Genomic DNA, 57671 nt, shown 5'->3' with positions numbered 1-57671 from the left:
ACGACAGTCTCGGGCCGGTGCTCACCGGTGCGGCCTTCACCGCCGACGGCGCCGCGCTCGCGGCCCGGTCGAACCCGGAGCGGGCCGAGCAGTTGGCGACGCAGCTCGGCGAACAGCTGCGGGCAGCGATCACCGATGTCCGGCGGATCGTCTATGCGTTGCGGCCACCGGTGCTCGACGAGCTGGGACTGGTCGCGGCGCTGCGGAAACAGGGCGCCGATCTCGGCCGGATCGCGTTGAGCGTCGAGGCGCCGGACGAGTTGCCGCGGCTGCCCACATCCGTCGAGTTGGCGGCGTACCGGATCGCGAGTGAAGCGCTGACGAACATCGTCCGGCACTCGACCGCGCGGCGGGCCACAGTGTCGTTGAATGCCGAGCCGGGAGCGTTGACGATCACTGTGACCGACGACGGCAGGTCGGAGAGAGCCTGGCACAGCGGAGTGGGACTGGAGTCGATTCGCGCCCGGGCCGCAGAGCTCGGGGGAGCATGCGAGGTGGGTCCGACCGCGCAGGGCGGCAGGGTGGCCGCAGTACTCCCGTTGGGAGGGAGCCTGTGATCAGGGTCCTCGTCGCCGACGATCACCCGGTGGTCCGGGACGGACTGCGGGCGTTGTTCGACCAGTTGCCGGACGTGCAGCTGGTCGCCGAGGCCGCGACCGGACGGGAGGCGATCCGCGGTGCGGTCACCGAGCGCCCGGACGTCGTGATCATGGATCTGGGGATGCCGGACGTCGACGGGTTCGCCGCGACGGTGGAGATCGGCAAGGTCGCGCCTGAGGTCGCAGTACTGGTACTCACGATGACCGACGACGACCGGACGCTGAGCCGGGCGGTGCAGGCCGGGGCGATGGGCTATCTGCTCAAGGGCGCGACGAAGGAGGAGATCCTCCGCGCGGTGACGGCCGTGGCTTCGGGCGAGGCGATCTTCGGACCGAGCATCGCGCGCCGGCTTCAAGCCCAGCTCAGTACGTCGTACCGCGAACCGTTTCCGGAGCTGACCCCGCGCGAGCGCGAGGTACTGCGGTGGCTCGCGACCGGGCAGTCGAACTCGGCCATCGCCGAGCAGCTCGGGCTGTCGGTGAAGACCGTGAACAACCTGACCTCGTCCGTCTTGAGCAAGCTGCGGGTGACCAGCCGGACCGAGGCCGCGCTCCTGGCCCGCGACCAAGGTCTGGGCCAGGAGCGGTGAGACGTCAGCGGGCCTGATCGGCCAGGAGCTTCTCGCCGGCGACCAGGCGGACACAGGTGGCGAGGCCGGTGATGGCTGCCTCGACCTCGGGGAGCTCGGGGTACGTCGGGGCGATGCGGATGACCTGGTCCGTCGGGTCGTCGCCGTACGGGTGGGTGGCACCGGCCGGGGTGATGGCGATGCCGGCGGCCTTCGCCTTCGCGACGACCTCGCGGGCGCAGCCCTCCGGGACCTCCAGGCTGATGAAGTAGCCGCCCGCCGGAGCGGTCCACGACGCGAGCCCGGTGCCGCCGAGCTCGGCGGTGAGGATCTTGTCGACGGCGTCGAACTTCGGCCGGATCAGCTCGGCCAGCGTCCGCATGTGCGCCCGCAGCCCGTCGGCGTCGCGCAGGAACTGCACGTGCCGGAGCTGGTTGATCTTGTCCGGACCGATGCTCCGCTTGACCGTGTGGCTCAGCCACCACTCGATGTTCGCCGGCGACGACCCGAAGAACGCCACACCGGCTCCGGCGAACGTGATCTTCGAGCTCGACCCGAACACGAACGCCCGATCCGGGTGGCCGTTCTCCGCACACAGCGCGAGCACGTCGGCGATCTTGGCGGGGGAGTCGGTCAGGTGATGTACGGCGTACGCGTTGTCCCAGAAGATCCGGAAGTCCGGCGTAGCGGTCTCCATCGCGGCCAGCCGTCGTACCGTCTCGTCGGAGTACACGGTGCCGTCAGGGTTGCTGTACTTCGGAACGCACCAGATGCCCTTGATCGCGGCGTCCTCCGCGACCAGCCGCTCGACGACGTCCATGTCCGGGCCTTCGGGCGTCATCGGGACCGCGATCATCTTGATCCCGTACCGCTCGCAGATCCCGAAGTGCCGGTCGTACCCCGGCACCGGGCACAGGAACGCAAGCCCCTCGACGTCGGCCCAGCGCTGCTCGGCGCCCGGCACCTTCCCGAGCAGAGCGAACACGACCGCGTCGTGCATCAGCTCCAGGCTCGAGTTCCCCGCGGCGAGCAGCTGCTCGACCGGCACCTGCAGATCCTCGGCGAAGATCGCCCGCACCTCCGGCAGCCCCTGCAGGCCGCCGTAGTTCCGCAGGTCGGTCCCGTCCGCGGCCACCGGCTCACCACTCAGCTCCAACACACCGTTGGCCGCATCCAACTGCTTCGGCGACGGCTTCCCCCGCGTCAGATCAAGCTTGAGCCCCTTGGCCACCAGCGCTTCGTAGTCCTTCCGCGCACGCTCAACCTGACCAACCAGCTCATCCACACTCACGGGGGAGTCCTTTCACAAGTACTAGGTGTCAGCCCCAGCCTAGTGATGACCCGATGGTGTGCAGAAAGCGGTACCGGCCTGCGGTCAGCCGCCGCGGCGGGGGTGGCATTTGGGGTCCCAGGGGAGGCAGGTGGGGATGTTGGGTGGGGGTTTGATGGTTGGGGGGACTACTGGTGGTGTGACGGGTGGGGTGACCGGGGGCTGAGCCTTGCTGCCGTTGGAGATGATCAGGGTGACGGTCGAGCCGGCGGGTGCGCCGTCCTCCTGGCGGGGGGTGGTCCAGGCGACGGTGCCGGCGGGGGCGTCGGAGTCGACGCGGTCGCCGTGGGACATGACGACCTTGAAGCCCATCGACAGCAGCTTGGCGCCGGCCTCGGCGGGCGTCATGCCCTTCAGGTACGGCAGGTCCTTCACGTTGCCGCGGATGATCTTGTCGTCCGGCTTGGTGAACTTGGTGGTCGGGAGCCCCTGCAGGGCGCCCTGCATCGCCGTCTCCCAGATCGGGCCCGCGGTCCCCGAACCGGACGCGTCCTTGAGCTTCTTGCCGTTGAAGACCTGCTTGATCAGGTTCGACGCCGGCGGATCGGCGTCCCCGACGACGGCGGCTGCGGCGAGCTTGGACGAGTAGCCGGAGAACCAGACCGCCTGGTTCTCGTCGATCGTTCCGGTCTTGCCGGCCAGGTCGCTCTTGCCGAAGTTCAGCTTCGCGCCGGTTCCGCCGTCGATCATCACCTGGTGCAGCACGTAGTTGACGCCGTCCGCGACACCCGGCGAGAGCACGCGGTGGCAGCCCGGGCCAGGAGTGGGGATCGGCTTCTGCGTCTTGATCACGGTGACCGATGTGACGATCTGCGGGGTGCAGTAGATGCCGCGGGCCGCGAAGGTCGCGTAGGCGTTCGACAGCATCAGCGGCGTGATCAGACCGGCCGAGCCGAGCGTGAACGACACGACCTGTTTCAGCGGCTTCAGCAGCTGCGCGTCGTACATGCCGAGTTTCGCGGCGATCGTGGCGATCGGGCAGAGGCCGATCTGCTGGGACAACTGCAGGAAGTAGGTGTTGGTCGAGGCCTTGGCCGCATCGACCATCGACGGGTCGGCGATCGTCTTGGTCGAGTTCTTCGGGTTGTAGCTGTCGACGGACGTCGGCCCGCTGCAGGTGCTGAACTCCTTGCCGCCGAGGCTGATCGTCTGCGGCGAGTTGATCCGGTACGTCGTCGGCACGCCCTTGGCGATCGCGGCCGCGATCGTGAAGGCCTTCATCGTCGACCCGTTCTGGAACCCGCCGAAGCCGCCGGCGTACGACTTCTCGACGTTGTAGTTGTACGCCGTCTGCCCCTTCTTCGAGCCGTACGAACGGCTCTGCGCCATCGCCTTCACCAGACCGGTGCCGGGCTCGACCATCGTGATCGCCGCCACCGCCTGGTCCCCGGCCTTCGAGTGCGCGTTGATCGAGGCCTGCGCCGCCGCCTGGATCCGCTGGTCGAGCGAGGTCTTGATCACCAGACCGGCGGTCTCGATGTAGTTCTCCCGCTCCTCGTCGGTCTTACCGAACGCCGCGTTGTCCTTGAGCTTGGACACCACGTACTCGCAGAAGAACGGGTACTTCGAGTTCGCGCACCCGCTCGGTGCGATCCGGACCTTCGCGGGGTCGATCACCGGCGTCTTGATCGCATCCGCCGCCTCCTTGGCGGTGATGATGTTCAGCTCCTGCATCCGGCGGAGGACAACGTCGCGGCGCGCCTTGGCCCGGGCCGGCTGGTCGATCGGGTCGTAGCCGGTCGGGTTCTTCACCAGACCGGCCAGCATCGCGGCCTGCGGCAGGTTGAGCTTGGCGGCGTGGACGCCGAAGTAGTGCATGGACGCGGCCTCGACGCCGTACGAGCGGTCGCCGAAGAAAGCTAGGTTCAGGTAGCCGTTGAGGATCTCGTTCTTGGTCAGTTCCTTCTCGACCGCGATGGCGTAACGCAGCTCGGCGATCTTGCGCTCGTACGTCTCGGCGGTGGCCTCCTTGACCTCCTCCGGCGTCCGGGCCTTGTTGATCAGGTTCAGCTTCACGAACTGCTGGGTGATGCTCGAACCACCCTGCTGGACCCCGCCCGACGACTGGTTGCGCAGCATGGCGCGCAGTGTGCCCTTGGCATCGATCGCGCCGTGCTCGTAGAACCGGTCGTCCTCGATCGCGACGATCGCCTTGAGCATGACCGGGCTGATCTGCTTCAGCGTCACCGGCGTGCGGTTCTGCTGGTACAGCGTCGCGATCGTCTTGCCGTCCGCGTCCTGGATGATGGTCTTCTCGGCCAGCGGAGCGGTCTTCAGGTCCTGCGGCAGGTACTGCACGGTGTCGTGTGCGGTGGCCGTCGTCACGCCGACCAAACCGGCGAACGGGAGGGCCAGTCCGGCGCTCAGTGCTCCGGCCAGAACGCTGACCAGCAGGAACACGAACACCGACATCACGACGTTGGGCCGCTTGGCCCGCCGTTCGCCTCTGTGCATGGTTGGGCAGATTACGTCAAGTGGAGGATCTCCGGCACTCTCCTCGTTACGGAATTTACACATTTGCCCAGCGATCTCACCAACAGTGACCGCGCTATCACTGCCCGGCGATCACCGAGGGCCGCTTCGGCTCAGGGCCGGATGAGGACCTTGAGTGCCTCGCGGTCGTCCATCGCGCGGTAGCCGTCCGCGACACCGTCGAAGTCGACGGTCCGGTCGAACACTTTGCCAGGAGCAACGGCTCCGTCGAGGACGCCCGGCAGGAGCCGCTCGATGTACGCGCGGGCCGGAGCGGGGCCGCCGGTCAGGGTGATGTTCGGCAGGAACAGCGTGCCGAATCCGATCGGCGCCTCGTCGTACTGCGGGACGCCGACGCGACTGATTACACCGCCCGGGCGGACCACCCCGAGGGCCTGCTCGTACGCCGGGAAGTGGCCGACCGCCTCGAGGACCACGTGGGTGCCGTCGCCGCCGGTGAGGTCGCGGACCTTGGCGATGCCTTCGTCGCCGCGTTCGGCCACCACGTCGGTCGCGCCGAACTCGACACCGAGATCGGTGCGGTCCTTGTGCCGGCCCATCAGGACGATCCGCTCGGCGCCGAACTGCCGCGCCGCGAGGACCGCCAGTAGTCCGACCGCCCCGTCGCCGATGACGGTGACGCTGGTCTTCGCCGAGACGCCGCCTTTGAGCGCGGCGTGATACCCGGTCCCGTAGACGTCGGACAGGGTCAACAACGAGGGAAGCAGCGCAGGGTCCTCGCCGCCGGGCACCTTGACCAGCGTGCCGTCTGCCAATGGCACCCGGACGGCCTCGGCCTGACCGCCGTCGACACCGTTCGCGTTCCAGAAGCCGCCGTGCCGGCAGGACGTCTGCAGGTCCTCGCGGCAGAAGTCGCAGGTCCCGTCGGACCACGCGAACGGCGCGATGACGAAGTCGCCCTCGCGCAGCGTGGTGACGTCCCGGCCGAGGTCCTCGACGACACCCACGAACTCGTGGCCCATGGTCTTGCCGCCCGGCGTGACAGGGAGGTTGTGATACGGGTGCAGGTCGCTGCCGCAGATGCAGGACCCGACCACCCGCACGATCGCATCAGTTGGTTGCTGGATCACCGGATCCGGTACGTCGATCACTCGGACATCGCCGGCGCCGTACATGTAGGTCGCTCGCATGGATCCAGTGAAGGTCACGCACTGTGGGTGGGGGAGATCCTGTCGTTCCAGGTAATGCCAGTGCCTCCCTCGGTGCGGCGACGGTCCGTAGTGTTGTGCGCATGGACCACCGAGCCGAGATCAAGGAGTTCCTCAGCTCCCGGCGAGCCCGCCTTACGCCCGAGCAGGCGGGTCTGCCCGCGTACGGCGGGAATCGTCGCGTGAAGGGGCTGCGCCGCGAGGAGGTCGCGCTGCTGGCTGGTGTCTCGGTGGACTATTACGTGCGGATCGAGCGCGGGAATCTGGCCGGCGCCTCCGAGAGCGTTCTCGAGGGGCTCAGCCGTGCGCTGCAGCTGGACGACGCCGAGCGGGACCACCTGCACGCCCTCGCCCGCGAGTCCGACGCCGCCCCGGTACGGCGACGTACGCCCGCGAAGGCGGTCCGGCCGGCGCTCCAGCAGATCCTCGACGCGATCACCGACGTACCGGCGTGGATCCGCAACGCCAACTTCGACATCGTCGCGGCGAACGGGATGTCCCAAGCCCTCTACGCGTCCATGTTCGCCGACCCACGCCGGCCGGCGAACACCGCCCGCTTCACTTTTCTCGACCCGGCCTCCCAGGAGTTCTTCGTGGACTGGGATCGCGCGGCCGACGACATCGCGGCGTCGTTGCGGTTGCAGGCCGGCAGGACCCCGCACGACAAGGCTCTGACCCAGCTCATCGGCGAGCTCTCCACCCGCAGCGAGACGTTCCGGACCCGGTGGGCGGCCCACAACGTCCGCTTCCACCGCTCCGGCACCAAGAAGCTGCACCACCCGGTCGTCGGCGACCTCGAGATCGACTTCGAGGCAATGGAATTCCCGTCCGACCCCGGCCTGACCATGATCATCTACACCGCCCCACCCGGCTCACCCACCACCGACGCCTTCAAACTCCTCGCCAGCTGGTCCGCGACGACCGCGGAGTACGTCACACCGGAGTGAGCATGGTCAGGTGTTTGGTCGACCGCAGCTGACTTCACAGCCGGCTCCCAGGTAAGCCGAAGGTCGGGCTCAGCCGGCGGCTCGACACTGAGGTGGATTGACCACCCTCAGGAGCCGCCATGATCGACGTACCCGCTGCCGTGCTGCCCGGCCGCCGTGCCCGCACCGACAGCACGGTGCGGACAGGCGCCCTCGTGGCCCTCTGGCTGAGCCTGCTGCTGGTCACGTATTGGTGGGTTGCCGGCGGCGGTGTGCAGGAGTTGGGCGGCTGGGCAACCGGTCTGACCTCGGTCGGCCGACTCACAGGCCTGCTCGCCGCGGTGCTGCTGCTGGCCCAGGTCGTCCTGATGGCTCGCGTTCCGGTACTCGAGGCAGCCTTCGGGCAGGACCGCCTCGCGCAGCTCCACCGGCTGACCGGCTTCACGTCGTTCAACCTGATGATCGCGCACCTCGTCACGATCACCTGGGGCTATGCCGCGGGGGAGTTGACCAAGACTCCGGCGACGTTGTGGGACCTGACGGTCGACTACCCCGGCATGCTGCTGGCGGTCGGCGGTACTGCGTTCCTGTGCCTCAGCGTGCTGACGAGCATCAAGGCCGCTCGGCGACGAATGCGCTACGAGTCCTGGCACCTCCTGCACCTGTACGCCTACCTTGGCGTCGGACTCGCGTTACCGCACCAGCTGTGGACCGGACAGGAGTTCCTGTCGTCGACCGGCCGCACTGTGTTCTGGTGGACCGCCTGGTCGGTGGCAGCGGCAACGATCCTCGTCTACCGGATCGGCGTACCGGTCGCACGTAATGTCCGTCATCGGCTGCGGGTGACGAACGTCGTCCGTGAAGCAGACGGCGTCGTCTCGGTGTACGTCGGAGGACGGCACCTGGACCGCCTGCGGACCGAAGCGGGCCAGTTCTTCTCCTGGCGGTTCCTGGGCCGGCCCGGCTGGACACGCGCCAACCCGTACTCGCTCTCGGCGGCACCGGACGGCCGGAGTCTGCGGATCACCGTGCAGGAAGCAGGTGACGGCAGCGCGGCACTCAGCGCCGTACGACCGGGTGCACGGGTACTCGTCGAGGGACCCTTCGGGCGGTTGAGCGACCGAGCCCGGACCGGGCGCAAGATCGCGCTGATCGGAGCCGGCGTCGGGATCACCCCGCTGCGCGCATTGGCGGAGGGTCTCGATTACGCACCTGGTGACGCGGTGCTCGTGCAGCGGTTCACCGATCAGCAGCTGTTCAGGAACGAACTGCAGACGCTCCATCACCAGCGTGGCCTGTCGTTGCTGACCCTGCCCGGGCACCGTCGCAGTTCCGGGTCGTGGCTCGGCGCCGGCCCGGGCGAACTCGACGACCTGCAAGCGCTGCGGTACTGGATCCCGGACATCGCCGAGCGCGACGTCTATCTGTGCGGACCGGACGCGTGGACCCAGTTGGTGCAGTGCACGCTCACGGCCGCCGGCCTACCGGCCGAACGGCTCCATCTCGAAACCTTCAAGTGGTGACCTGTGAATCGCATCGTGCTCTGGATCCTCGGTACGGCGTCGGCCGTCGTCCTCATGTTCGGCTACCACACCTCGACGTCCGGTCCGCAGGCAACGACACCCGTCCCCGCGGGCACCTTCACGCCGCCGCCCACAACGTCACCGCCATCCACGTCACCGCCATCCACGTCACCGTCAGCATCCCCTTCAGCCCAACCGTCGGCCCAGCCGTCCGCAGCGGGAACGTCGACCGTGACAGGTGATGTGGCGCAGACGCAGTGGGGACCGGTGCAGGTCCAGCTCACCCTGCAGAGCGGCAAGATCACCGCCGTCAGCGTTCCGCAGTACCCGAACGGGAACCGCCGCGATGCCGAGATCAACGAGTACGCCCTGCCGATCCTGATCAACGAAACGGTCCAGGCCCAGAGCTCCCAGATCGACATGGTCAGCGGGGCGACGGTGACCAGCGACGGCTACATCCGTTCCCTGCAAAGCGCTTTGGACCAGGCCGGATGACGACACGGTACGTCGACCACGTGATGGGTATGCCGATCAGCCTGGCGCTGCGCGGCCGGCACACCGACGACGACGTCGCAGCCCAGGCGTGGACACAAGCCCTCGACGTACTGCGTGCCGCCGACCGGATGTTCAGCACGTACCGAGCGGACTCGTACGTCTGCCGTCTCAACCGCGGCGAGCTGACGGTGACCGACTGCCCGCCCGAGGTCGCCGAGGTCCTCGCACTCGGCGAGCAGGCGCGCTGCGAATCCCATGGCGCGTTCGACGTACGGCGTGCCGCCGGGCTGGATCCGAGTGGTGTCGTGAAGGGATGGGCGGTCGAACGCGCCGCGCACGCCTTCGATCTGTTGGCCGGCACGGACTACTGCCTCTCCGCCGGTGGAGACATGGTCTGTCGCGTCGCCGGCCCGAACTCGCCGGCGTGGCGGATCGGGATCGAGGACCCGCACGCCCCGGACAAGCTGGTCGCCGTCGTGCCGATCCGCAACGGCGCGATCGCCACGTCCGGACTCCACCGGCGCGGCGATCACATCATTGATGCCCGCACCGGCACCACGCCGACCGCGCTCGCGTCTGTCACCGTCATGCACCGGTCGCTCACACAGGCCGACATCGACGCCACAGCAGCGTTTGCGCTCGGACCCGACGCGCTCACCTGGCTGCAGTCACGCCCGGGTCGCACCGGCCTGGTCGTCCTCGCCGACGGCACGCGTCAGATCTTCGGCGACAGCACCCGGGAGATGACTTCGTCCACCAGCTCGCGCGGAATGGGGCGGTGGGCAACGAAGTGACGGTAGAAGAACGGGCTGGTGAGGAGGTCCGTGGTCAGTTCGGGGTCGGTGTCCGGGCCCAGTTCGCCTCGGTCGCGGCCGCGGGCCAGGACGGCGAGCATCGGCTCCCGGCGACGGTTGGTGAGATCGGTGTGCAGCTTCGAGAGGGCGGGATCGTGCTCGGCGGCGTCGATGAATGCGGCGAGCAACCGGGGGAACGGCGTCCGCTCGAGCATCGTCACGAACGCGTTCAGGATCTCCGCGACATCGGAAACCACGGATCCCGTGTCAGGTGTCGGGAAGGGGCGGAAGGTGTGGTCCATCGCGTCGACCAGCAGCGCGCCGGTCGTCGGCCAGCGCCGGTAGAGCGTGGCCTTGCTCGCACCGGCCCGCCGTGCGACCGCCTCCATCGTGAAGCCCGCCAGGCCGGCCTCGTCCAGCACCTCCAGGGCAGCGGTGAGCATGCGCTGTCTGGCGCCGTCCCCGCGAGTGGCGCGGAAGCTGCGAGCGTCCATTGATCCTCCTCCATCGAAACGCTATCGTACCGATAGGTAAGAGTACGGAGCCGTTTCGATAGCAGGTGATCCGATGAGGAGTAGCGCGTACTGGGCCATCACCACGGTCGTGGTGGGGGAGTGTGCCGTCGGAGGCGCGATGGACCTGCTCCGGTTGCCGCCGTTCTACCCGATGATGATCGACCTCGGATACCCGAGCTACCTGGCCACGATCCTCGGTACGGCGAAGCTGATCGCCGCGGTGATCGTGCTCGCGCCCGGACTGCCGCGCCTGAAGGAATGGGCGTACGCCGGAGTGCTGATCAACATGATCGGCGCTGCGGCCTCGAACGCCGCCGCACACCGCTACTCCGGGACGATCGCCCCCGCCGCGTTCGCCGTACTGGCGCTCGCGTCGTGGGCGATCAGACCCGGAAGCAGACGGCTCTGAGCAAAGCTCCGAGCAGAAGGATCTAGCTGCTCAAATCGCGAAGGCTCCGGCCGTCAGTTGTCCAGCGAGATGATGCCCGCCTCGACGGGGCCGGATTTGCCGTACTGCGCTCCCGTGATGACGAAGACCAGGCCACGGTTCTGCGGGTCCCCGGGGCCCTCCAGCGGGATGGTGAACCGGCTGTAGCCGGCCGGCATCGGCGACGAGAACCGCGTCCAGGCCCCCGGGGCGCCGAGCTCGCGGTTGATGAAGAAGTCCTGATCGTCGTTGCCCGTGACGATGATCGTTCCGTTCACGCCCCCCGACTGCGACCACGTCACGACGGGAGCGCCGTTCGGGGCGGAGCCGTTCTGGTCCACGAGCGGGGTGTCCGGGGAGAACCGGAACGACTCCGGGTCCTTCGCGATCCGGTAGTGCACGTGGTACGAGTAGTTGTTCTGATCGGGGTTGGTCGGGTCGTCGGGCTCGCCGAATTCGTAGGTCATGATCCACAGATCGCCCTTCAGCCGTGCCACCGTGGTCATGCCGGGCCGCTCGGCGTAGGCGGTTCCGGTCGCGTCGTCGACGACCGGACCCCACGTGTGCAGGTCCGTGCTGGTCTGGTGCGCGAGCTTCTGGCCGAAGTTGGGGTCTCGCTGGTCGGAGTAGTAGCAGATCAGGTTGTCGTTGTGCAGCAGCAGGAACGGCTCCCACACCGGCGTCGCGCCGTTCGTCGTGTTCGCCGGTCCACCCTGGGCCACCGTGCTCAGGAACTGCCAGGTGAGGCCGGCGTCCGTGCTGGCGTACAGCTGGATGTTCGTGCTGCTGAAGTTCGTGCCGAGCCAGTTGCACGCGAAAAGAAGCGCGCCCTTGGGAAGACCGGCGAACGCGCGGGGCAGTTGATAGAGGAACGGCTGCAGATACACCCCGGTCGCCGTGCCGGCGTTCGGGACGCTGCTCTGCTTGGCCCAGGTGCGGCCGTCGTCATCACTGCGATAAAGAGGGAACCCCGGGCCGCCGCCTTGGTAGGTTGCGAGCAGGGTCTGCGATTTGCCCGGCGCCGAGGTGCCGAGCCGGACAGCGCGGGCGTAGGACGTGCGCCCGCCTTGACCAGCCACCACGACGGGTCCGAACGGAACCTCCCCGCCGGGTTTACCCGGATTACCGGCCGGGCCCGGGTCTGCGAATGCCGGCCCTGTAAGGCCCAAGCCCACGCCTGCCGCCGCTGCTGCGCCCGCACCGAGGAACACCCGGCGGGAAATCTGCGGCCTCAGGTTGGTCGAATTGCTCACAGGTCCATGGCGATCCTGCACTCTTGCCTCCCTGTTGAAGCCCCCCGCCACGCACGTCCATGCGCGTGGCTCCGAAAGGGGGTATTCGCACGACAGTTCTGAATGGCGTCCGAACGGCGCGTTCGGCAGACCGGTGCTCGCGTCCCGGACGAGCCGGGACGCGAGCAGACGGCTCTGACCAACGCGCCGAGCAGAGGGGTCTAGCGGCTGAAACCGGCGGTGAGACCGGACAGCAGTTGCCGGCGGCTGACGGCGTACAGGATGACGATCGGCAGCGTGGTCAGGACGACCGAGGCCAGGACCGCCGGAACGTTCACGCTGTACTGGCCCTGGAAGGTCCACAGTGCCAACGGCAGCGTGCGCTTGTCCGGGCTCTGGGTCAGGATCAACGGCAACAGGAACCCGTTCCAGACGGCCAGACCGTTGTAGATGCTCACGGTCACGAGCGCCGGCCGGGTCAGCGGGAACGCGAGTGTGCGGAGCATGCCCCACTCGGTCGCGCCGTCCACCCGCATCGACTCGAACAGTTCCTTCGGTACGTCGCGGATGAAGTTCGACAGCACCAGCACCGACAGCGGGATCGAGAACGCGACGGACGGCAGGATCAGCGCGAGCAGGCTGTCGTACAGGTGCATCTTGATGATCAGCAGGTAGACCGGGATGATCGTCGCCTGCAGCGGGATCGCGAGCCCCATCAGGAACATACCGTTGACCCCGGCAAGGAACCTGCTGCCGGCGCCGCGGATGATCGCGTACGCCGCCATGAACGAGATCCCGACTGCAGGGACGATCGTGCCGATGGTGACGATCACGCTGTTGATGAAGTACCGCGGAAAGTCGGACTCGATAACCAGCTTGTAGTTCTCCGACGTCGGTGCGGACGGCAGGGCGAACGGGTTCTGGGTGAAGTAGTCGCTCTGGTCCTTGAAGCTGGTGACCACGATCCAGTACAGCGGGATCACCACGATCGCGAGCCAGATCCAGCCGGCCAGTCCGCCGAACCAGTTCAGCTGGAGCAGCTTGTGCGCGCGCACCGGTCCGCCGCGGGCGCGACGGGTCGACGTACTCGAGGTGGTTGCGATCGCCATCTCAGGCACCTTCCTGCTGGCTGGCCGTCGTACTGCCGCCGAGCCGCCGGAGCAGCAGCGCGAGCACCAGACCGAGCAGCACGATGATGGATGCGATCACGCTGGCGGGACCCATCTGGTTGGACATGAAGCCACGCTTGTACATGTCGAGGGCGAGGACCCGGGTGGCGTCACCGGGGCCGCCCGCGGTCAGCACGAAGATCAGGTCGAAGAAGGTCAGCGAGCCGACCACCATCAGGGTCGACGACGTGATGATCGTGTACTTCAGTTGCGGGATGGTGATGCTGAAGAACTGCCGGATCCGGCCGGCGCCGTCGATCGAGGCCGCCTCGTACATCGTGGTCGGGATCTGCCGTACGCCGCCTTGGTAGATCAGCGAGTGGAAGGGGATGAACTGCCAGGACACGATGAAGATCACCACGGCGATCGCGAGGTTGCTCTTACCGAGCCAGTCCTGGGTGAGGAAGCCGATGTGCAGGCCCGCGCCGAGGCCGAAGTTCGGATCGAGCAGGGCCTTGTACGTGATCGCGATCGCGGCCGAGCTGAGCAGCAGCGGGATGAAGTACAGCACGGCCAGGAACGCGCGGTACCGCTGCCGGCCGGCCAGGAACGTGCCGAGCAGCAGGCTCATCGGGGTCTGCACCGCCCAGGACAGGATCATGATCTCGAAGGTCACGTAGACGCTGTGCCACGTCTGCGGATCGGACAGCACCGAGCGCCAGTTCGCGAGCCCGTTCGCGTGGATCGGGCCGAGGCCGTCCCACTGGGTGAAGCTGAGCACGACCACGCCGATCAGCGGCACGACCCCGAACACGACGAACAGCACCAGCGCGGGCAGCACCATCCAGGCGACCGGACCGCTCCGCCCGACGCGGGACCCCCCGGCGTCGGACGAGACATTGCGGCCGGTCGCCGGGACGACGGGCGGAGCGGTCACGGTCATGGAATCTCCTGGCCTTCGAGGTGTGACAGGTTCACTGGCCGATCACCGCGTTCATGTTGTCGGCGAACTGCTGCGGCGAGATGGACAGCTGGAAGAGCTTGGCGATGTTGTCGAGCAGGGTCTCGGCCTGCGTCGGGCTGAGGGCCTGGTCCCACGACTGGGCGAAGTTCTTCGCGTTCGCCGCCGTGTCGTAGACGAAGTTCAGCCACTCGGAGTCGTTCTTGTCGGAGATCGACGAGAGCTTGTCCTTCGCGCTCTTCACGACCGGGATGTTGCCGGACTTCACCCAGGCGTCGACCGTGGCGTCGTCGAGGGTGTTGTTCGCGATGAACTTCTTGGCGTTGTCCTTGTCGGCCTGGCTCGCCTTGGAGGAGATCGACATGTACTGGCCCGGGTTGCCGACGGTGTCGGACGGGTCACCCTTACCGCCGTCGACCGGCGGGAAGTTCATGTAGCCGAGGTGGCCGCCGGTGACGAAGTCCTTGCCGGACGACTTCATGTTGCCGTACGTCCAGGCGCCGTGCAGCATCATCGCGGCCTTGCCGGTGTAGAGCAGTGCCTGGTCGGCGTTGGAGTCGGCCGTGATGGACGAGAAGCCCTTGATGAAGCCGTTCGCCTTGATCAGCTTCTGCATCTCGTCGAGCGCCTTGAGCGCGGACGGGTCGGACCAGCCGTCCTTCTTGCCGTCGTAGATGTTCTGGAAGACCTCGCTGCCGCCGATGCGGTCGAAGAGGAACTCCAGCCACATCATGTTGGTCCAGCGGGACTGGCCACCCAGCGAGAACGGCGCGATGCCCTTCTCGTTGAACTTCGGCACCAGGTCCATGATGTCGCCCCACGACTGCGGCGGCTGGGCGCCGATCTTCTCGAACGAGCGCTTGTCGTAGAACAGCACGATCGGCGTGACGGTCTCGCCAGGCACGGCGTAGAGCTTGCCGTTGACCGTCGCCGCGGTGAAGGCCGACGGGAAGATCGAGTTCTTCAGGTCGGTCTGCTGGTTGAACCAGTCGGTCAGGTCCTCGACCTGGCCGGCCTCGACGTACGCCTTCAGGCCGCCGCCGCCCCAGCCCCAGATCAGCGTCGGGCCCTGGCCCGCGCCGATGGCGGTCTTGATCTTCGCCTTGAACGCGTCGTTCTGGAACTCGGTGGTCTTGATCTTGCTGTTCGGGTTCGCGTCGTTGAACCGCTTGACCTGCGCCTCCCGGATGCCCTGCTGGGGCTGACCGGTGAGGAACCAGTACGTCGTGCCGCTGCCGGCCGCCGCTCCGGTGGTGGAACCGGGCGTACTACTCGGGCCGGAGCTGCCGCAGGCCGCGAGGCCGGCCGCCAATGCGCCGCCGCCGACCATGCCTAGGAAGGTACGACGGGATGTCGTCATCGGATCCACTGTGATCTCCGTACTCCATGCTGCCCCGCAGGTTGCGGAAGCACCTGCCGATATGACTTGTTTTCGAAACATAGGTTTCGGAGATAGTGCTGTCAAGACTTGAACTAAGGGCACTTTGGGGTCACAGTGAGGTCACGTAAATGCCTGCTGTTACAGGCGAATAACGGTCCCTAGGCCGATCGCCGGGATGTCGGTAGAGTTTCGAAAACTTTTCGATAATTGCTCACCGAAAAGAACGTTCATCAAGGGAGATTTTCTTGTCCAACTCGACTGACCGGCCCTGGCGCGACCCGGCGCTCCCTGCCGCCGAGCGGGTCGGACTGCTGCTGCAGGCGATGACGCTGGAGGAGAAGGTCGCCCAGCTGGGCAGTCGCTGGGCCGGTAACGATATGGCCGACAGTGACCTTCCCGAGGACGAGACGATCAACGTCGCGCCGATGGAGGACGTCTTCTCGGCCGGCGGTTCGCAGTCGCTGGAGGACGCGAGCCGCGAGGGCCTCGGTCATCTCACCCGGGTCTGGGGCAGCTACCCGCTGTCGGTCGAGCAGGGCATCGCCGAGGTGGTCCGGCAGCACGAGGTGGTGCTGAAGAACTCCCGACTCGGCATTCCCGCACTGGTCCACGAGGAGTGCCTCACCGGCTTCACGACGTACGGCGCGACCGTCTATCCGGCGTCGATCGCCTGGGGCGCGACGTTCGACCCGTCGCTGGTCGAGCGGATGGCAGCCGCGATCGGACGGGACATGGCCGCGGTCGGCGTACATCAGGGACTCTCGCCGGTGCTCGACGTGGTCCGCGATTATCGCTGGGGTCGCGTCGAGGAGACGATCGGCGAAGACCCTTACCTGGTGGCGATCCTCGGCTCGGCGTACGTGCGAGGTCTGCAGAGCGCGGGCGTGATCGCGACGCTGAAACATTTCGCCGGGTACTCCGCCTCGCGCGCCGGCCGCAACCACGGTCCAGTGTCGATGGGCAAGCGCGAGCTCCTCGACATCATCCTGCCGACGTTCGAGACCGCGATCGCGACGGCCGGCGCCGAGTCGGTGATGAGCTCGTACGCCGACATCGACGGACTGCCCGCGAGTGCGGACCCGTGGCTGTTCACCGACGTACTGCGGGGTGAGTGGGGCTTCGGCGGGACCGTCGTCTCGGACTACTGGGCGGTGCCGTTCCTGGCGTCGATGCATCGGGTCGCGGCAGACAATGCGGACGCCGGCGCGCTGGCGTTGACGGCTGGGACCGACGTCGAGTTGCCCGACACGATCGGGTTCGCCGGGCTGGTGGACAAGGTGAAGTCGGGCGAGGTGTCCGAGGAGCTCGTGGACCGGGCAGCGCGGCGGTTGCTGCTGCAGAAGATCGAGCTCGGCCTGCTGGACGAGGACTGGACGCCGGAGGGTTCGGTGCAGGCGTCCGTCGAGCTCGACTCGGCGGAGAATCGTGCGATCGCGGCCGAGCTGGCAGAGAAGTCCGTGGTGTTGCTGGACGCGGGCACGGCGCTTCCGCTGACCAACCTCGCGAAGGTTGCCGTCGTCGGGCCGGTGGCGCACGATCCGCGCACCTTGATGGGCTGTTACGCGTTCCCGAATCATGTGCTTCCGCGGTACCCCGAGCGCGGGCTGGGGATCGAGATCGCGACGCCGCTCGATGCCTTGCGCAAGGAGCTGGCCGGCGTGGAGGTCTCGTATTCAAAGGGTTGTGAGGTCATGGGCGACGATCGCTCCGGGTTCGACGAGGCTGTTGCGACGGCCCGCGAAGCCGATGCAGTGGTCGCGTTCGTGGGCGATCTGTCCGGTCTGTTCGGGCATGGGACGTCCGGTGAAGGATGCGACGCCGAGGACCTGCGGCTTCCGGGGGTGCAGGGGCAGTTGCTCGATGCGTTGCTCGGCGCCGGGAAGCCGGTTGTCCTGGTGGTGGTTTCGGGGCGGCCGTATGCGCTCGGAGAGTTTGCGGACCGGGTCGCCGGGCTCGTGCAGGCGTTCATCCCGGGCCAAGAAGGTGCGGCCGCGATCGCCGGTGTGTTGAGCGGGCGGATCGTGCCCAGCGGGAAGTTGCCCGTCCAGATTCCGCGGCATGTCGGAGGGCAGCCCGGTACGTACCTGCAGCCGGCGCTCGGCAGTGTGGAGAGTGCCGGGATCAGCGGTCTCGAGGTCCGGCCGTTGCACCCGTTCGGCTACGGCGCGTCGTACACGAGCTTCGAGGTCGGCGACCTCAGACTCAGCACGCCGGAGATCGCCAGCGACGGTGAGTTCACCGCGACGGTGCGGGTGCAGAACACCGGCGAGCGTGCTGGTGACGAGGTCGTTCAGTTGTACCTGCGGGACGTCGTCGCCCAGGTCGCCCGGCCGTTGAAGCTGCTGACCGGGTTCGCGCGGGTGTCGCTCGAGCCGGGGCAGGGCGTCGATGTCACGTTCCAGGTGCACGCCGATCGCACGGCCTACACGGGCCCGGATCTGAGACGGATCGTCGAGCCCGGCGAGTTCGAAGTGATGATGGGCACGTCGTCGCTCGACCTGCCGTGTCGCGCTTCGGTGCGGATCACCGGTGATGTGAGGGTGGTGGGACACGACCGGGTCCTGACGACGCCGGTCACGATCGCAGAGGATCCAGGAGGAGGGTGACCAGATGACTCGGTTGAAGGGTCGCGTCACCCTGGCGACGGTGGCCGGGTCCGCTGGTGTCTCGGTCGCCACCGTCTCCAAGGTGCTGAACGGGCGCAGCGACGTCTCGCCGGTCACTCGTGCGCGGGTCCAGGAGATCCTCGAGAAGCACGGGTACGTCGGTCGCCGCCCGGACCCGGTGCAGCGGGACACGATCGAGCTGTTCTACCAGGGCGTGCTGAACGCCTACTCGGTCCAGGTCATCCAGGGCGTCGTCGAGGCAGGCCAGGCCGAGGGCATCGACGTCGTCCTGAACGCGCACCCGCCGCACCCGCAGGCGTCGAGCAGCGGGCGGGCGGCGCGATGGATCCGTGCGCTCATCGGCAACGGCCGGCGGGCCGCGATCGGGCTCACCAGCCAACTGGCCGATGCCGACCTGGCCGCGCTGGCGCGCGCCCGGCTGCCACTCGTGGTGATCGACCCCGCGAACATCCCGCAGCCCGACGTCACGAGTGTGGGGTCGACGAACTTCGCCGGCGGCATGGCCGCCGCCCAGCACCTGCTGTCCCTCGGCCACCGCCGGATCGGGTACGTCGGCGGCCAGCCGACCTCGGGCTGCAACCGGGCCCGGATGAGCGGCTTCCGCAGCGCGATGGACGCGGTCGGTGCGACGGTGCCACCGGAGTACATCTGGCTGAGCGACTTCCTCTACGACGACGGCGTCGCCGGCGGTTCCTTCATGCTGGATCTGCGGGACCGGCCGACCGCGATCTTCGCCGGCAGCGACGAGGTCGCGCTCGGGATCCTCGAGGCGGCGCGGGCGCGTGGTCTGCGGGTGCCCGAGGACCTCAGCCTGGTCGGCTTCGACGACACCGAGGTGGCGCGGCTCGCGTCGCCGCCGCTCACCACGGTGCGGCAGCCACTGCGCGAGATGGGCGCGGTCGCACTCCGTACGGCGTTGCAGTTGGCCGCCGGCGAGCAGGTCGCCTCGCACCACGTCGAGCTGGCGACGACCCTGATCGTGCGCGGCTCGGCCGCACCGCTCGAGTTGTCCTCCGTCGCAGCGTCCTGATCATTCCTTCCGGTCCGCGAGGGCCTTCGTCAAGTAGACCGCTGCGACCAGCAGGACCACCGACAGCGCAGCCAGGAGAGTGAGCGGTACGGCGTTGGCGCCTGCCGTCCTGTCGTTCGACAGCACGGTCATGATCGGGCGGATCGGGGAGACCCAGCGCAGCAGCAGTACGACGAGGATCGCCGCGGCCGCGGTCAGCATCGCGATCCCGATCCGCCGGATCACCAGCCGTGAACACAACAGCCCGATCGCCGCGCCGACCAGCGCGGCGCCGAGTTGCGCGGCCGCACCGACCGCGAGATCGCCCGCAGTGACGACATGCTTGCCTGTGACGATCGGGTAGACCAGCCCGATGATCAGCAGCGGCACACACCACGTCACGACGACCGCGACAGTTGTCGCCACAACCCGCAGCGAGCTTCCCACCGTCACGACCGTGATCTGCCGCTGCGTCGGGTCCTCGTGATTGACGATGCTCACGGTCAGCCACGTCGTACACACCAGCATCGCCAGCACGCAGAACGCGTACGACGACTGGAGTGGGCCGTTGTCCGACGTCGTGCCGACGGCCAGCGCGGCCAGGAAGATCAGCGTCGGCGGGAGGTAGCGCTGCGAAAGCAGGACGCTCGTGAGCAGGTAGCGATAGAGGGCAGTCACTCGGACCTCACCTGGCGGACCGTCGTGACCGACCAGCCGTGTTGCAGGGCCGTCAGCAGTGTTGCGTCGTGGCGGCCGGTCGGAACCGTCAACGTGATGCCTGCCTCGTGCGGTCGTACTTCGACCACGTCCGGGTACCGCGACCAATCGATGTCCGCGCCGGGCACCATCGAGATCTCGGTCAAACTTGTCTGATGGGTGAGCGCCGTCAGCCGGCCGCGCTCGATCTCGCAGACCCGGGTTGCCGTTGAACGGACAACCTGGGCGGAGTGCTCGGTGAAGGCGACGGCGGCGCCGTGTGCGGCGGTCTCGGTGAGGAGTTCGCGCAACGTGGTGTGAGCGGTGGCGTCGAGACCGGCCCACGGTTCGTCGAGGACGAGGAGCTCAGGTTGTCTGAGGAGTGCTTGAGCGAGCGCGACCTTCTGCGCGTTGCCTTTCGACAGCTTCCGCATCGGTGTGTCCGCACCGCCCGAGAGTGCGAGCCGGTCCAGTAGCTCGTCGGCGCGTGCTTGCGCCGTACGCGTGCTGAGGCCGCGGATCCGTCCCATGTGCCTCAGGTACGCCGACGCCGAGAGCCGATCGTGCGACGCGAACACATCCGGGACGTAGCTGACGACGGTGACGTTGCGTTGCACCGATCCGGCGGACGGCCGGGACAGGCCGATCATCAACCTGAGGACCGTGGACTTGCCGGAGCCGTTGGCGCCGACCAGTGCCAGCAGTTCGCCCGCGCTCACCTGCAGGTCGACGTCAGCCAGGATCTCCCGCCGCCCGTACTGTTTCGAAACTTTCCGGAGCCGGACCACTTCCATGTTGCGAGCCTATCGAGCCGGCGGGCCGCATCACCCGGGACAGCGGGCGGGTCAGGATCGCGGAGACGATCAGGGACGCGGCCGCGAAGGCCGTCATCGCTGGGGCGGCCGAGGTCAGGTCGGCCAGAGCACCGGCCAGGATCGCGACCACACCGAACGTCGTGCCGCGTAGGGCCGACTCGAGCCCGAGCACCTGACCGCGCAGCTCCGCCGGTGTGAGGTCGACGAGAACCTCCTGCTGGGCAAGGGAGGCCGAGTAGCCGAAGCTGCCGACGGCGACGAGTACGCACAGCACAGCGATCGGTAGCTGGAACGCGAAGCCCAGGAACGGTACGGCGAGCACGAACCGGAGCCACCGGGCCGCAACCCGGCGGCCCTTGCGGGTGAGGAACCGGCCGACGGTGAGATCACCGCTCATCATCCCGGCGGCCCCCGCGGCGAGCAGCCAGCCCGCGCGAGGTCCGGCGTACGGGACGAAGAGGGCTTCGCAGCCGACGATCAGGCCGTTGGGAAGAGTCAGCGCGAGGAGGAGCGGGCGGGTGCGCTTCTGGGCGAGCAGGGCGCGGTTGCCGCGCCAGGTCTCGGCGAGCCCCGTCCGCGCGACGCGGCGTGGAGGACGGTCCTGCAGCCCGAACCGGACGACCGGTACGGCGAGGGTGGCGAAGCCGGTCGCGATCCAGAGGACGGTTGATGGGCTGACGGCCTGGAGCAGGATGCCCGCGATACCGAACCCCGCGATCTGCATCGCGCCGACGGACAGGTTCATCGCGGAGCGGCCGAGGATGAACTGGTCGTCCTGCACCACTTCGCCGAGCAGGCCGTACCGGACACCGGCGCCGATCGACAGGCCGTACGCGAGGGTGAGCGAGAGAACCAGACGCAGGCCGGGGGAGAGGTCGAGGGCCGCCTGGATGCCGACCGCAACGGCCGAACCGGCCGCGAGCACCGTGAGGATCCGCCGGGGCCGTGCGGTGTCGGCGGCCGACATCAGCGTCGAGACACCGAGCACCTGCGCGAGCGACGGACCGAACATGATCATCGCCGCCAGCAGCGCGGACCCGGTCGTGGCGTCGACCACGATCGCCAGCGTGAGGCTGGTCATCGTCGAGGACGCATTGCCCAGGGCGCTGCCGATCCACAGGTTGCGGAACTCGCGGTTGGCGAAGATCTGCGTGTAGGTGCTCATGCTCCTGCTCATGTCAGGGAGCATCGACCGCGGTCCGTCGAGCACCTACAGTTTCGGGTGGAGGCGAAACGTTGTCCGAGTTCCTGGTCGATGCCGACACTCTGGCGAACGCGCGCTTCGGTACGTCGCAGCTCACCGAGACCGTGTCCGCGCTGAAGCTGCTGCGAGCGCCGGTCGAGCCGTGGTACCGGCCGTGGAAGGACCACCACCACGCCGCGTACCGCGCTCAGCTGGCGGCCGAGCCGGTCTGGGCGGCGATCGTCGACAGCGCGTTCGGGACGAGCTGGGCGGCCGACTTCTTCACCGTCCCGCCGCTCGAACCGGATCTCGCGCTGGAGGAGGAGCTCGGCCCGCTGCTCGCGCTATCGGACGACCACATCCGCTCGGACCTGAGCGTCGTACGCACGCCGTTGCCGTCGATCCTGCTCGAGACGCGTGGACTGGCTGCTGCGGCCGCCGGGTTGTTGCGGTGGATCTGGAGCGCGACCATCGAGCCGGACTGGCCGCGGCGGTTGCGGGTGCTGCAGGCCGACATCGTGTCGCGGACGTCGCGCCTCAGCGAGCAGGGCTGGTCGGGAGTACTGCGTGGGCTCGGGCCGGACGTGCGCTGGCTCGGCGAGGGGCGGATCCAGGTCAACCGCTGGGACTATCCGCCGACCGATGTTCGCGGACGGGACCTGATGTTCATCGCGGCGCACACGCAGCGGGTGAACGTGAGCTGGCGGCTGCCGGACCGCTTCGCGCTGGCCTACCCGGTCACCGGCATCTTCGCGCCGACGGCGACACCGGACGAGCCGTTGGTGCAACTGCTCGGGCGCAACCGTGCGCGCATCCTGGTCGAGGCGGCGTCACCCGTGAGCACGACGCTGCTGGTCGCGACGACCGGGTTGTCGTTGGCGACGATCTCCGACCACCTCCGGGTGCTGACTGACAGCGGGTTGCTGGAACGCCGCCGGTCCGGGCGGTCGGTCTTGTACTGGCAGTCCGACACCGGCCGTCGCGTGGTCGGACGGCCGGCGTCGGGCTGAAGGCGCCCGTCGAACGGACACCGGGGCTCGCCCAGCTGGGCAGCTAGCGCAGGATCTCCAGTTCGGCGGTGAGTGCGAGATCCGACACGGACGAGCCGGCTCGGAGGGTGAAGATGCCGGGCTCGGTGGTCCAGCCTGCCCCTTCTTCGGCAACAGCCCAGTGCTCGAATGTGTGCTCGTGCCAGGCGACCGTGATTTCGCGGGCCTGGCCGGCGTCGAGGCGTACGACGGCGAAGCCGGCCAGCCAGCGCGCCGGGCGATCGATGGTGCTGTCGGCGCGTTCGGCGTACACCTGGACGATGTGCTTGCCGGGGCGGTCGCCGGTGTTGCGGACGGTCAGCGCGACCGACGTCGGGTCGTTGGCACGGAGGTCGGACAGCTCCCACGTGGTGTAGCCGAGACCGTGACCGAACTCGTACGCGGGCTCGGTGCCCGCCTTCAGCCAAGCGCGGTAGCCGATGTGGATGCCCTCGTCGTACCGCACGACGCCGTCCTTCGGGGTGACGTCGATGACCGGGACATCCTCCTGCGCGCGCGGCCAGGTGGTCGGGAGCCGACCGCCGGGCTCGGTCCGGCCGAGGAGTACGTCGGCGAGCGCGTCGCCGTACTGCTGGCCACCGAAGTACGTCACCAGCGTGGCCGCCACGTCGTCCCGCCAGGGGAGGAGGACTGGGGAGCCGGCGTTGACCACGACGACCGTACGGGGGTTGGCCGCGGCGACCGCACGGACGAGGTCGTCCTGACGGCCGGGAAGCGCGAGCGACGTACGGTCATAACCTTCGGACTCGACCTTCGAATTGGTGCCTACGACAACCAGTGCGACATCCGCCGCGCGGGCCGCCGCGACCGCCTCGTCGATCAAGGCCTGGGGGTCGTCGTTGCTCGGCTCGACGCCGACGACGATGCCGAACGCGTTGCTCAGACCGCCTTCCAGCTTGGGCAGATCGAGCTCGACGCGGATGTCCACCGGCGTACCGGCGGTCACGTCGAGCGGTGTCGAGATCGACGGCGGTGAGAGCAGCGCGGCGCCGAGGTCGGAGCCGACCGGGACCGCGGTGTCCTCGCGCAGGAGGTTGCCGTCGGCAAAGATCCGGCCGCGGCCGACCGAGGCGAAGCCGAGCTTGATCGCACCGGATTCGACCGGGGTCCAGCTGGTCCGGAACTCGAAGACGGTGGACTCGGCGATCGGTGCATCGCCGCCGAGGTAGACGAGTGCGCTGGAGAAGCGGTCCTCGGCGTACAGCTCGGTGCCGTCGGCGGCCAGGAAGCGTACGCGGGCGCCGCGCTCGCCGGTCTGCGGATTGGTCATGGTTGCCGGTGGCAACTCGGCGACGCCCTCCTGGACGACGGCGCCGATCGAGTAGGTGACCTCGGCGTTCGGGAGCGCGTTGCGGATTCCGTCCAGCGGGGAGACGACGGCCGACGGGATGACGGTCGCGCTGCCGCCGCCCTGGGTGCGGGCGTCGCGGGCGTTGTGACCGATCACGGCGACGCGTCGGAGCTCGCCCCATGGCAGTTCGTCCTTGTTGGTGAGCAGGACGGTGCCCTCGGCGGCCGCCGTACGGGCGAAGGCGACGCCGTCGACCTGCGGCACGTCGGCCGGCTTCTCGTACCCTTCGAGGGCACCGACGCGGGCGGCGAGCGCGAGGATGCGGAGGACCTTACGGTCGATCGCGTCCTCCTTCACCTCGCCGGACCGGACGGCTTGGAGGAGCGCGTCGCCCCAGGCGCCGATCGGGCCGGGCATTGCGAGGTCTTGGGAGTGCTTCGCGCTCTCGACGCTGCGTACGGCGGTCCAGTCGCTGACCACGACGCCGTCGAAGCCCCAGTCGGTGTTGAGCGGGGTCTCGAGCAGGTCGTTCTCGGAGGCGGTCGCGCCGTTGATCGAGTTGTACGCGCTCATCACCAGCCACGCCTTCGATTCGGTCACGGCCTTCTCGAACGCGAGCAGGTAGACCTCGCGGAGCGTGCGCTCGTCGACCACGACGTTCGCGGTGAAGCGGTCGGTCTCGAAGTCGTTCGCCACGTAGTGCTTCGGGGTGGCGCCTACGCCGAGCTCCTGGACGCCGGCGACGTACGCCGCGGCGAGCTCCGCGGTCAGCACCGGGTCCTCGCTGAACGCCTCGAAGTGCCGGCCGCCGAGCGGGGAACGGTGCAGGTTGATCGTCGGCCCGAGGACGACGTCGACGTTCTTGCGGCGGGCCTCGAGCGCCGACACCACGCCGTACCGATGGGCGATCTCGACGTCCCACGAGGACGAGAGAGCGGTGGCGGACGGGAGGTTGAGCGACGGGTCGCGCTCGTCCCAGACCGGACCGCGGACGCCGCTCGGGCCGTCGGACAGCACCATCGAGCGGAGGCCGATCGCGGGGAGCGCGTAGGTCGACCAGAAGTCCTGGCCGGTGAGGATCCGGACCTTGTCCTCGAGGGTGAGCCGGCCGAGCAGGTCGTCGAAGTTCATGGCGAAGACTGTACGTGCGAAAACCGAGTGATGCTAGGTTTTGGCTATGGCAACTTCCAGAGGTCCGTATGCGAAGGGTGTCGCGAAGCGCGAGGAGATCCTGCGGGCCGCCCTCGAAGTGATCGCGCGGCACGGCTACCGGAAGACGTCGACGCGTGAACTGGCCGCCGCAGTCGGGCTCAGCGAGGCGGGGTTGCTGCACTACTTCGGCTCGAAGGAGAAGCTGTTCGAGGCCGTACTGCGAGCCCGCGACGAGGCGGACCGCTCCCGCTTCGCCGACGTCGCAGACTCCATCGACCTCCTGGCTGCGGCGGTTCGCCACAACGGCTCCGTCCCGGGCCTGGTCGAGCTCTACTCGACCTTCTCCGCCGAGGCGGGCGACCCCGACCACAATTCCCACGGCTACTTCGTCGATCGCTACGCCGGCATCCGCGCCTCCCTCGCCGACGCGGTCCGCGCCCGTCAGACAGCCGGCACGTTCACCCCGTCAGCCGACCCGGAAACCATCGCCACGCTGCTCATCGCGCTGTCCGACGGCCTACAAGTCCAGTCGCAGTACGACCTGGACGCCGACCCGGGCGATCTCTTCACCCACCTCCTGAACCTCCTCTCTGGCCTGCCGCGAGATAGTTGAACCATGACGAGCCCCGCCGAAGACCCCACCACCCCGGTCGGCGCGGAAGCACCTTCGGTGCCTGCCTCGGCGGGTGGGGAGCGGACGCCTGCGGCGCCCGCGTCGGCGGGTGGGGAGCGGACGGCTGCGGCGCCCGCGTCGGCGGGTGGGGAGCGGACGCCTGCGGGTGGGGAGGAGGCACCTTCGGCGACCGTAGTTGGACCGAGCGCGCCCGCCACCACCGGGAAAACGGACGAGGCATCCCCACCTTCAGCACCCGTCGGCGTTAGCCGGCGGGTGCTTACCAAGGAGATTTGGCTTGTGCTCGCCTTGTCCTTGGGGGCCTCGGGTGTGGCGGCGGTCATTTCGTTCGCTGGTGTCTTGACCTCCTCGAAGCCGATCAGTGGGCAGACGGCGGTGATCGTTGGGTCGCGGGCGCCAGGGCGGCCTTGGCTCGATCTGAGTTGGCAGGTGTTCGCGATCGTGACCGCGCTGGTTCCGGTGGCGCTGGTCGGGCATTTTCTGGCCCGGAGCGGCGAGACGATGCGGACGATCGGCTTCGACCTGCGCGACCGGTTCCGGGATCTCTGGCGTGGTACGGCGATCGCCGCGGTCATCGGCGGTGCCGGCCTGCTGTTCTACATCGGTGCACACGCGACCGGCGCCAACCTGACCGTCGACCCGTCGCAGCTGCCCGACTACTGGTGGCGGATCCCGATCCTGATCCTGGTGTCCGCGCAGAACGCCGTACTCGAGGAAGTCATCGTGCTCGGCTACCTCAACCACCGGCTCGACCAACTCGGCTGGTCCGTGCGCCGGGCGACCGTGACGAGTTCGCTTGTCCGCGGTTCGTACCACCTCTACCAGGGCCTCGGCGGCTTCGCCGGCAACGTGATCATGGGCGTGATCTTCACCTATCTGTACCGCCGCTGGGGCCGCGTCATGCCGCTGGTGGTCGCTCACACCCTGATCGACACCGGCGCGCTGATCGGTGCGACGTACCTGCTCGGAAAGGTTTCCTGGCTCCCGAGCTAGTCGGCTGGAAAGACTGACACGTAACCGATCATGGTTCTGACGGGTTGAGGTTGTCGTGACAGTCAACGGGGAAATCACCAGTCCGCCCGAAATCGATGCCGGTCTGGCCGCCGCGGCACTCGCCGTGTTCGCGCACCGGCACGAGGTCGTCCACCTGCTGTACGCCGCCACCGACGAGCCGGACGCGCTCGCCCGGATCGGCGACCTGCTCCGGGTCGACGAGGCAACGATCGCGCGCGTCCTGGACCAGCCGCTGCGCTGGATGCTGCCGCAGTTCCGCACCGAGCTCGAGACGATCGCGTCCACACCCGATCCCGTGATCACCGCGCCCGCGGTGATCCCGGCGGACCTCGAGCCGGCGCCGACCAACTGAACGCTGCACATTCCTGCAAACGGCCACCCGCGAGCGCTCCCGCGCCTGGCTGCTCGCCTGGAACCAGAACCACGACGCGATCGCCTTCTACCGCCACCTCGGCTGGCAGGAGCCCGAGGTCCGCGGCCCCGAGCACGACATCCTCGTCTTCGTCACCCCGCACTGACCCCACGCGCCCGACCCGACCCGCCCCCGCCCGACCCGCCCGCCCCCGGCCGACCCACCCGACCCACCGGCCCCCGCCTCGCTCCGTCCGACCACCCGCCGCCGTCCGACCACCCGCCCCCGGCCGACCCACCCGACCCACCGGCCCCCGCCTCGCTCCGTCCGACCACCCGCCGCCGTCCGACCACCCGCCGCCGCCCGACCCGCCGGTCCCCGCCTCGGTCCCTCCGCCATCTGAGGGGTCAACCCCTGAGCTGGTGGGTTAGGCAGTCAGAATCCGAGGGGTCAACCCGCCATCTGAGGGGTTGACCCCTCAGATGGCGGAGGGACCGGGGTCAGAGGGCGAAGAGGTCGGCGGCGTTGCGGTGGGGTTGGCGCCTCACGGGTGGACCGGGGTCAGAGGGCGAAGAGGTCGGTGGCGTTGCGGTGGGGTTGACGCCTCAGATGGTGGACGGGGGTCGGAGGGCGAAGAGGTCGGTGGCGTTGCGGTGGGGTTGGCGCCTCAGATGGTGGACGGGGGTCGGAGGGCGAAGAGGTCGGTGGCGTTGCGGTGGGGTTGGCGCCTCAGATGGTGGACGGGGGTCAGAGGGCGAAGAGGTCGGTGGCGTTGCGGTGGGTGATCGCCTCGTGTTCGGCGGGGGTGAGATCGGCGGCTTCTAGAGCGCCCAATGCGACCGACGGGTCGATCAACGTCGCGTCGGTCCCGAACATCAGGCGGCTCGGGCCGATCCGGTCGAGGATCCAGCGGATCCGGTTCGCCTCCGGAGCGGACCAGCACGGCTCGAACCAGATCCGGTCGGACCGGTCGGCCGCCTCGGGCACCCGCGGCCAGCCGTTCGCGCCCATGTGACCGGCGAGCACCCGCGCCTCGGGCACCCGGGCCGCGACATCGGCCAGATCGACGACCGTGTCGCCCCATGTGTGTACGAGGGTGGGCAGGCCGTACTCCGTGGTGAGCTCGATCGCGGCCTGCATCGCGGGCGAGCTGATCGGCGTACGGCTGTATTCGCTGTGGATTTTCGCGCCGACCCACCGCGACCGCCCGTCACCGGCGAGCAGGACGTCGAGGTCGGTCCGGGCCTCGTCGAGGCGGCGCGGGTCGACGACGATCATGCCGCGCAGCCGCTCGTCGACCGGGAGCTGTTCGGCGAGCGAGCGGTTGCCGAGCGGGGCGTCGTACACGATGCCCTCGATCGACGAGACCAGCTGGAGGTCGATGCCGAAGCGATCGATCAGGTCGAGGTTGACGTCGATGCTCGCGGTGTCCATCGAGAAGAACCACGGACCCCAATGGGCGTGTACGTCGATCAGCATGCGGGCTCCAGGAGGGTCGTGAGGCTGCGGCTGCCGGCTTGCGCGATCTCGTCCGGGCTGAGCTTGGACGTCAGCAGCCGGCGGACTACCGAGCGGGTCTCGTGGAACGGCGTCCGGCAACCGAGCACGAGCCGTTCCGCGCCGACCTCCGCGGCCACGATCTCGAGCGAGTCCGGGCCGGTGAGCATCCGGGTCGAGGTGTGGAAGCCGGGCTCGGAGCGGGCCAGGATCACGAAGTCGCCGAGGTAGTAGAAGTGCGTGTCGAGGAAGACCACTCGCGCCCCGAGCCCGCGCAGCGCCGGTCCGACCTTGCGTACGTCGCCCTCGGTGAAGATCGTGACGCCGGCGTTGACCAGCAGCTGCACGACATGGCCGAACGACGGGAAGCTCGGCTCCACACTCTGCGCGGTCGGCGCCAACCGCACCGCTCGCGGTGGAGCATCACCCGACAGCAGTCGCTCCAGCTCCTTCTCGGCGCCCAACGGATCGCGCAGGTCCAGCACCGGGCACAATGTCCACCCGTTGCCTTCAGCAACCTTACGTGCCTCGTCGTTCCCCGACGGTACGTCGAAGTGCACCGCCCGCAGCGCGGATACGACCCCGCCGGAGATCCCGCTCGCCTCGAGCACCTCCCGCACCTTCTGGGGCGGTCCCCAGCGCCCGGTCGTCACCTCGTGCCCGACAAGGATGTCGCAGTCGAGCAGCAGGGGAGTGTCGGTCATGAGGCCTCCCGGGCCAAAGCTTTGTGCACCTTGCGGATCGCCGCGACGATGTCGTCGACGTCGGATTGGGTGTAGTTCTCGTTCCAGGGCAGGACGAGGAGGCGGTTGTTGATCAGTTCCTCCGAGTTCGGGCACAGGCCGACCGGGTACGAAACGTCCTGCAGCGGGAACCCGGAATCGCCGTACGTGATCCGCTCGCGGACGGCGGGCGCGGCGTACAGCGGGCTGGTCAGATACCCGCCGTTCGCCGGGATGCCCTCGGCCGTCAGAGCGGCGGCCCATTCACGCATGTCGCCGGCCGATTCGGAGATGATCAGTGGGTACTGCCAGTACACGTGGTCGTGTCCGTCGGGTGGCGGCGTGAGGCCGGCCAGGTCCTCGATGGCGGCGGTCGCCCGGAGAGCCGCCGTACGACGGTCTTCGATGACGCCGCGGAGTCGATTCAGCTGGGCGCGTGTGACCGAGGCGACGAGCTCGGTCATGCGGTAGTTCAGCGCGAGGAACAGGTACGTCCGTTCGTCGGTGTCGCGCGGCCAGCCCTTGTCCGCGAACAGCCGCATCCGCCGTGCTTTCTGCGCGTCGTCGGTGACCGTGAGCCCACCGTCGCCGGCGCTGATGTGCTTGGTCTGCTGCAAGCTGAAGCAGCCGATATGCCCGATCCGGCCGACGAACGAGTCGCCGACCGGCGCGAGGTACGCCTGCGCGCAGTCCTCGATCAGCAGGATCCCGTGCTGGTCGCACAATTCGCGCAGCTCGCGCACCCGAGCGGGTTTGCCGAACAGGTGGACGACGATCACGGCCTTGGTCCGCGGCGTGATCGCGGCCGCGACCGTCTCGGGCGTCAGGTTCCCGGTGATCGGGTCGACGTCCGCGAACACCGGTACGGCGTTCTGCATCATGATCGGGAAGACGGTGCCCATGTCACTCATCGGCGTGGTGATGATCTCGTCACCCGGCGCGGGGTTCACCGCGGCGACGGCCAGGTGCAGGGCCGCCGTACCCGAGCTGCAGGCGACGGCGTACCCGGCGCCGAGAAGCGAGGCGAACTCCAGCTCGAGCGCGGGCACCTCGGTGCCCCAGGTGGCCGACAGCATGCCGCTGCGGAGCACCCGCTCGACCGCTTTGACCTCGTCGTCACCGAACCGCCGGCCGCTGGCGTTCATCACCGACGGCAGCGGCTCCGCCCGCACCGGCGTACCGCCGTCCCTTGCAAGCTGACTGTTCTCCATCGGAATCCTTTGCTTAGGGCAACGGTAGTTGGACGAGGTCGCGGTCCGCGAGGCCCCAGACGCTGTGCCGGGTGCCGCGGACCGGGGTCAGTTGCGGGACGGTGTACCAGCCGTCGCCCAGGTTGTTCACCAGCAGCTTCGCGGGGCCGGGGCCGAGCTGGCACAGGTTCCCGCCGAAGTTTGTCTCACAGTAGACGCCGGTCCGGTCAGTGTGGAGCTGGCCGTAGCCGGACAGCTTGTTCTCACCGCGTACGACGGTCTTCGTTCGCAGGTCGTACCGGAACCAGCCGCCGCTCGTACGCTTCAGTACGCCGTACAGGATCCCGTCGTGGACCGCGACGCTCTGGATGGATCGTTCGCCGGCGAGTGGTTCGACGGTCCAGAGCAGCTCGCGCCGGCAGAGGTCGAAGGCGGCGATCGCGGCCGAGGTGCGGGTCGGCGTGATGCCACCACCGCCCACGACGTCCCCGCCCAGGTATGCGATGCCGTCGACGATCGAGACCGTCATGACGCTCTGGTCGGGCAGGATCCCGTAGTGCACGTCCAGCTCGCCGGTGCGCACGTCCAGTAGCGTGAGGGCGCCAGTGAGCTTCCCCGTGCCGGGCGCCGAGGCGATCGCGAGGAGCTTCGACTTCTCGTCGTACGCCGCCTGCCAGGGACGGATCTGCTGGTGATCGATCGTTCCGAAGCTGTGGACCTCTTTGGTGCGTGGGTTGACGCGGACGACCTCGGTGCTCGGGTACAACGCGGAGTACAGCTCGCCGCGCACCCAGGTGAGCGTCTTCGCCTCGCCCGCGACGCGGAGGCGACGGGTCGTGTCACCGGCATGCTCGGTGATCACCCAGTGACCGCCGACGTACAAGTGCGGGTCGCCGAGCACGATCGACTGCGGCTTGTCCGGCGCCGGCGTGAACCCGGCGTCGATCAGGTCGAGCAGTTCGAACGCACCGGTGGTGACGTCAAGCCACCAGAGCACGCCGGACCCGGTCGCGCCGAGTAGCGTGGTCGCATCGAGGAACTCGAGCTTGCGGTGCTCGTCCTGCGGCGCCGGTGTCGCCACCGCGACAAGCCCCTCCGGCGCCCACTTCCACACTGCGCCCGAGGTCCGAGTCGTCAGGTATGCCGTGCCGTCAGCAGCAACGGTGATCGCGTCGACGCCGGTCTCGCCTTGGGGGAGCGGCGTACTGCGGACGTCGGTGCCGTCGAGCGCCATGCTGAGCACCGCCTGGCTGCTGCCGACGAAGATCCGGTCGTCCGTCGCCGCGAACGGGCCGAAGTTCTGCCCGCGGGACATCTCGGGCGTGAGATCCCGGAAGACTTTCGTACTGCGGTCGTACCCGACCAGCTGCGACGGCGTGTAGATCCCGGCGTACACATGGTTGCCCGCGGCACCGACATACCGTCCGTACTGCGCGCCGGCGACCGGTGCGCCGAGCTGGGTCGGGGTGTTCGTCGTGGGGTCGATCTGCCAGACGGCGCCGTTCGGATAGCTGACCGCGAATACCTGGCCGTCAGGTGCCGTTGTCATGTCCCAGACGAAGCCGCCGGCGCCGGCCAGCGTCCCGACCTTGGTCATGGAGCCGTCGGCGGGATCGAAGCAGTAGACGTCGGCGACCGGGTAGAGCCCGGCGTAGACCTTGCCTCCGGCAACAGTGATGCCCCAGCCGCCCTCGCCGGTCGGCAGCTCGACGGTCCTCGTCACCAGGCGGGTGGTCAGGTCGATCTCGGTCAGCCGGGGCGGGACGATGCCGCGGCTGATGACGTAGGCGTGGCCGTCGTGCACCGCCATCGCGACGACGGCAGCCGTCACGACCGCGGGACCGGCGCTGGGCAGCGTGGATCCGTCGATGGGACTGTCCTCGGCGTGAGCGGTGGTGGGCCGGGCGCCGAGGGTGCCGGCAGCTGTGCCGGCCAGAGCACCGGCGAGCGCCGTACGACGGGAGATGATCATCGGAGTCCTCCGATCCGGACCAGGTCACGGCCCTTGATCGTGTAGAGCGCGTCGCCGTCGTGGGACGTGGTGATCAAGGGGTAGCTGTAGATCTGGGCGCCGAGGTTGTCGACCACGGTGGTGATCTGCAGGGCCGGCGTGATCTTGAAGACGCGCTGGTTGTCAGTGCCGTACAGGCCGGAGCGGGCGATCGTCAGCCGGCTCTGACCGGTGCCGAGCGTAGCGCTGTCGACGAGCTTGCCGGTGCGCGGATCGAGCACGGCGAGTCGGCCGTCATCGGTCGTCGCGTACAGGCGGCCGCGGTAGACGACGAGATCGCTGAAGCTCTGCGCCTTCGACAACGGAGCGTTTTCCCATAGGGTTTTGTTGCGGCGCAGGTCGTAGGCGACGACGGTTGCCTCGGGCAAGATCGGCTCGGTGCCGAGGCTGTTCCGGGTCGCGCCGCCGAGGTAGGCGATGCCGTCCGCTGTGGTCACCGATCGGACCGATTGCTGCGGTACGACGCCGCGGTGGACCTCACGTTGGCCGTTGCTCAGGTGCTGCTCGACCAGTGTGCCGTCGTACTTGCCGTAGTCGGGCTCGGTGGAGATGAGCCAGGTGCGGGACCGGGCGTCGTACGCCGAGTCGGTCGGGCGGGTCTGCTCGTTGCCGACCTGGCCGAGTTCGTGCAGGTCGGAGCCGTCGGGCCTCATCTGCCACAGGCGGGCCAGCGTGTAGACGCCGAGGTAGATGTCTCGGCCGACCGGGGTCAGCGTCTTCGCCTCGCCGGGGAGGAACGTGCGTGTGCTGGCACCGGTGGCGAGGTCGTGGACCTGGATGCCGGCCTTGCCGCTCACCAGCACGGAGGTCGAGGTCGCGGCGATCGCCATCGCCTGCTCGGGCGCGGGCGGGAGGCCCGCCTGGCCGAGGTCGGTGCCGGTGAACTCCCCGGTCGCCTCGTCGAAGTCGACGACCTGGCTGGTCAGCTCGGCACGGATGGCCGAGCCGTCGACGAAGATCCGGTTGAAGTACGCGCCGTCGTACGGCGAACCGATTGTGGTCAGCGTGTTGTCGCGGTAGCGGTAGAGCGTGCCGGACGGTCTGGTGCCGAGGTAGATGTCGGCGCCGTCGATCGTGATCGCGGTGATGTACTGGTCGCCGCCGGGCGTCTGGACCTCGACTGGATTGCTCAGATCGGCGGTGTTGAAGACGAGCATGGTCCCGGTGGGGGACAGGCTTGCGGCGAGCTTCGTGCCGTCCAATGCGAGGGTGGCGACGAAGGTGCGGTCGGCGTACTTGGCGGGGAGTACGTCGCGGCGCTCGCCGGTCGCGCGATCGATCGCGATGAGGTGTGCCTTGGTGCCGACGCCCGCGTAGATCGTGGTCGCGTCGGCGGCGATGCTGCGGACGTACTGCTCGCCCGCGACGGCGGCGCCGTACGACTTGGTGGCGCCGGTGGCCGGGTCGTACTCGTGGACGGCGCCGTCCGGGTAGGTGCCCGCGACGATCTTGCCGTCGGGTGTCGCGGCGATCGACCAGATGAACGAGCCGAACTGCGTGACCTTGGTCGCGGCACCGGTCGTGGTGTCGACCCGGTAGACGTCGCCAGGGGTGTACAGGCCGATGTACAGATCGGTGCCGAGGTGGGTCATCGCCCATGCGCCGGCGCCGGTAGGCAGCGAGAACTTGCGGTCGACGGTCTTGCTGACCGGGTCGAACGCGCCGACCTGGACGGGCGAGACGCCGGAGGTGATGGTCCAGATCCGGTCGCCGACCTGCTCGGCGACGCTCGTGGAGGTCACGGCCGACGCCGGACCGAGGTTCGTGACCGTTGGACTTTCGGTCACGTCCGGAATAGAGGCAGCGGCTGGAGTTGAAACGGACACCAGTCCTGCGCAGATGACGAGTGCAGTGATCAATCCCCGTGCGATTCGCTTGTCCACAAGGCCTCCCGGGACAGTGCGCACTGAATTACGGTCATGGCTGAAATTAGCCGGACGTGCGTCAGTGCGTCAACTACTCGGGAAATAATCAGAGATGAACGCGATAGACGACCAGCGGGCGGCCGCTGCCGGTGCCGAGCTGGGTGCCGGTGGCGTCGGCGAGGCCGGCGCGTTCGAGGCGGTTGAGGACGCGGCGCGCAGTACGCGGCTGGATGCCGAGGTAGTCGGCGACCGAGCGGGTCGTGAGACCGTCGTCGGGCGTGGCGTGGACGAGTTCCTGCAGCCGCTCGAGGGTCGCCTTCGAGAGTCCGGCGCGCTGTGCGAGCAGTTGCAGCTTCGACCGCTGCTGAGCGCGGGGTGCTGCCCCGCCAACCAGCACGAGATCGATGTCGTTGCGCAACGACACGACCGCCGCCGTACGGCCGGCAGTCTTCGCCCGGCCGAGAGCGCGGCGCGCCAATGCCTCGGTCTCGGTGCCGGATCCGCCGATGCCGAACCCGATCCGGACTGGTCCGAATTGTTCCTTCAACCGGGTGAGCATGCCCAGCTCGGTGAACGCGGCCGTCGCCTGCTCCAGCGGTCCGCGGGTGGCGATGACGAGCCACCGCTTGTCGTCGTACCGGATGACGCTGCCGCCGAGCGAGCCGGCCTCGCGGCGGAGGGCGCTCTCGGCGTCGGGGGAGATCTCGACCAGGCCGAGGGCGATCTGCGCATCGTCACTGCGCAAAGCGTCATGGACGAGCAACAGACTGTTCACCGCGCTGCGCACCGAGTGGACCGACGGTGCGAGCCGCAGCGTGGTCTGCTCGGTCCGGAGTTTCTCGTACGCCGAGCGCAGACAGGTGATCGCGACGGTCGCGCGGGCCTCGTGATGGAACTCGAGGATCTCCTCGAGGCTGAGCCCGGGACGGTACGGCAGCACACGTACGCCGCTCGTCGGCAGCCCGACCTCGTCGAACGTCTCGCGGACCTCCGCCTCGTCGAGCACGTCGATGCTGAGCGAAGTGACGTCGCGGCCCTCGCTGAGCAGCTGCACGAGGGCACGCATGAGCGTGGCGCCGGTGTACTCGACGTGCGCGGCCGGCCGGTCGAGCAGGCCCTGCGCGGCGGCCATCTGGTACGGGACGACGCCGGTGAACAACCACGCGTCGACACTGCCCGGCGCGTTGGCCATCACCTTCGGCGTATCGGTCTCCCGCCGGTACCGCAGCGGGATGATCTCGACCCCACGCAGCCCTTTCAGGATCCGGCTGGTGGAGGTGACCAGGTCCGACGGTCCCACCACCCCGATCGACGTCACCATGGCGGGGTCCCCTCCTTCATCCGGTCAGTCTCACCACAACACCCCACCGCTGCAAGAACCCGCGCCGTCGTCGGCTACGTTCCCCTCATGGCCCGGGTTGACGATTGGATCGACGAAGGTACGGCGAAGTGCCGCGAAGCACTGGTCGACCTGGACGCACCGTCCGCGCTACCAGGCTGGAAACGCCGCCACGTGGCAGCCCACCTCTCCCTCAACGCCGAGGCCCTCTGCAACCTCGTCCACTGGGCCCACACCGGCGAAGAACGCCCGATGTACCCATCCCCCGAAGCCCGCAACACCGCCATCCAAACCGCCGCCCTCCGCCCGGCCGATGAGCTGCGGAGCTGGTTCGACTCGTCGGCCGCGATACTCGACGAGGCCATGGCCACGCTGAGCTCCGAGCAGTGGAACGCCACGATCCGCACCGCCCAAGGTCATCCGGTCCCAGCCACCCAGATTCCCTGGATGCGCAGCCGCGAGGTCATGATCCACGCCGTCGACCTCAACACCGGCGTAACCTTCGCGGACCTCCCAGCCGACTTCCTCGAGGCTCTCTGCGAAGACATCCGCGCCAAGCGCGGCGACGTACCGGCAGTCACCGCGCCCCTCCCGAAACTCGCGGCGTACCTAGCGGGCCGGTCCTACTCGGAGGTGCTCACATCCGACGGTCGCCCGGCGGAGCCACTACCACCCTGGCTCTGAGCCTCCTGCCGCGCACGATGTTCCCGCCAGACTGACGGGTCGTAGTCGGGCCGGCTCTTCACGTAGGCCATCCAGGTCTCCCGGTCGATCTCGCCGGTGATCCGTGCCCGGTACATCCGCAGGTACTCCGGATCGTCCGGCGACATCGGGTCTCCGGGACGACTCCCGACCCGCCCGTCGATCAGCTCCCGCACGACATCCGCGTGCCCCGCGTGCCGAGTGGTGTCGAGCAGCACGGTCAACACCATCTCCCGCAGCGTGACGCTCGAACCGGAGTGATGTGTGCCGGACGTGTCGAGGTCAAGCTCCTCGATCGTCCGCGCTGCCGCCGCACACGCACGCCGGTAGACGGCGACGATCTCCTCCGTCGACTCGTCCGGCCTGGCCCACAGATCCAGACCGAAGAACAGCTCCTCGTCATCCTCGATCGGCAACGGCTCCCGCTCCCGCCCGAACGCCGAGACAAGGTAGCCGTAGGTGATGCCGGTCAGGTGCTTGACGATGCCGATCAGATTCGTGCCGGTGTCCGTCATCGGCCGCCGGAGCTCCGCGTCGCTCAGCCCTTCCACCTTCCAGAGCAGGGACTGCTGGACCTCGCCGAGGTGCTTGAGGAGCTGTGCCTTCTCGTCCATCCGCGGACTATTTCACGATGCGGTAGTGGAGGTGGGTTACGTCTTGGGCTGGGAGTTGGCGGATTTGTTCTAGTTCGGTGGGGGTGGTGGGGAGGTTGGCGAAGAGGGGGCGGCCTTGGCCTAGGAGGACGGGGACTACGTGGAGTTCCAGTTCGTCGAGTAGGCCGGCTTGGAGGAGGGACTGACCTGCGCCGGCGCCGTGGACGAGGACGTTGCGGTCGCCGGCGGCGGCCTTCGCCAGGGCGGCGCACTCGGCTACGTCGGTGACGAAGCGGGCGCTTCCCGGTGGTACGTCGTTCTCGTCGACGTGATGGGTGAGGACGAAGATGGGTACGCCGTCGTGGTGGTCGCCGTTCCAGCGGCCGGCGTGTTCGAAGGTGCGGCGGCCGGCGATGACGGCGCCGGTGGCCTGGGCCTCGCGGTACACCTGGCCGCTGGGTCCGTCGGAGTCGCGGTCGTCGAGCCAGTTGAACAGCCGGAACCCGCCGCGGCCCATCGGCTGTTCCACGCTGTCCTCCGGCCCGACGACGTACCCGTCGAGCGACATCGTCATGTAGAGCACGATCATCTGCTGCCTCCAAAGACGTGGTGTGGATCGTATGCCTGCTTGATGGCGAGCAGACGCTCGTGGTTGCCGCCGTGGTACGCCGTCGGATCGGTGAGGTCGGGATCGGGGAAGTTGGGGTAGAGCCGGCCGGAGGCGTGCGGGTGGGCGATGGACCAGGAGCGACGTACGGCGATCCGATCGGTGCTCGCGTGTTCGAGGAGGAAGCGTTCGCTGCGATGGGCGAAGGCGGTCGCGTCGGAGGCGACGCGGTTGTAGGCGCCTCCCATCGGGGTGAAGTTGAGCTCGCACCAGGCGGTCAGCAGTCGGGCGACGGTGTCGCGGGGGAGCGGCGAGCTGAAGAACTCGGACTTGCTGTGGACGACCCCGCCGTCCGGAACGTCCTCGTCGGAGAAGCTGCGCTTGAGGTCAGGCCAGCTGAGCCCGTCGCGGAGTTCGACGTGACCGCTCAGGGGACCGGGGTCGAAGGGCGCGAGGGTCGCGCCGAAGACACGCACTTCGTCGGCAGCCACGGCGAGGCTGGCCGTGATGGTGTCCGGCGCGTCGGGAGCCCAGGTTTGCCATAAGGCGATCACCTCGGCCGCCTGGGTTCGGGGCCAGGTGATGCTGAAGCGCGTGGCGGTCGGGGACGGTACGGCGGCGAACACGAGCGACGTGACCACGCCGTACTGACCGCCACCCGCCCCGCGCAGCGCCCAGAACAGATCCGGCTCCTCCGTATGTGAGCACTCCACGACCCGGCCATCCGCGAGCACGACCGTCGCCGCTGCGAGCCGATCGCAGGTCAGCCCGTACCGCCTCCCGAGCAGCCCGAGCCCGCCGCCCAACGTCAACCCGGCAATCCCGACTGTCGGCCCACACCCCGCCGGAATCGTGACCCCATGCTCATGCAGCCCGCGATACACGTCCGCCAGCCGAGCCCCCGCGCCAATGGTCGCGAGGGACGCCTCCGCGCCGGTTGCCGTCGGGGCGGGGGTTACGGCGATCGTGGACAGGCCCGACAGGTCGAGCAGCAGCCCGGTGGTGGAGGAGCGGCCCGCGAAGCAGTGGCCGCCGCCTCGCGGGGCCACAGCGAGTCCGTGCGAGCGCGCGTAGGCGAGCGCATCGACCACGTCCTCGGTCGAGCTGCACCGAGCGATCGCCGCCGGGCGGATGTGGTGGTACTGCGGCAGGGCGGGCCGGCGGAGGTCGTCGTACCGCGAGTCGTCAGGCCCGATCAGCTCCATGGGTTGACGCTAGAGCCGGCGCCCTCGTCCGCGCTTGAACGAAACGGTCGTACCACCCGGCGAGAAACGGCGCGTACGACGCCGAGTGGTCATGCCCGCAATCGCAGCGACCCGCCTTGTCGCCGAGCAACTCGCGCGGAGTCACCCCGGTCAACCGCACGCACTCCCTGGTCAGATGCGCATGATCGGCGTACCCCGTCTCGGCGGCCAGATCCGCCAGCCCGCCACCGAACCCGGCCTGCGCCAACGCGAGATACCCCTGGAACCGCAGCGTCCGCTGCAACGCCTTCGGACTCACCCCGACCGCACTCAGACACCGCCGCCGCAACTGACTCTCCGACAGCGCCAGATCGTCGGCCAGCGTCGCGATCCCGGTCCGGTCCCACGGCATCAGCCGCCGTACCATCTCCGCCACCACCGGATCCGGCTGCAACTGCCGGCGAGCCAGATACCGCTGTACTCCAAGCAACGCTTCCTGCGGCGACGACTCCGCCACGATCGACCCGATCGCCACCGCAGCAGGCCCCCACAGCTCAACCGCACAATCGACGAGCTCATCGGCCGGTACGCCGAGCAGTGCCGTCCCCGCGCCCGGCATGAACCGCACCCCGACGATCGTCGTCCGCGGCGGGATCACCTGCAGATGCGCCCGCGTCAGCGGCCCGATCAACCGTGGTACGCCGCCGACCGGACAGTGCAGCTCGACCCCACCCGTCGGCAGATCGCGCTGCGGATAGGGCTCCGATCCCGTGCGCTGGATCCAGACCGTACGAACCAGCCCCGACAGCAGGCGGAGCGGGTGCCTCTCCTCGTACGTCTGGTCCACGGCTAGACCTCGATATGGGATCCGATGATGACGGTACGGTCCCGCGGCAGGCCGAAGTACTCTGCGGCGTCGGCGGTGATGTGGGACGTGGCGAGGAACAGCTGCTTGCGCCAACCCGCCATCGTGGGGGACTTCCCGCGGCGGAGCTCGATCTTCGACAGGAAGTACGACGCGTTGTCGAGGTCGATCGGGCCCTCGGTCGCGGACGGGTCCAGCAGAGCGAGAGCGCTGGGCACGTCCGACGCCTCCATGTACCCGAACTTGATCGTCACGTGCGTGATCCCGTCGTCGCCGTATCCGAGGTCGTTGACCATCACCCGCTGGTCCTCGGGAACCCGCGGGATCTCCTCGGTCTGGATCGCCACGATCACCACGTGCTCGTGGCGCACCTGGTTGTGCTCGACGTTCGCCCGCAGCGCGAGCGGGGTGGTGACGCCGCCGCGGTTCAGGAAGATCGCCGTACCGGGGACCGTCCGCACGGGCATGTCGCCGGAGCCGAGCTGGTTGATGAACTCCTGCAGCGACCCCTCCGCCTTCTCCCGCTCGGCCGTGACGACCTGTCGGCCGCGTTGCCAGGTCGTCATGATCGTGAACGCGGTCAGCGCGATCAGCAGCGGCAGCCAGGCGCCGTGGACGATCTTGGTCAGGTTGGCCGCGACGAACAGCAGGTCGATGGACAGCAGCACGGCGGCGCCGATGCCGATCAGCCATTTCGGGATGTTCCAGCGGTAGTGCGCGACGTACAGGAACAGCGTCGTGGTGACGGTGATCGTGCCGGTGACGGCCATTCCGTACGCGTAGGCCAGCCCGGCCGAGCTGCGGAACGCGAACACCAGCGTCAGCACCGAGACCAGCAGCAGCCAGTTGATCCAGGGCACGTAGATCTGGCCGACCGTGGTCGCCGAGGTGTGGGCGATCCGTAGGCGCGGCAGGTAGCCGAGCTTCGCGGCCTGCGACGCGACCGAGTACGCGCCGGTGATCACTGCCTGCGACGCGATCACGGTCGCCGCGGTCGCGAGCACGACCAGCAGTGGCCGGGCCCAGTCCGGGACCAGCAGGAAGAACGGACCGCTGAGGTTGGCCTCGTCCTTCAGCACCAGTGCCCCCTGACCCAGGTAGCTGAGCACCAGGGCGGGCAGGACGAGGAAGAACCAGCCACGGGAGATCGGCTTCCGGCCGAAATGCCCCATGTCGGCGTAGATCGCCTCTGCGCCGGTGATGGAGAGCACGACCGCAGCCAGCGCGAAGAAAGCGATATGGAAATGCCCGGCGAGGAACCCGATCGCGTACGTCGGCGAGAGCGCCTTCAGGATGGCCGGGTGCTGGGCGATCCCGCCGATCCCGCACGCCCCGATCACCACGAACCAGACGATCATGACCGGTCCGAACACCCGGCCGACCGCCTCGGTGCCGCGCCGCTGGACGGCGAACAGCAGGATGATGATGACCGCGGTGATCGGTACGACGTACTCGCCGAGCGATGGCTCTACGAGTTTCAGGCCCTCGACCGCGGAGAGCACCGAGATGGCCGGCGTGATCATACTGTCGCCGAAGAACAGCGACGCCCCGAACAGGCCGAGCCCGGCCAGCGCGATCGCGCCCTTGCGTTCCGGGTGCTGGCGACCCCACCCGCGCAGCACCGTGATCAGTGCCATCAGGCCGCCCTCGCCGTCGTTGTCGGCGCGCAGCGCGAGCAGGATGTAGGTGATCGTGACGACGATCATCACCGACCAGAAGATCAGCGAGACGACGCCGAAGACGTTGTCGGCGCTGACCGGCACCGGGTGCGGGTCCTCGGGGTTGAACACGGTCTGGATCGTGTAGATCGGGCTGGTGCCGATATCGCCGAACACCACACCGAGTGCCCCGACGACTACCGCGAGTTTGACGGTGTCGTGGACGTTCGGCGTATGGCTCGTGGCGCCGTCCTGCTGAATTGTCACGGCCCGGACGATACCCGCCCCGAGTGCTTCCGAGGTGCATGTCGAGCCCGCGGCCGCGACTCCGACGTACCTGGTGACTACGGAGGAGGTACAGACCATGACGCCGGAGCGGGTACTGCGGACCTACGTCACGCTGGTCGCGGTGTCGACGGGTGCATCGTCGATGATCTGGGGCATCAACACGTTGTTCCTGCTGGACGCGGGCTTGAGCATCGGCAAGGCCTTCGCGGCCAACGCGTTCTTCACCGCCGGCATGGTGCTGTTCGAGGTCCCGACCGGTGTGGTCGCGGACACGGTCGGACGGCGTACGTCGTACCTCCTGGGCACGGCCACTCTGTTCGGGTCGACGTTGCTCTACCTGCTCCTGTGGCGGGCGCATGCGCCGTTCGCGTTGTGGGCGGTGGTGTCGGTGCTGCTCGGTCTCGGGTTCACGTTCTTCAGCGGCGCGACCGAGGCGTGGCTGGTCGACGGCTTGCACGCGACCGGGTACCGCGGGTCACTCGACGCGGCGTTCGCGAAGGGCCAGGTGGCGAGCGGGATCGCGATGATGGGCGGCTCGATCGGCGGCGGCTTCCTGGCCCAGGTGACGAATCTCGGCATGCCGTACGTCGTCCGCGCGGTGTTGCTCGCGGTCACCTTCGGGGTGGCGTGGCGGGCGATGCGCGATCTCGGGTTCACGCCGAAGCCGCGGGTCTCGGTGCGGGGTGAGATGGGCGGGATCGTCCGGGCGTCGCTGCGGCACGGGCTGCTGAATCCGCCGGTGCGCTGGGTGATGCTGGCCGGTCCGTTCACGGCCGGTGTCAGCGTGTACGGCTTCTACGCCGCGCAGCCTTATCTCCTGCAGCTGTACGGGCACGCCGATTCGTACTGGATCGCGGGTCTGTCGGCCGGGATCGTGGCCGGTGCGCAGATCGCCGGCGGCGCGTCGGCGTCGTACGTCGCGCGCATCTTCCGGGACCGGATCGCGATCCTGATCGGGGCGATCGCCGCCTCCGCGGCCGTGATCGCGCTGATCGGTCTGGTGACGTCGTTCTGGGCCGCGCTCGGTCTGCTGATGGTGTGGGGCACGATGTTCGCCGCGATGACGCCGGTGCGGCAGGCCTACCTGAACAGTCACATCCCCTCGGAGCAGCGGGCGACGGTGCTGTCGTTCGACAACCTGCTCGGTTCGGCCGGTGGCGTCGTGGTCCAGCCGGGGCTCGGCCGGTCCGCGGACCTGTGGGGCTACGGGCAGGCGTACCTGCTGGCGGCTGGGATCCAGGTGCTCGCGGTGCCGTTCCTCGGGCTGGCTCGCCGTAAAGCCGTCGAGGTGACGCCGGACCAGCCTCTAGCCTTGCAGGCGTGACGGTTCGACTGATCATCCTGAACGGCGGATCCAGCTCCGGGAAGACCGCGATCGTGCGGGCGCTGCAGGAGGTGCTGGACGAGCCGTGGCTCGGGTTCAGCGTGGACGACTTCGTCGACGCGCTGCCGGCCAAGCTCGAGGGGTCGCCGGACGGGATCGTGATCGGTCCGGACGGCGAGGTATCGGTCGGCTCCGCGTTCCGCGAACTCGAGGCGGCCTGGACCGCCGGGATCGTCGCGATGTGCCGGGCCGGCGGACGGGTCGTCATGGACGACGTCTTCCTCGGCGGCCCGTCCTCGCAGCAGCGCTGGCGGAACGCGATCGGCGACCTGGAGACGCTGTGGGTCGGTGTCCATTGCGATCCGTCGATTGCGGCCCAACGCGAACTCGCCCGCGGCGACCGGCCACCCGGCATGGCTGAAGGACAGGCGCTGATCGTCCATCAGGGCATCACGTACGACGTCGAGGTGGACACGTCTCACACCGGGTCGATCGACTGCGCGCGGACGATCGCGGCCTACGTGAAGGCCTGATCGACGACGGCGAGCGCGCTGATGATGCGTTCGCGATGTTCCGCGGCGACGACGGCGGGGTCGTCTCCGGCGAAGATCCGGCGTACCGACTCGAGATGGACGACGCGGTAGGCGGCGACCGTGAGCGCGGCGGTCAGCTGAGGATCGGGTACGCCGGTGTGCGCCATCGCCGCGGCGATCGCGTGCTCGATCTGCTGCAGTAGTTCGCGGGCGCGGTTCTGCAGGGCCCGGGACTCGGCGACGACCTCCCAGAACCGGCGGAACGTGCCGCGGATCGTGGACAGCGGGTTCCCCTCGTCGGCCAGCGCGACCAGAAGATCGGACAGCGCCCGGACCGCGGACGTGCCGGCCGGGCGGTCGTTGACCGCGGCAACGACCAGGGCCTCCGCCTCGGGGTACCGGTCGAACAGTAGGTCTTCCTTGCGGGCGAAGTGCGCGAACACGGTCGGCCGCGCGACGTCCGCCGCCTCGGCGACCTCGGACACCGACACCGCATCGAAGCCGCGCTCGAGGAAGAGCGCGGTCGCGACCTCCGAGATCCGGGTCCGGAGCTCGGCCTTCTTCCGCTCCCGGCGGCCCTGGTGGTTCACGGTTTAACCATACCGGATAAAAAGATGTACCGAGTATGAGTTCACTTGCTAGGCTCGAGATCATGCGATCAATCGGGGTGAACTACGACACCGGCCTGCAGTACGACGGCCGCAGTACGCGCAACCGTTTCGACGCCGACGCGGTGCGCCGTGAGATGGCGGTGATCGCGGACGAGCTGCATGCTCCCGCGGTCCGGGTGGTCGGCACCGAGCTCGACCGGCTGGTGGTGGCGGGAGAGGCGGCGTTGGCTGCCGGGCTGGACCTGTGGTTCTCGCCGATGCCGATGAACCTCGAGCCGTCCGAGTTCATCGCGTTCCTCACCGACAGCGCCGCACAGGCCGAGGTACTGCGGCAGTCGGCGCGCGGTGACGTCGTGCTCGTGCTCGGGTGTGAGCTGTCCGTGTTCTGCAAGGGATTCGTGCCGGGCGAGACGACGGGGGAGCGGCTCGCGCTGATGGGCGATCCGGCGACCTGGACCGACCCGGCCAAGCTGACGGAACTGCAGGCCGGCCTGGCGCGCTGGGGTGCGGTGCAGGAGGAGCTGGCGAAGGCCGCTCGGAGCGCCTTCAGCGGTCGGATCACGTACGCCGCCGGCCTGTGGGAGGACGTGAACTGGGAGCTGTTCGACATCGTCAGCGTCGACGCGTACCGGGACGCGGCCAACGCGGCGACGTTCGCCGACGAGTTGGCGTCGCGATCGAAATGGGGCAAGCCGGTCGTCGCCACCGAGTTCGGCTGCTGCGCGTACCGCGGCGCGGCCGAACGGGGCGGGACTGGCTGGAGGATCGTGGACCGCAGCGTCGTACCGCCGGTCATCAACGGTTCGTACGAGCGGGACGAGGAGGAACAAGTGGAGTATCTGTTCGAGCTGGTCGAGGAGTTCGACCGGATCGAGCTGGCGGCGGCGTTCTGGTTCAGTTTCGCGGGCTTCGAGCTGCCGCGCCGCGAGAACGATCCACAGCACGATCTCGACCTCTCGTCGTACGGGCTCGTCGCGGTCGGCGACGACGGGCAGTGGCGGCCGAAGAAGGTGTTCGGCAAGCTCGCGGAGCTCAACGCCGACCGGAGCTGATGGACCGGCGGGTACATTTGACCCCGTGCTGACAGCGAAGGGCGCGGCGACGCGGGACCGGATCGTGACGGCCGCTGCTGCCGAGATCCGCGAGCGTGGGATCAGTGCGGTGAAGCTGGACGACATCGGCCGGCGCAGCCGGACCGGGAAGAGCCAGCTGTTCCACTACTTCCCCGAGGGCAAGGAGCAGTTGCTGCTCGCGGTCGCCGAGCGGGAGGCCGAGCAGGTGCTCGAGGACCAGGAGCCGCACCTCGGGCAGCTCACCAGCTGGGACGCCTGGGCCGAGTGGCGTGACGCTGTCGTGGAGAAGTACCGGCGGCAGGGGGTGAACTGCCCGCTCGGCGTACTGATCACCGAGATCGGGCGGCACACCCCCGCCGCGCAGGCCGTGACCGGGAAGCTGCTCGAGCAGTGGCAGCGACGGCTCGAGCTCGGCATCGAGGACATGAAGGCCGCGGGCGAGATCCGTGCCGACGTGGATCCCGCCCGCGCCTCGGCCGCGCTGGTGGCCGCGATCCAGGGTGGCGTCGCGATCCTGATGGCGTCCGGTTCCTCGACCCAGCTCGAGTACGCGCTCGACCTGTGCCTGGACTACCTGCGCGCTAGCTCCAATTGACCACTGGTGGCCGGTAGCCCGCCGGCTTGTCGGCGACCTTCGTTCCGGCGTTGACCAGCCAGCCCTGGTACTGCGGTGTGAACATGCGGTACACCGATTCCGGCGGTACTGCGCCGGCGTCGTCGAGCGCCGTACGGAGCTCGGCCGGCAGTTCGAACCCGAGCGCCTCGATGCTCGACCGGAGCTGCTCCGGGCGGCTCGCACCGACGATCGCAGACGCGACGCCCGGCTGGGTGGCTGCCCAGTTGACCGCGACCTGAGCCATCGTCACGCCGAGCTTGTCCGCGACATCCTTCACCGTGTTCAACAGGTCCCAGTGCCGGTCGCCCCATGTCCGCGCCGGTGAGCCGTCACCGGTGAGTCGGCCTTCGCCTGCCAGGCCCTGAGCGTCGTCGCGCTGGTACTTACCGGTGAGGAAGCCACTGGCCAACGGGCTCCACGCGGTGATGCCGAGCCCCAGTTGCTGTGCCATCGGGACGTGCTCGGTCTCGATCGCCCGCTCGGCCAGCGAATACGGCAGTTGCAGGCTGACCATCGGGGTCAGCGAGTGCGCGTCGGCCAGCGTCTGCGCGCGGGCGGCATACCAGGACGGTACGTCGGACAGCCCGGCGTACCGGATCTTGCCGGCGCGGGCGAGGTCGTCGAAAGTCCGCAGTACCTCGTCGATCGGGGTGATGCGGTCCCAGGTGTGCAGGAGGAACAGGTCGACGTAGTCAGTGCCGAGCCGGCGCAGGGACTCGTCGAGCGCGCGGATGAGGTGCTTGCGGCTGTTGCCGCCGGCGTTGGGGTCGCCGGAGTCGACGCTGTTCGTCGCCTTGGTGGTGAGCACCATCCGCTCCCGGATGCCCGCCTCGGCGATCAACCGGCCGAGGATCCGTTCGCTCTCACCCGCGGTGTAGAAGTCGGCGGTGTCGATGAAGTTGCCGCCGGCATCGACATAGGCGCGGAAGATCGCCCGCGCCTCGTCCTCGGTCTTGCCGTACGGCGCGTGGAAGCCCGCCTGCCCGAAGTTCATCGTGCCCAGTGCCAGCCGGCTGACCCGCAGCCCCGACCGCCCGAGCAGGTAGTAGTCGTCAAGTGCCATGCCCACAGCGTTGCTCGGCAAAAATGGACCGGCAAGTACAAAGTCACACGGCGGTGTAGCCACCGTCCACAGGTACGACGGCTCCGGTCACATACGCCGCGGCCGGCGAGGCGAGGAACGCGTACGGCGCCGCGATCTCGTCGACCGTGGCGCGTCTGCCGAGCGGCGTGAACGTGGTGATCCGCTGGTCCGAGGCCGGATCGTCGTGCGCGGTCACGCTGTCCATGATGTTCGCGACGTACCCGGGCGCGACCGCGTTCACCCGGATCCCGTGATCGGCCCACTCCGCCGCGAGCGTGCGGACCAGCTGGTTGATCCCGCCCTTGCTCGCGGCGTACGGTGCCAGCGTCGGGATCCCGACCTGGCCGGCGATCGACGACGTCATCGTCACCGACCCGCGCTCCTGGCGCCCGATCCAGTACCGCGCGGCCGCCTGCGCGGGGAGGAACGCCCCACGCAGGTTCACCGCGAGAATGCGATCCCACTCGTCCGGCGTGTACTCGACCGCAGGCTTGATGATGTCGATCCCCGCGTTGCAGACCAGATGATCCAGCCGCCCGAACGCGGCGACTGCCGCCTCCACCAAACCCTGTGCGACCGACGCGTCGCCGACGTCTCCGGCCGACCCGACCACTCGCCCCGGAAACTCCGCTGCCAGCCGCGCCGCGGTCGCCGTGGTCTCGTCCGCCGCGTACCCGTTGACGACCACGGCCGCGCCCTGCCCCAACAGCGCCCGCGCGATCGCCAACCCGATCCCACGACTCGACCCGGTCACCACAGCCGCCCTACCCGTGAGATCGAACAGCGTGCTCATGCGGCCAACGGTAGTGCGTGAAAGGATTTCCTCGTGGCCCTTTCTGAACAGCAACGGATTGTGCTCGAGCGACTGGCGGAGCTGGTCGTACCGGCGGACGAGTTTCCGTCCGCGGCGGGCGGAGTGATCGGGTTCGTCGAGCGGGTGCTGGCTGAGGATCGGCCGGATTGGTTGCCGCGGGTCGAGCGCGGGCTCACGGTTGCTGAGGCTGCTGGGCTTGAGGGCGCCTTGGCGGATACCGATGGTGCGTGGCTGGTTCGGTTGGTGGCGCAGGGGTATTACGCGGAGCCGGCGGCGTGGGGGATGGTGGGGTGGCAGAGCGGCGACTTCCCGACGGTGCAGACCGAGTTGGCGATCACGCCGCGGTCGGCGGTGGCGGATCGGTACGACGCGATCGTGATCGGCTCCGGGGCTGGTGGGGGAGCGGCGGCGCAGGTGCTGGCGGAGTCGGGGAGGTCGGTGCTCGTCGTCGAACTGGGTCGCTATCCGACGACGGAGTCGCTGGCGCGCGATCATCTGCGCAATCCGCGGTCGGTCGGGGGGCTTCCGGCGTACACGGATCCGGATCCCGCGGGGCGGCCGCGGATCTCGGTCGTGGATGGTGTGCGGAGTCAGGTGCTGCCGCCCGACGGTGGGTGGGGGAACAACGCGTTCACGGTCGGTGGTGGGACGCGCGTGTACGGCGCGCAGGCGTGGCGGTTCGTGCCGCGGGACTTCCGGATGGCGACGACGTACGGCGTACCGGAGGGGAGCGCGCTCGCCGACTGGCCGATCTCGTACGACGACCTCGAGCCGTACTACTCGCTGGCCGAGCACCGTTTCGGGGTGAGCGGTGGCGGGACGGATCCGTGGCACGAGCCGCGATCGATCCCGCTGCCGATGCCGCCGATGCCGCGGACCGGGCCGGCCGAACTGCTGTCCGCGGCTGCGGAGCGGTTGGGCTGGGGGATTCTCGACGTACCGCTGCTGATCAACTCGGTCGACCACCAGGGACGATCGGGGTGCGTGCGGTGTGGACTGTGCGTCGGTTTCGCTTGTCCGGTCGATGCGAAGAACGGGACACACAACACCGCACTGCCCGCCGCGCTCGCGACCGGCAACTGCGCTTTGGTCACCGAGACGACAGCCGAGCGGCTGGTCACCTCAGCAGGGCGGGTCACCGGTGTCGCACTGGTCGCGAGCGATGGGTACGGCGGGATCTGGCGCCGGACCGTTTCCTGCAACGAGGTCGTGGTCGCGGCGGGCGCATCCGAGACGCCGCGGCTGTTGCTGAACAGCGCGCACGACGGCGAGCCGAACGGGATCGGCAACAACCAGGACCAGGTCGGGCGGCACTTGCAGGCGCATGTGTACGCCGGTGCGATCGGGCTGTTCGAGGACGAGGTGGTCGATCTCGTCGGGCCGGGTGCGTCGATCGCGACCTGCGACTTCCGGCACGGGAACGACGGGATCATCGGCGGCGGGATGCTCGCGAACGAGTTCGTGCCGACACCCGCGGCGACGTACGACTATCTGACCGGCGCCGGGCTGATTCCAGCCGCCGGGGCGGCGGGCAAGCAGGCGATGCGTCGTGAAGTACGGCGGATGCTGCGCGTGGTCGGGCCGATCCAGGAGGTGTCGTCGGCCGAATCGCGGGTGAGGGTCGATCCGTCAGTGCTCGACCGGTTCGGCAATCCGGTCGTGGTGACGAGCGGATCGATCCATCCGGAAGACGTGCGCGCACACGGCTTCATGAGCGCCAAGGCCAAGGCATGGCTCGAGGAGGCGGGCGCGATCCGGACCGCCGTCGGCGCCTTCGGCACGCTCGGCCGAGCGAGCAGCGGACAGCACCAGGCCGGCTCGTGCCGCATGGGCAACGACCCGGCGCGTTCGGTCACCGATCCGCACGGCCGTGTCTGGGGTCATGACAACGTCTGGATCGCGGACGCCTCACTCCACGTCACCAACGGCGGCGTGAACCCGGTCCTCACCGTCCTGGCCAACTCCTTGCGCATCGCCGACCAGATCGTGCGTTGACCTCAGGCCAGCGTGCGGGAGATGCCTACGCCGCTGCGCGCGTCGGGGCCGTACTTCTCGATCTCGGCGGCCAGGTTGAGCCGCGCGACGCCGGTCTTGTTGCGGTCCTCGTCGGTGAGCAGGTCGGCGGGGATGATCCAGACGATCTCGAACTCGAGCCCGTCGGGGTCCTTGCCGTACAGCGACTTCGTCGTGCCGTGGTCCGAGGCGCCGACGAGCGCGTCGTGCTCGCTCAGCCGGCCGGCCAGGTCCTCGAGGTCGCCGAGCGTGTCGACCTCCCAGGCCAGGTGGTAGAGCCCGACCGTCGTCCGGCCCGCGCCGGACGAACCCGCCTGCGAGCCGATCTGGAACAGCCCGAGGTCGTGGTCGTTGCTCGACCCCGGCGCCCGGAGGAACGCCGCGCCCGGGATCGCGTCACCGGTCTCGGTATAACCGAAGCCGAGGACGTCTCGGTAGAACGCGACGCTCGCTGCGACGTCGCGCACGTACAGGACCGCGTGGTTCAACCGGAAGATCGCCATACCCACGATGATAGTTGAGAACTCAACTTTAGACTAGCGCCGGCGCCGGGGCTTCTGCCGGCTTCTGTCCGGCTGCTTCTTCGCGACCGGCCTCTTGGCGACCGACTTCTTCGCGGCCTTGGGTGTCGCCGGGCCGCGGGTGCTGTTCGTCGTCCGGCCGCGCACGATGCCGATGAAATGCTCGACCAGCTCACCGGTCTCGTCCGCTTCGGGCCAGCTCAGCGCGACCTGCGACTCCGGTACGCCGGTCAGCGGGCGGTACGTCAGGTCCTTGCGATGGTGCAACCGCGCCAGCGACTGCGGTACGACGAGCAGACCGGTGCCCATAGCAACCAACTCGACGGCGTCCCCGGTGCGCGCCGGCCGTTCCTCGATCAGCCGCCCCGGCGGTCGATCCCAATCGAGTACGTCGTCCTGCGGGTGCAGCATGAGCTCGTCCGCGAGGTCGTCCACGGTGATCTCGTCGGCGGCCGTGATCACGTGATCCTTGGGCACCACGACGACCGTCTGCTCGACGTACAGCGGGATCGCGTGCAGGCCGGTCCGGTCGATCGGCAGGCGCAGGAGCGCCGCGTCGGCCTCGCCCCGGCGTACCAGGTCCGGAGCGTCGGCGGCGGTGACCTGGATCAGCTCGAGCGGGACGCGGGGGAGGCGCTCGGCCCAGATCCGGACCCACTTGGCTGGGGTCACGCCAGGAACGTAGCCCAGCCGGAATCCGGTCACGTCGTCAGGTTACCGGGCGTTACGCTGCTGTCATGACAGCGCGCAAGACAACCCAGAAGACTTCGCAGACGATGAAGCCCTCGACGGCGGCGAAGAAGCTGGACGTGTACCTCCCGGCCACGCCGGCGGAGTTCCAGGAGGGTGTCGTGTCGCGCGACGAGCTGAACGCGCTGCAGACCGACCCGCCCGAGTGGCTCCGGGAGCTCCGACGGACCGGACCGCACCCACGTTCCGTGGTGGCGGCAAGGCTCGGCGTCTCGATCAGCGGCCTGGCCCGGGCCGGCATCACCGAGGCCTTGACGACAGACGACATCGAAGCCATCCGCGCCGAGAACCCCGACTGGCTCGAACACGAACGCGCCACCCAAGCCGAAGTCCGCCGCCAGGCCGCCGAACAGAAGCAGCAGAAGTCGTAGAGCCCAAGGGCAATCAGAAGTCGTGGCCGAGCTCTTCTGTGAAGAGATCGAAGGAAAGACCGGAGAAGAGGGCTGCCCTGCCGCTCCGGACGAGTTCTCCGGCCCACGGCCCCGCTGAGTCGTGGCAAATGGTTTCGGCTCCGAACACCGAGTCGTGGATCAAGGCAGATTCTCAGAACCTCTTTCCACGACTCGGCGGAACCGGGGCGAACCGGCTGCCACGACTCGGCGGGTTCAGGTGATTCGGACGCGGAGGCGGCGGAAGCCTTTGCCTTTGCTTTCCATTTTGACGACTTCCAGTTGGCCGATCATTGCGGTCGACGCGACGTGGGTGCCGCCGTCGGCCTGGGTGTCGAGGCCGGCGATGTCGACGATGCGGACGATCTCGATGTCGGGCGGGAGCAGGTTCGTCGCGGTCCGGATGATGTCCGGGATCGCGAACGCCTCCTCGCGCGGCAGGTTGCTGACCGTGATTCGGCGATCGGTGCGAATCTCCGCGTTCACCGCCTCCGCTACCCGCTCCTTGAAGTCCGGCGGTACTTCGGCCAGGTCGAAGTCCATCCGCGCCGACAGCGGCTCCATGTTCCCGCCGGTCACGAGCGCGCCGAAGTCGCGGAACACCACGCCGGTCAGCACATGCAGCCCGGAGTGGGTCCGCATCAGCTGAGTACGCCGTTCGTCGTCGAGCGCCCCGCGCACCGCCGTACCGACCGGAGGCACCGGGTCGCCGTCGTGCGGCACCAGATACAGGTCGTCCCCGCGCACCGTCCCGACGATCCGCGTCCGTACGCCGCCCCACAGCAGCACACCCTGGTCCGGCGGCTGACCGCCACCACCGGGATAGAACGCGGACCGGTCGAGCACGATCCCACGCTCCGGATCCACCCCGACGACCGTCGCATCCCACTCCCGGACCGACGCATCGTCCAGATCCAGCCGATGCGTGTGCCCGTGCTGATTCCCGTCACCGCTCATCTCAGTGCGCTTTCACGAGTTCTGTGAATGCATCCAGGGCCCGGCGGATGTTTTCCACCGAGTTCGCGTACGAGAAGCGCAGGTGGTTCTCGCCGTACACACCGAACGACGTGCCGGGGAGACACGCGACGCCGGCCTCGTCGAGCAGGCGATCGGCCAGGTCCGATGCCGACAGGCAGAGCTCGCTGATGTTCGGGAACGCGTAGAACGCGCCGCCGGGCTCGACACATGACACACCCGGTACGGCGTTCAGCCCGGACACGATCACCTCACGCCGTTCGCGGAACGCGTCCAGCATCCGATCGACGTCGTCCCATGGTCCTTCGAGCGCGGCGATCGCGGCGTACTGGCTGAAGGCCGACGTACAGGAGACGGAGTTGATCATCAGTCGCGTCACCGGCTCGACCAGCGGCTCCGGGAACACGCCGAAGCCCAACCGCCAACCGGTCATCGCGAACGTCTTCGACCAGCCGTCCAGCAGGACCGTCCGCTCGCGCATCCCGTCGACGTCCAGGACGCTGTGATGCTCGCCGTCGTACCGGAGGGCCCAGTAGACCTCGTCGCTGAGTACGACGAGATCGTGCTCGATCGCGATCTCGGCGATCTGCTGGAGCTGCTCCGGGGTGGAGGCGCTGCCGCAGGGGTTGTGCGGCGAGTTGAGGATGAGCAGCTTGGTCCGGTCGGTGACCAGCGAGCGGAGCTCATCGGGGTCGATGACGAACCCGTTCTCCTCCCGCAGTGGCACCGGCACCGGCTTCGCGCCGGCGAACGACGCGATCGACGCGTACATCGGGAAGCCGGGGTCGGGGTAGAGGACCTCGTCGCCCTCCTCGCACAACGCGAGGATCGTGAAGAACATGATCGGCTTCGCGCCCGGCGTGATCAGCACCCGGTCGGGTGAGGTCCGCAACCGGCCGGTGCGCTCTAGGAACTCGGCCACCGTCGTCCGCAGCTCCGGGATTCCAGGCGCCGGGACGTAGTGCGTGAAGCCCTTGTCCAGGGCCTGCTGCGCGGCGGCGATCACGTGCGCCGGGGTGTCGAAGTCGGGTTCGCCGATCTCGAGGTGCACGATCTCGCGACCCTGCGCCTCCAGCGCCTTCGCCTTGGCCAGCACCTCGAAGGCCGATTCGGTCCCCAGTCGTCCCATCCGCTGAGCAAGTTTCACAAGCCAAATCCTAATCTGCAACGATGAAGAACATGGCACGGGTAGCGGTGACAGGAAGCAGCGGCAAGCTGGGTCGCGCGGTGGTCGACCACCTCGCGGACAACGGCTGGGACGTGGTCGCGCTCGACCAGGCTCCGCCGGCGCGCGCGGACGTGACGTCGACACGGCTCGATCTGACCGATTTCGGCCAGACGTACGAGGCGATCGCGGGCATCGACGACCGCCACGACGGCGTCGACGCGGTCGTGCACCTGGCCGCGATCCCGGCACCGGGCCTGCGGCCGAACGCGGCGACGTTCCACAACAACATGACCGCGACGTACAACGTGTTCTCCGCGGCGCTGCGGGCCGGCGTCCGGAACATCGTGTGGGCGTCGAGCGAGACCGTGCTCGGTCTGCCGTTCGACGAGTTCCCGCCGTACGTGCCGGTGGACGAGGACTACCCGCCGCGGCCGAACAGCACGTACTCGCTGGTGAAGACGCTCGAGGAGGAGCTCGCCCGCCAGCTGTGCCGGTGGCACCCGGACCTCAAGCTGATCGGGCTGCGCTTCTCCAACGTGATGTATCCCGAGGACTACGCCCGCTTCCCGTCGTTCGACGCCGACGCCCGGGCGCGCAAGTGGAACCTCTGGGGCTACATCGATGCCCGTGACGGGGCGCAGGCGGTCCGCAAGGCGCTCGAGTACGACGTGACCGGGACCGACGTCTTCATCGTCGCGAACGCCGACACCGTGATGTCCCGGCCGAACGAGGAGCTCCTCGCCGAGGTGTTCCCCGGCGTGGAGGTCAAGCGGCCGTTCGGGCCGAACGAGACGCTGCTGTCGATCGACAAGGCGCGGCGTCTGCTCGGCTACGAACCTCAGTTCTCCTGGCGAGGACCGAACGGGAAGAGCGAGTCCGGGTCGTAGGTGGCCCGGACCTCGCGCAGTCGCGCGAACGTGTCGGCGGGCCAGGACGCTTCGTAGGAACCCGGCAACGCGAAGCCGCCGGCGAAGTTCACCGTGGTCTCGGCACTGATCCACGGCTCGAGCTTCGCGATCAGCCCGTCGACCGTTGCCGGCAGCACCTTTTCGAACAGGCTCGGATCCGGTACGCCGATCAGCGTCAGGGTGTACGCCCCGCCGCGGCCGCCGACCGCACTGCCCTCCGGTACGTCGCGTTCGGTCGCGCCGCCGAGATGCCGGATCTCGACCGCGATCAACGGGAGCTGCTGGTCCGGACCGGCCGCCTCGAGGAAGGCCGCGACGAAGTCGGCGTCCAGCTCGTCGAGCATCATGCCGCGGTCCCACGACGGCGTCGGGTCCTTCGGGTCGTTGTGGATCAGCGGAATGTCGCTGGCCGGCATCTCGCCGACCGCGTCGATCAGCGTCGTACCGGCGTCGCGGATCGGCTGGAACAATTGCTTGCCCTCGGCCACATCTCCGACGTACGCGAACCGCACGCTGAGCACGGTCTTGCCACGCAGCGGTTGCGGGATGAACTCGAGCGGTGGGAGGCGCAGGATCACGACCGACGAGTTCGCACTCTCCGGCAGTGTCTTGGTCCACTCGGTCCAGGTGCTCAGCACGGGAGCGATGTGCTCCGCGTCGAAGAACACCGATCCGCCGTACAGGGTGCTGAGCTCGGCGAGCTCGAAGTCCATCGACGTGACGATGCCGAAGCCGCCCTTGCCACCGCGCAATGCCCAGAACAGGTCCGGGTTCTCGGTGGCGCTGGCCGTCACCGAACCAGCAGCGGTGACCACTCGGAAACTGCGAGCCCAGTCGGATGAGAAGCCGTAGGTCCGCGCGAGCGGCCCGAGTCCACCACCGAGCGTGTAGCCGATGCAGCCGACGACCTCGGACGCACCCGCGATCGGCGCGAGTCCGTGCGGCGCGGCAACGCTGATGACGTCGGCCCACACCGAGCCGGCGTTGATGTGCGCGATCCTGGTGTCCGGGTCGACGGTCACGCCCTTGAGCCGGGAGGTCGTCACCACGATCCCGTCCTGGATCGGGTTCGGTACGCCGTGCACAGTCGCCAGCACGCGAATCGGCGAACCGGTCTCTGCCGCTGCCCGAACCACGGCGGCGGCGTCGTCCACGGACGTCAGGCCGACCACCACCTCAGGACTGTGGGTAACCGCCAGGTTGAACCCCGACAGCTCTTCCGCGAAGCCCTCGTCCCCGCGCGCCAGCACAGGTCCCGCGACCGCTCCCCGCAGCCGGCCGATCAATTCATCCGACACGATGCTTCCCCTCCGTCGACTGCCGGAAGTCTTTCACCGGGCCGGGTCAGGCTGGAAAACAGGCTCGAACACGCCTGAAAGGGGGGCCGACTCGACGGTAACGGGCATGGGCTGAAAACCTGTGCCAGCAGAGGGCGATCCCTTCTGTACAAGCAGGGTGAGACACGGAGGCGGTCGATGTTCAAGCGTATCGCAGTAGTGAACCGGGGCGAGGCCGCGATGCGGCTGATCAACGCGGTCCGGGAAGTCAACGCCGAAGGCGGTGACCCCATCGAGACCGTGGCCTTGTTCACCGACGGCGAGCGGACCGCGACCTTCGTCCGCGCGGCAGACATCACCTATCCGCTCGGCCCGGCATCGGCCCGGCCGTACCTGGATCTCGCCGTCCTCGAGCGAGCGCTCCGTGAGACCGGCGCCGACGCCGCCTGGGTCGGCTGGGGATTCGTTGCCGAGGACCCCGCATTCGCGGAGCTGTGCGACCGGATCGGCGTGACCTTCATCGGTCCGTCGGCCGATGCCATGCGCAAGCTCGGCGACAAGATCGGGTCGAAGCTGATCGCCGAGGAGGTCGGCGTACCGGTCGCGCCGTGGAGCCGCGGGGCGGTCGAGTCGCTGGACGCCGCGCTGGAGGCGGCCGAGCGGATCGGCTACCCATTGATGCTCAAGGCAACGGCCGGCGGCGGTGGCCGTGGTATCCGAGTGGTCCGCTCGGCAGACGAGCTGTCCGACGCCTACGCACGGACCAGCGACGAGGCTGCCCGCGCGTTCGGTAGCGGCGTCGTGTTCCTTGAGCGGCTCGTCACGGGTGCGCGGCACGTTGAGGTGCAGGTCATCGCGGACGGCCAGGGCACGGCGTGGGCGCTCGGCGTACGCGACTGCTCGGTGCAGCGCCGCAACCAGAAGGTGATCGAGGAGTCGGCGTCCCCGCTGCTGTCCGCGTCGCAGGTCGACGATCTGAAGGCTTCTGCCGAGCGGTTGGCGCTCGCGGTCGGGTACAAGGGCGCGGCGACGGTCGAGTTCCTGTACCACCCGGGCGAGAAGTCGTTCGCGTTCCTCGAGGTGAACACGCGTCTCCAGGTCGAGCACCCGATCACCGAGCTGACCACCGGGTTCGACCTGGTGAAGGCCCAGTTGCACGTTGCCTCCGGCGGCCGGCTCGAGGGCGTCAAGCCGGTCGAGAGCGGTCACGCGGTCGAGGCACGTTTGAACGCCGAGGACCCGGACCGCGACTTCGCGCCGTCGCCCGGGCGCATCGCCGTACTCGATCTGCCGGCCGGTCCCGGGATCCGTGTCGACACCGGCGTGAGCGCGGGTGACAGCATCCCCGCCGACTTCGACTCGATGATCGCGAAGATCATCGGGTACGGGCGGACCCGCGAGGAGGCGCTCGCGCGGCTGCGGCGGGCGATGGCCGCGACGACCGTGCTGATCGAGGGCGGCGCGACCAACAAGAGCTTCATCCTCGAGCTGCTCGACCAGCCCGAGGTGATCGACGGCAGCGCGGACACCGGCTGGATCGACCGGGTCCGCGGCGAGGGCCGCCTGATCTCGCACCGGCACTCCGGGATCGCGCTGGTCGCGGCGGCGATCGAGGGGTACGAGGACGCCGAGCGCGTCGAGCGGATCCGGCTGTTCGAGACCGCGCACGGCGGCCGCCCGCAGGTGCAGCACGAGGTCGGCCGCGCGATCGACCTGAAGCTGCGCGGCGCGAGCTACCGGGTCACGGTGGCCCGGATCGGTCCGGAGCGG

Annotated in this window: 53 protein-coding genes (2 of these 53 cut by a window edge); 22 read left to right on the top strand and 31 right to left on the bottom strand. The window is 68.7% G+C overall.

The features are described from left to right. Both EV653_RS13465 and EV653_RS13460 read left to right on the top strand, forming a co-directional pair. On the top strand, positions 1-557 hold the end of the coding sequence (locus EV653_RS13465; protein WP_134102347.1) for a sensor histidine kinase. It extends 1375 nt beyond the left edge of the window; the window shows 557 of its 1932 coding nt (coding positions 1376-1932); its start codon lies beyond the left edge, outside the window; its stop codon occupies positions 555-557. Continuing rightward, positions 554-1189, top strand: a complete 636-nt coding sequence (locus EV653_RS13460) for a response regulator (protein ID WP_238159711.1) — start codon at positions 554-556, stop codon at positions 1187-1189. Before EV653_RS13465 ends, EV653_RS13460 begins: the two co-directional genes overlap by 4 nt. A gap of 4 nt (positions 1190-1193) precedes the next feature. On the opposite strand, the gene EV653_RS13455 is transcribed toward EV653_RS13460, so the two are convergent. The 3 genes from EV653_RS13455 to EV653_RS13445 all read right to left on the bottom strand — a co-directional run bounded on the left by EV653_RS13455 (position 1194) and on the right by EV653_RS13445 (position 6121). Then, the gene (locus EV653_RS13455) at positions 1194-2459 is read right to left on the bottom strand and encodes an aminotransferase class I/II-fold pyridoxal phosphate-dependent enzyme (RefSeq protein ID WP_238159710.1); all 1266 of its coding nucleotides are present in this window, start codon (positions 2457-2459) and stop codon (positions 1194-1196) included. Between the two features lie 84 nt (positions 2460-2543). Next, positions 2544-4952, bottom strand: a complete 2409-nt coding sequence (locus EV653_RS13450; RefSeq protein WP_134102341.1) for a transglycosylase domain-containing protein — start codon at positions 4950-4952, stop codon at positions 2544-2546. Positions 4953-5083: 131 nt separating this feature from the next. Beyond that, positions 5084-6121, bottom strand: coding sequence for a zinc-binding dehydrogenase (locus EV653_RS13445; protein WP_134102339.1), 1038 nt, complete (start codon positions 6119-6121; stop codon positions 5084-5086). Positions 6122-6222: 101 nt separating this feature from the next. Between EV653_RS13445 and EV653_RS13440 the strand changes: the two genes are divergently transcribed. From EV653_RS13440 to EV653_RS13425, 4 genes are all read left to right on the top strand, one after another. Then, entirely contained in the window at positions 6223-7086 is an 864-nt protein-coding gene (locus EV653_RS13440) for a helix-turn-helix transcriptional regulator (RefSeq protein ID WP_134102336.1), read from the top strand. A 119-nt stretch (positions 7087-7205) separates the two neighbouring features. Next, positions 7206-8588, top strand: coding sequence for a ferredoxin reductase family protein (locus EV653_RS13435; protein ID WP_134102333.1), 1383 nt, complete (start codon positions 7206-7208; stop codon positions 8586-8588). A gap of 231 nt (positions 8589-8819) precedes the next feature. After that, the gene (locus EV653_RS42060; RefSeq protein ID WP_238159709.1) at positions 8820-9083 is read left to right on the top strand and encodes an FMN-binding protein; all 264 of its coding nucleotides are present in this window, start codon (positions 8820-8822) and stop codon (positions 9081-9083) included. Further along, a complete protein-coding gene (locus EV653_RS13425) occupies positions 9080-9877 on the top strand; it encodes an FAD:protein FMN transferase (RefSeq protein WP_202871587.1) in 798 nt (265 codons plus the stop codon). Before EV653_RS42060 ends, EV653_RS13425 begins: the two co-directional genes overlap by 4 nt. Here the strand turns inward: EV653_RS13425 and EV653_RS13420 are convergent. Beyond that, positions 9799-10371 carry a TetR/AcrR family transcriptional regulator gene (locus EV653_RS13420; RefSeq protein ID WP_134102327.1) on the bottom strand — a complete coding sequence of 191 codons (573 nt, stop codon included), beginning with the start codon at positions 10369-10371 and terminating at the stop codon, positions 9799-9801. The two genes, EV653_RS13425 and EV653_RS13420, sit on opposite strands and share 79 nt — an antisense overlap. A 73-nt stretch (positions 10372-10444) precedes the next feature. On the opposite strand from EV653_RS13420, the gene EV653_RS13415 reads away from it, so the two are divergent. Continuing rightward, positions 10445-10801, top strand: coding sequence for a DoxX family protein (locus tag EV653_RS13415; RefSeq protein WP_134102324.1), 357 nt, complete (start codon positions 10445-10447; stop codon positions 10799-10801). A gap of 53 nt (positions 10802-10854) precedes the next feature. Here EV653_RS13415 and EV653_RS13410 read toward each other — a convergent pair whose 3' ends face one another. The 4 genes from EV653_RS13410 to EV653_RS13395 all read right to left on the bottom strand — a co-directional run bounded on the left by EV653_RS13410 (position 10855) and on the right by EV653_RS13395 (position 15481). Continuing rightward, positions 10855-11901: a sialidase family protein gene (locus EV653_RS13410; RefSeq protein WP_202871586.1), complete on the bottom strand. Its 1047-nt coding sequence runs from the start codon at positions 11899-11901 to the stop codon at positions 10855-10857. Positions 11902-12272: 371 nt separating this feature from the next. Further along, positions 12273-13160, bottom strand: a complete 888-nt coding sequence (locus EV653_RS13405) for a carbohydrate ABC transporter permease (protein WP_134102321.1) — start codon at positions 13158-13160, stop codon at positions 12273-12275. A 1-nt stretch (position 13161) separates the two neighbouring features. Then, on the bottom strand, positions 13162-14103 hold the full coding sequence (locus tag EV653_RS13400) for a carbohydrate ABC transporter permease (protein WP_134102318.1): 942 nt from the start codon (positions 14101-14103) through the stop codon (positions 13162-13164). Positions 14104-14134: 31 nt separating this feature from the next. Further along, positions 14135-15481: an extracellular solute-binding protein gene (locus EV653_RS13395; protein ID WP_134102314.1), complete on the bottom strand. Its 1347-nt coding sequence runs from the start codon at positions 15479-15481 to the stop codon at positions 14135-14137. A gap of 266 nt (positions 15482-15747) precedes the next feature. Here EV653_RS13395 and EV653_RS13390 point away from each other — a divergent pair, with 266 nt between their 5' ends. Together EV653_RS13390 and EV653_RS13385 are read left to right on the top strand one after the other, a co-directional pair. Continuing rightward, positions 15748-18108, top strand: coding sequence for a glycoside hydrolase family 3 N-terminal domain-containing protein (locus EV653_RS13390; protein WP_238159708.1), 2361 nt, complete (start codon positions 15748-15750; stop codon positions 18106-18108). A gap of 4 nt (positions 18109-18112) precedes the next feature. Further along, the gene (locus EV653_RS13385) at positions 18113-19159 is read left to right on the top strand and encodes a LacI family DNA-binding transcriptional regulator (protein ID WP_134102311.1); all 1047 of its coding nucleotides are present in this window, start codon (positions 18113-18115) and stop codon (positions 19157-19159) included. Here the strand turns inward: EV653_RS13385 and EV653_RS13380 are convergent, their stop codons facing one another. The 3 genes from EV653_RS13380 to EV653_RS13370 are packed head-to-tail and all read right to left on the bottom strand — an operon-like array spanning position 19160 to position 21826. Next, positions 19160-19816: a hypothetical protein gene (locus EV653_RS13380; protein WP_134102308.1), complete on the bottom strand. Its 657-nt coding sequence runs from the start codon at positions 19814-19816 to the stop codon at positions 19160-19162. It lies immediately after the preceding gene. Then, positions 19813-20628: an ABC transporter ATP-binding protein gene (locus EV653_RS13375; RefSeq protein ID WP_134102305.1), complete on the bottom strand. Its 816-nt coding sequence runs from the start codon at positions 20626-20628 to the stop codon at positions 19813-19815. The genes EV653_RS13380 and EV653_RS13375 overlap by 4 nt, the downstream gene beginning before the upstream one ends. Further along, on the bottom strand, positions 20567-21826 hold the full coding sequence (locus EV653_RS13370; protein ID WP_134102302.1) for an MFS transporter: 1260 nt from the start codon (positions 21824-21826) through the stop codon (positions 20567-20569). The genes EV653_RS13375 and EV653_RS13370 overlap by 62 nt, the downstream gene beginning before the upstream one ends. Before the next feature lie 59 nt (positions 21827-21885). Between EV653_RS13370 and EV653_RS13365 the strand changes: the two genes are divergently transcribed. Beyond that, positions 21886-22842: an ArsR/SmtB family transcription factor gene (locus EV653_RS13365; RefSeq protein WP_134102298.1), complete on the top strand. Its 957-nt coding sequence runs from the start codon at positions 21886-21888 to the stop codon at positions 22840-22842. Positions 22843-22885: 43 nt separating this feature from the next. Here the strand turns inward: EV653_RS13365 and EV653_RS13360 are convergent, their stop codons facing one another. After that, positions 22886-25303: a glycoside hydrolase family 3 protein gene (locus tag EV653_RS13360; RefSeq protein ID WP_134102295.1), complete on the bottom strand. Its 2418-nt coding sequence runs from the start codon at positions 25301-25303 to the stop codon at positions 22886-22888. Positions 25304-25349: 46 nt separating this feature from the next. Here EV653_RS13360 and EV653_RS13355 point away from each other — a divergent pair, with 46 nt between their 5' ends. The 3 genes from EV653_RS13355 (at position 25350) to EV653_RS13345 (ending at position 27324) form a co-directional block, all read left to right on the top strand. Next, positions 25350-25937: a TetR/AcrR family transcriptional regulator gene (locus tag EV653_RS13355; RefSeq protein WP_134102292.1), complete on the top strand. Its 588-nt coding sequence runs from the start codon at positions 25350-25352 to the stop codon at positions 25935-25937. Positions 25938-26297: 360 nt separating this feature from the next. After that, complete coding sequence (locus EV653_RS42055; protein ID WP_238159707.1) at positions 26298-26951, top strand: CPBP family intramembrane glutamic endopeptidase; 654 nt, start codon at positions 26298-26300, stop codon at positions 26949-26951. Between the two features lie 55 nt (positions 26952-27006). After that, the gene (locus EV653_RS13345; RefSeq protein ID WP_134102285.1) at positions 27007-27324 is read left to right on the top strand and encodes a hypothetical protein; all 318 of its coding nucleotides are present in this window, start codon (positions 27007-27009) and stop codon (positions 27322-27324) included. Positions 27325-28071: 747 nt separating this feature from the next. On the opposite strand, the gene EV653_RS13340 is transcribed toward EV653_RS13345, so the two are convergent. From EV653_RS13340 to EV653_RS13315, 6 genes are all read right to left on the bottom strand, one after another. After that, entirely contained in the window at positions 28072-28803 is a 732-nt protein-coding gene (locus tag EV653_RS13340) for an amidohydrolase family protein (protein WP_134102282.1), read from the bottom strand. After that, positions 28797-29525 carry a hypothetical protein gene (locus tag EV653_RS13335; RefSeq protein WP_134102279.1) on the bottom strand — a complete coding sequence of 243 codons (729 nt, stop codon included), beginning with the start codon at positions 29523-29525 and terminating at the stop codon, positions 28797-28799. Before EV653_RS13335 ends, EV653_RS13340 begins: the two co-directional genes overlap by 7 nt. Then, on the bottom strand, positions 29522-30754 hold the full coding sequence (locus EV653_RS13330) for a DegT/DnrJ/EryC1/StrS family aminotransferase (RefSeq protein ID WP_134102276.1): 1233 nt from the start codon (positions 30752-30754) through the stop codon (positions 29522-29524). The genes EV653_RS13335 and EV653_RS13330 overlap by 4 nt, the downstream gene beginning before the upstream one ends. Positions 30755-30767: 13 nt before the next feature. Next, a complete protein-coding gene (locus EV653_RS13325) occupies positions 30768-32705 on the bottom strand; it encodes a hypothetical protein (RefSeq protein ID WP_134102273.1) in 1938 nt (645 codons plus the stop codon). Then, a complete protein-coding gene (locus EV653_RS13320) occupies positions 32702-34531 on the bottom strand; it encodes an outer membrane protein assembly factor BamB family protein (protein ID WP_134102271.1) in 1830 nt (609 codons plus the stop codon). The genes EV653_RS13325 and EV653_RS13320 overlap by 4 nt, the downstream gene beginning before the upstream one ends. A gap of 184 nt (positions 34532-34715) precedes the next feature. After that, entirely contained in the window at positions 34716-35930 is a 1215-nt protein-coding gene (locus EV653_RS13315; protein WP_134102268.1) for a helix-turn-helix domain-containing protein, read from the bottom strand. Positions 35931-36017: 87 nt separating this feature from the next. Between EV653_RS13315 and EV653_RS13310 the strand changes: the two genes are divergently transcribed. Beyond that, complete coding sequence (locus EV653_RS13310) at positions 36018-36632, top strand: maleylpyruvate isomerase family mycothiol-dependent enzyme (protein WP_134102265.1); 615 nt, start codon at positions 36018-36020, stop codon at positions 36630-36632. Here the strand turns inward: EV653_RS13310 and EV653_RS13305 are convergent. From EV653_RS13305 to EV653_RS13285, 5 genes are read right to left on the bottom strand one after another with little or no spacing between them, the layout of a single operon-like run. Further along, positions 36572-37264, bottom strand: coding sequence for a DinB family protein (locus tag EV653_RS13305; RefSeq protein ID WP_134102262.1), 693 nt, complete (start codon positions 37262-37264; stop codon positions 36572-36574). The two genes, EV653_RS13310 and EV653_RS13305, sit on opposite strands and share 61 nt — an antisense overlap. 7 nt (positions 37265-37271) lie before the next feature. After that, positions 37272-37832 (bottom strand): dihydrofolate reductase family protein, encoded by a 561-nt coding sequence (locus tag EV653_RS13300; RefSeq protein WP_134102258.1) that lies wholly within the window; start codon positions 37830-37832, stop codon positions 37272-37274. After that, on the bottom strand, positions 37829-39055 hold the full coding sequence (locus EV653_RS13295; protein ID WP_134102255.1) for an FAD-binding oxidoreductase: 1227 nt from the start codon (positions 39053-39055) through the stop codon (positions 37829-37831). Before EV653_RS13295 ends, EV653_RS13300 begins: the two co-directional genes overlap by 4 nt. Beyond that, positions 39036-39881 carry a helix-turn-helix domain-containing protein gene (locus tag EV653_RS13290; protein WP_134102252.1) on the bottom strand — a complete coding sequence of 282 codons (846 nt, stop codon included), beginning with the start codon at positions 39879-39881 and terminating at the stop codon, positions 39036-39038. The genes EV653_RS13295 and EV653_RS13290 overlap by 20 nt, the downstream gene beginning before the upstream one ends. A 2-nt stretch (positions 39882-39883) precedes the next feature. Beyond that, entirely contained in the window at positions 39884-41824 is a 1941-nt protein-coding gene (locus EV653_RS13285; RefSeq protein WP_238159706.1) for a potassium transporter Kup, read from the bottom strand. A 97-nt stretch (positions 41825-41921) separates the two neighbouring features. Between EV653_RS13285 and EV653_RS13280 the strand changes: the two genes are divergently transcribed. Continuing rightward, positions 41922-43169 (top strand): MFS transporter, encoded by a 1248-nt coding sequence (locus tag EV653_RS13280; RefSeq protein ID WP_134102245.1) that lies wholly within the window; start codon positions 41922-41924, stop codon positions 43167-43169. Further along, the gene (gene cpt, locus EV653_RS13275) at positions 43166-43702 is read left to right on the top strand and encodes a chloramphenicol phosphotransferase CPT (protein ID WP_134102242.1); all 537 of its coding nucleotides are present in this window, start codon (positions 43166-43168) and stop codon (positions 43700-43702) included. The genes EV653_RS13280 and cpt overlap by 4 nt, the downstream gene beginning before the upstream one ends. Here the strand turns inward: cpt and EV653_RS13270 are convergent. Next, positions 43687-44292: a TetR/AcrR family transcriptional regulator gene (locus EV653_RS13270; RefSeq protein ID WP_134102239.1), complete on the bottom strand. Its 606-nt coding sequence runs from the start codon at positions 44290-44292 to the stop codon at positions 43687-43689. The two genes, cpt and EV653_RS13270, sit on opposite strands and share 16 nt — an antisense overlap. 62 nt (positions 44293-44354) lie before the next feature. Here EV653_RS13270 and EV653_RS13265 point away from each other — a divergent pair, with 62 nt between their 5' ends. Next, complete coding sequence (locus EV653_RS13265) at positions 44355-45365, top strand: hypothetical protein (protein WP_134102236.1); 1011 nt, start codon at positions 44355-44357, stop codon at positions 45363-45365. A 25-nt stretch (positions 45366-45390) separates the two neighbouring features. Further along, positions 45391-45981 (top strand): TetR/AcrR family transcriptional regulator, encoded by a 591-nt coding sequence (locus EV653_RS13260; protein WP_134102233.1) that lies wholly within the window; start codon positions 45391-45393, stop codon positions 45979-45981. Here the strand turns inward: EV653_RS13260 and EV653_RS13255 are convergent. Both EV653_RS13255 and EV653_RS13250 read right to left on the bottom strand, forming a co-directional pair. Continuing rightward, on the bottom strand, positions 45968-47065 hold the full coding sequence (locus tag EV653_RS13255) for an aldo/keto reductase (RefSeq protein ID WP_134102230.1): 1098 nt from the start codon (positions 47063-47065) through the stop codon (positions 45968-45970). The two genes, EV653_RS13260 and EV653_RS13255, sit on opposite strands and share 14 nt — an antisense overlap. Positions 47066-47108: 43 nt before the next feature. Beyond that, a complete protein-coding gene (locus tag EV653_RS13250; RefSeq protein WP_134102227.1) occupies positions 47109-47879 on the bottom strand; it encodes an SDR family NAD(P)-dependent oxidoreductase in 771 nt (256 codons plus the stop codon). Positions 47880-47912: 33 nt separating this feature from the next. Here EV653_RS13250 and EV653_RS13245 point away from each other — a divergent pair, with 33 nt between their 5' ends. Then, positions 47913-49895, top strand: a complete 1983-nt coding sequence (locus EV653_RS13245) for a GMC family oxidoreductase (protein WP_134102224.1) — start codon at positions 47913-47915, stop codon at positions 49893-49895. 2 nt (positions 49896-49897) lie between these two features. Here EV653_RS13245 and EV653_RS13240 read toward each other — a convergent pair whose 3' ends face one another. Both EV653_RS13240 and EV653_RS13235 read right to left on the bottom strand, forming a co-directional pair. After that, a complete protein-coding gene (locus EV653_RS13240; protein WP_134102221.1) occupies positions 49898-50416 on the bottom strand; it encodes a VOC family protein in 519 nt (172 codons plus the stop codon). Positions 50417-50449: 33 nt separating this feature from the next. After that, positions 50450-51106 (bottom strand): LysR family substrate-binding domain-containing protein, encoded by a 657-nt coding sequence (locus EV653_RS13235; protein WP_238159705.1) that lies wholly within the window; start codon positions 51104-51106, stop codon positions 50450-50452. Between the two features lie 65 nt (positions 51107-51171). Here EV653_RS13235 and EV653_RS13230 point away from each other — a divergent pair, with 65 nt between their 5' ends. Continuing rightward, positions 51172-51555 carry a DUF5997 family protein gene (locus EV653_RS13230; RefSeq protein ID WP_134102215.1) on the top strand — a complete coding sequence of 128 codons (384 nt, stop codon included), beginning with the start codon at positions 51172-51174 and terminating at the stop codon, positions 51553-51555. A gap of 234 nt (positions 51556-51789) precedes the next feature. On the opposite strand, the gene EV653_RS13225 is transcribed toward EV653_RS13230, so the two are convergent. Together EV653_RS13225 and EV653_RS13220 are read right to left on the bottom strand one after the other, a co-directional pair. Beyond that, the gene (locus EV653_RS13225) at positions 51790-52530 is read right to left on the bottom strand and encodes an alanyl-tRNA editing protein (RefSeq protein ID WP_134102212.1); all 741 of its coding nucleotides are present in this window, start codon (positions 52528-52530) and stop codon (positions 51790-51792) included. 1 nt (position 52531) lies between these two features. After that, positions 52532-53695 (bottom strand): pyridoxal phosphate-dependent aminotransferase, encoded by a 1164-nt coding sequence (locus EV653_RS13220; RefSeq protein ID WP_202871585.1) that lies wholly within the window; start codon positions 53693-53695, stop codon positions 52532-52534. A gap of 23 nt (positions 53696-53718) precedes the next feature. On the opposite strand from EV653_RS13220, the gene EV653_RS13215 reads away from it, so the two are divergent. Further along, positions 53719-54603 carry an NAD-dependent epimerase/dehydratase family protein gene (locus tag EV653_RS13215; protein ID WP_202871584.1) on the top strand — a complete coding sequence of 295 codons (885 nt, stop codon included), beginning with the start codon at positions 53719-53721 and terminating at the stop codon, positions 54601-54603. Here EV653_RS13215 and EV653_RS13210 read toward each other — a convergent pair. Next, positions 54555-55922: an FAD-binding oxidoreductase gene (locus EV653_RS13210; protein WP_238159704.1), complete on the bottom strand. Its 1368-nt coding sequence runs from the start codon at positions 55920-55922 to the stop codon at positions 54555-54557. The genes EV653_RS13215 and EV653_RS13210 overlap by 49 nt on opposite strands. Before the next feature lie 177 nt (positions 55923-56099). On the opposite strand from EV653_RS13210, the gene EV653_RS13205 reads away from it, so the two are divergent. After that, on the top strand, positions 56100-57671 hold the beginning of the coding sequence (locus EV653_RS13205; protein ID WP_134102206.1) for an ATP-binding protein. 3942 nt of this gene lie beyond the right edge of the window; the window shows 1572 of its 5514 coding nt (coding positions 1-1572); its start codon is at positions 56100-56102; its stop codon lies beyond the right edge, outside the window.

Origin of the sequence: Kribbella pratensis, from assembly GCF_004365355.1 — a bacterium.
In the GTDB taxonomy this organism is placed as follows: Bacteria; Actinomycetota; Actinomycetes; order Propionibacteriales; family Kribbellaceae; genus Kribbella.
Note: the sequence above shows the minus strand (reverse complement) of the source record. Positions and strands in the feature narration are given on the sequence as shown.

Bases quoted from the DNA above. Each gene is read 5' to 3' on its own strand.
- EV653_RS13255 (WP_134102230.1), bottom strand. From the start codon at position 47,065: ATGGCACTTGACGACTACTACCTGCTCGGGCGGTCGGGGCTGCGGGTC.
- EV653_RS13215 (WP_202871584.1), top strand. From the start codon at position 53,719: ATGAAGAACATGGCACGGGTAGCGGTGACAGGAAGCAGCGGCAAGCTG.
- EV653_RS13355 (WP_134102292.1), top strand. From the start codon at position 25,350: ATGGCAACTTCCAGAGGTCCGTATGCGAAGGGTGTCGCGAAGCGCGAG.
- EV653_RS13335 (WP_134102279.1), bottom strand. From the start codon at position 29,525: ATGACCGACACTCCCCTGCTGCTCGACTGCGACATCCTTGTCGGGCAC.
- EV653_RS13435 (WP_134102333.1), top strand. From the start codon at position 7,206: ATGATCGACGTACCCGCTGCCGTGCTGCCCGGCCGCCGTGCCCGCACC.
- EV653_RS13340 (WP_134102282.1), bottom strand. From the start codon at position 28,803: ATGCTGATCGACGTACACGCCCATTGGGGTCCGTGGTTCTTCTCGATG.
- EV653_RS13360 (WP_134102295.1), bottom strand. From the start codon at position 25,303: ATGAACTTCGACGACCTGCTCGGCCGGCTCACCCTCGAGGACAAGGTC.
- EV653_RS13250 (WP_134102227.1), bottom strand. From the start codon at position 47,879: ATGAGCACGCTGTTCGATCTCACGGGTAGGGCGGCTGTGGTGACCGGG.
- EV653_RS13400 (WP_134102318.1), bottom strand. From the start codon at position 14,103: ATGACCGTGACCGCTCCGCCCGTCGTCCCGGCGACCGGCCGCAATGTC.
- EV653_RS13230 (WP_134102215.1), top strand. From the start codon at position 51,172: ATGACAGCGCGCAAGACAACCCAGAAGACTTCGCAGACGATGAAGCCC.
- EV653_RS13295 (WP_134102255.1), bottom strand. From the start codon at position 39,055: ATGGAGCTGATCGGGCCTGACGACTCGCGGTACGACGACCTCCGCCGG.
- EV653_RS13265 (WP_134102236.1), top strand. From the start codon at position 44,355: ATGCGATCAATCGGGGTGAACTACGACACCGGCCTGCAGTACGACGGC.
- EV653_RS13300 (WP_134102258.1), bottom strand. From the start codon at position 37,832: ATGATCGTGCTCTACATGACGATGTCGCTCGACGGGTACGTCGTCGGG.
- EV653_RS13440 (WP_134102336.1), top strand. From the start codon at position 6,223: ATGGACCACCGAGCCGAGATCAAGGAGTTCCTCAGCTCCCGGCGAGCC.
- EV653_RS13310 (WP_134102265.1), top strand. From the start codon at position 36,018: ATGGCCCGGGTTGACGATTGGATCGACGAAGGTACGGCGAAGTGCCGC.
- EV653_RS13450 (WP_134102341.1), bottom strand. From the start codon at position 4,952: ATGCACAGAGGCGAACGGCGGGCCAAGCGGCCCAACGTCGTGATGTCG.
- EV653_RS13225 (WP_134102212.1), bottom strand. From the start codon at position 52,530: ATGAGCGGTGACGGGAATCAGCACGGGCACACGCATCGGCTGGATCTG.
- EV653_RS13420 (WP_134102327.1), bottom strand. From the start codon at position 10,371: ATGGACGCTCGCAGCTTCCGCGCCACTCGCGGGGACGGCGCCAGACAG.
- EV653_RS13415 (WP_134102324.1), top strand. From the start codon at position 10,445: ATGAGGAGTAGCGCGTACTGGGCCATCACCACGGTCGTGGTGGGGGAG.
- EV653_RS13445 (WP_134102339.1), bottom strand. From the start codon at position 6,121: ATGCGAGCGACCTACATGTACGGCGCCGGCGATGTCCGAGTGATCGAC.
- EV653_RS13370 (WP_134102302.1), bottom strand. From the start codon at position 21,826: ATGAGCAGGAGCATGAGCACCTACACGCAGATCTTCGCCAACCGCGAG.
- EV653_RS13305 (WP_134102262.1), bottom strand. From the start codon at position 37,264: ATGGACGAGAAGGCACAGCTCCTCAAGCACCTCGGCGAGGTCCAGCAG.
- EV653_RS13375 (WP_134102305.1), bottom strand. From the start codon at position 20,628: ATGGAAGTGGTCCGGCTCCGGAAAGTTTCGAAACAGTACGGGCGGCGG.
- EV653_RS13405 (WP_134102321.1), bottom strand. From the start codon at position 13,160: ATGGCGATCGCAACCACCTCGAGTACGTCGACCCGTCGCGCCCGCGGC.
- EV653_RS13325 (WP_134102273.1), bottom strand. From the start codon at position 32,705: ATGATCATCTCCCGTCGTACGGCGCTCGCCGGTGCTCTGGCCGGCACA.
- EV653_RS13280 (WP_134102245.1), top strand. From the start codon at position 41,922: ATGACGCCGGAGCGGGTACTGCGGACCTACGTCACGCTGGTCGCGGTG.
- EV653_RS13315 (WP_134102268.1), bottom strand. From the start codon at position 35,930: ATGGTGACGTCGATCGGGGTGGTGGGACCGTCGGACCTGGTCACCTCC.
- EV653_RS13385 (WP_134102311.1), top strand. From the start codon at position 18,113: ATGACTCGGTTGAAGGGTCGCGTCACCCTGGCGACGGTGGCCGGGTCC.
- EV653_RS13330 (WP_134102276.1), bottom strand. From the start codon at position 30,754: ATGGAGAACAGTCAGCTTGCAAGGGACGGCGGTACGCCGGTGCGGGCG.
- EV653_RS13240 (WP_134102221.1), bottom strand. From the start codon at position 50,416: ATGGCGATCTTCCGGTTGAACCACGCGGTCCTGTACGTGCGCGACGTC.
- EV653_RS13395 (WP_134102314.1), bottom strand. From the start codon at position 15,481: ATGACGACATCCCGTCGTACCTTCCTAGGCATGGTCGGCGGCGGCGCA.
- EV653_RS13425 (WP_202871587.1), top strand. From the start codon at position 9,080: ATGACGACACGGTACGTCGACCACGTGATGGGTATGCCGATCAGCCTG.